This is a genomic window from Zoogloea sp. (assembly GCF_017302315.1).
Lineage (GTDB): Bacteria > Pseudomonadota > Gammaproteobacteria > Burkholderiales > Rhodocyclaceae > Zoogloea.
Genome location: NZ_JAFLDT010000012.1, coordinates 1 through 55943 on the forward strand (window position 1 = coordinate 1; position 55943 = coordinate 55943).

Genomic DNA, 55943 nt, shown 5'->3' on the forward strand with positions numbered 1-55943 from the left:
CACTCTATTTGGATGCCATGTTCGATGTCACACTCACCTCGGGTGGCTTCGACCCCGGTGTGCGCTGGAATATCACACCCAGACGCGGCATTCGCTGGACCTATCAACTCGAGGGGCCGAATGGAATCATGCCGGGCAAAGTGGCCTTCCATCCCGGCACGCCCGCCGCCGATTCCGACGGCGCATATGTCATCGGCGAATTCCGGCCGGAGCAAGGCCTGCCGGTTCCAATCGCCGTGCGGCTGGAGACATCAATCCCGTTGGAAACGGTCGGCGGAGGCGAAAAGACTCTCAATTCCTCCGATTTGGACCATCCGAAGGAACCAGCGAGGACATTCGCGCAGTCTTACGCGGTTGATTTTGTCTTCACAGGCTCTCAGAACAACTCTGACTGGCTGGATGGTTTCCGCGCCGTGATCGAACATGCCCTGCGGAAGGCGTTTCCTGGAACAACCCGCCTGCCGGAGTTCACACTGAATTCAGCATCGAAACTGCTGATCATCAAAGCGACCCTGGAGGAGCACATGATCATAGCCAGGATGATCGCGGCCATGAAAGGGTATGCCGGGGCATCTCCCGCCAGGAACGAAACCTCCGTCCGCAGTTACTCGCTGGACTTCACCAACAGCGGAACCGCAACCACGCTCAAATATGCCGATCTGCGCGATCTGCTGGAACAAGTCAGGAAACTGGGCGGCGATTCGGACATCTCCCTGCATGTGGGAGAACGCGCGCTCATCGTCAACGCCACTCCGGAGCAACTGAAGCAGGTCGATGAACTCGTCGAAACCGAGTCGAGGCAAGACCCTGTGACGAGAATAGAAGCTTGCCACGTACGGATGCACGCAAATCGTACGGTAGCCCAGCTGCTTGAGGAAGCTCGCAAGCGTTGCCACTCCCTGACGCCCCAGCCGACGATAAGGGTTGAAGCGATGCACCCCGAGAGAGTCCGCGCTCAGCCCGGAAAGGAAGGCAAACTCGGTACGAACCGTGTTCGCGCCCCACGCGGCCACGGCAAGCGGCCCGTGACAGATCGCGCGCGCGCGCAGCGCGTCGTATTCAGAAAGCAGATCGTCGCGGATACCGGAAAAAAGCCGCCGGGGATCGAAGAACGATTCGCTCTGGACGACGACCAGCGTCGGCCGCGCCGGAACCTCCAGAGCCGGAGAGACGGCGGCGGCAAAGGGCATCGGCGGACGACACGGTCGATGCTCCTCTTCACCGTATCGCCACAAAGCTGGCAGCAACCCCAGATTTCGGAGGTCGCTGGCGGCATCGAAGCAGACCGGGATGTGCCAGTGGCAGCCGGCCGCCGACAGGATGCCGCTCTTGGTGGCCAGTTCGCCCAGCAGATCGTGCAAGGCCATGGCGTCGGCCTGCTCCGGGTTGAAGTGGACCGTCACCGAGCGGAAGGTAGGCACCCATTCGACGACACCGTCCAGGCGGCCATCGCCGGACAAGGTATCGAGCAGGCTGCAGAAGCCGAGCACCCGGCCGTGTATCGCCGGATCGATGCCCGCCCCGAACTCGACGGTCCAGGCGGTATCTCCGACGCTGAGCAGACGGACAGGCAAAGCGGAGGAATCAGCGGTCATGGCCGTAAGGTTCGCTCAGGGGTAAAGGCCGCGCAGCTTGCGGGCCTGAAGGACCCGCTCGCAACCCAGCACGAAGGCGGCAGTCCGCATCAGGATATTCTTGCTTTGCGCCGCTTCCCAGACTGCGGCGAAGGCATCGCGCATGATCTTGTCGAGACGCACGTTGATCTCGTCTTCGGACCAGAAGAAGGCGCTGATGTCCTGCACCCATTCGAAGTAGCTGACAGTGACTCCGCCTGCGTTGGCCAGCACATCGGGGATGACCAGGATATTGCGTTCCTGCAGGATCAGGTCGGCGGCCGGGGTGGTCGGCCCGTTGGCGCCTTCGGCGATGATCCTGGCGCGGATCAGCGGCGCATTCTTCTCGGTAATCTGGTTTTCCAGCGCTGCTGCCACCAGGATATCGACCTCGCAGGACCAGAACTGGTCGCTGGCGATCGTTTCGGAATCCGGCGCGCCGGCCAGACTGCCTGTCGCCAGGCGATGCTGGCGGACCTGGCGCACATCGAGACCATGCTGGTTATGGATGGAACCCGTTTCGTCCTGAATCGCTACCACTTTCGCACCCGCATCGGCGAACAGCCGGGCGGCGGCTTCACCGACATTGCCGAAGCCCTGGATGGAAACCCGCGCCCCGGCAATGGCCATGTCCAGATGCCGGGCCGCTTCGACGGTACAGATGAAGACACCCCGCCCCGTCGCATCGTGACGCCCGAGGCTACCACCGAGCGAAACCGGCTTGCCGGTCACCACGCCGGTCGTTGTCTTGCCCTGGTTGACAGAGTAGGTGTCCATGAACCAGGCCATGACCTGCTCGTTGGTGTTGATGTCCGGTGCCGGGATGTCCTTGTCCGGCCCGATCAGGATGTTGATCTCGCTGGCGTAGCGCCGGGTCAGACGCTCCAGCTCCTCAATCGACAGCTTTTTCGGATCGACCCGGATGCCGCCCTTGGCGCCGCCATAAGGCACATTGACCACGGCATTCTTGATCGTCATCCAGGCCGACAGCGCCATCACCTCGGTCAGCGTGACTTCCGGGTGGAAGCGGATGCCGCCCTTGCCCGGACCGCGCGACAGGTTGTGCTGGACACGGTAACCCTCGTAGTGGGCGATGACGCCGTTATCGAGACGGATCGGGATATCGACGATCAGGGAGCGCTTCGGCCGGGTCAGGGTTTCGACCCAGGGCAGCAGGGCTTTGTCGAGGTAAGGTTCGACGCGGTCGATCTGGACCAGATAGGTTTCCCACGGCCCTAGGGACTCCCGGGACAGGTAGGATGAGATTTTGGATGTGTTGTCCATTAATTTCTTTCGTGCAGAGCCCCGCCGGCATCACCGCACGGTGCGCCGGAAGGCCTGTTCTTGACTGGCTGGGAGGGGGTTTAGTGTTGCTCGGCCAGGTCGCGGCCCTGCGTCTCAGGCAAGGGCAGACAGGCCAGGATGACCAGCAGGTAGCCGCCGGCGGCGAGAATGCCGATTACTTCGCCAAGCGGCATGGAGGTGCTGAGATAGCCGACCAGGGCGGGCGACAAGGCGCCGGCTGCACGGCCGAAGTTGTAGCAGAAGCCCTGGCCAGAGCCGCGCAGTTCGTTGGGAAACAGTTCGGCCAGATAAGCACCCATGCCAGAGAAGATGCCTGACAGGAAGAAGCCAAGCGGGAAACCGAGGAAAAGCATCAGCTCATCGGTAATCGGGATGCGGGTGTAGATGTAGACCAGCGTTCCGGCACAGGTGGCGAAGAGCATAAAGCAATGACGGCGGCCCAGTTTGTCGGATAGGTAGGCGCTGGTCAGATAACCGATGAAGGAGCCGAGGATGAGCACCAGAAGGTAGCCGCTGGTGCCGAGCACCGAGAGCTTGCGCTCAACCTTGAGGAAGGTTGGCAGCCACGTGGTCACTGCGTAGTACGCCCCCATCATCCCCGTGGACAACAGACTGGCCAGGATGGTGGTTTTAAGTAGGCGCGGCGAAAAGATCTCCCAGAAATTGCCCCCGCCGTCAGCCTTCTTCTTGGCCTGGGTCGCGTGAAACACGTCAGGATCCTTGATGTTGCGACGGATATAGAAAATCAGGAGAGCCGGAAGGATGCCCATCCAGAACAGCACCCGCCACGCCTGCTCGGGTGGCAGGACGGCATAGACCGCCCAAAACGCAATTGCGGCAGCACCCCAGCCGACCGCCCAGCTGCTCTGGACAAGGCCTACCGCCTTACCGCGATGCTTGGCCTGGATCATTTCGGCAATCAACACGGCGCCGACTGACCATTCCCCACCGAAGCCAAAGCCCTGCATGGCACGGGTGAAGAATAGCTGCCCGAAGGAGTTGGTGAAACCTGACAGGAAGGTGAACAGCGTGAACCACATGACGGTCCATTGCAGCACGCGGACCCGGCCGTATTTGTCGGCCAGGATGCCCGCCGCCCAGCCACCGATGGCTGAGGTCACGAGAGCACCAGTGGCGATGTAGCCGGCCTCGACCTTGCTCATCATCCAGGCCGCCATCAGCGTCGGTATGAGAAAGGTGTAGATCATGTAATCGAAGGCATCAACCCCGTAGCCCGCGAAAGCGGCGACGAGCGTCTTCCTTTCGTTCTCATTTGTTTCGGATATCCACACGGTTCTCTCCTTGGTGGGTGGATTGAAGAGTGCCGCCTTCGCTCCTTGGCGAAATCCGGCTAAGAAAAGCGCGCTCTTAAAAAGCCAGTTCGCTGTCCAACAGGTCGGTCACCAACATGGCACCAGGCGCATGGGTAATGCAGAAATCGGGTTTGGCCTGCATGACCACCGCCTGCGGCGTTACGCCACAAGCCCAATAGACGGGAATTTCGCCAGGCAGGATGTCGACGGCATCGCCAAAGTCGGGCCTTGCCAGGTCGGCGATGCCGATCAAGGCGGGGTCGCCGAGGTGAACCGGTGCACCGTGCACAGCCGGAACGCGGGCCGTCACCTGGACGGCGCGGATGGCATGAGCCGGGGTCATCGGCCGCATCGAAACCACCATTGGCCCATGGAAAGGTCCGGCGGGAGCGGTCTGGATATTGGTCCGGTACATCGCCACATTCCTGCCCTGCTCGATGTGACGCAAGGGAATGCCGGCATCGATCAGCGGCTGTTCGAAGGAAAATGAGCAGCCGATGACAAAGGTCACCAGACCGTCACACCACAGGGCGCGGATGTCAGTGACCTCCTCGACCAGCTCGCCCTTTCGCCAGACCCGGTAGCGCGGGATATCGGAGCGGATGTCGAGATCGTCGCCCAGGCGAGGCAGACGCGGATCGCCCGACTCGGAAACGGCGAGCAGAGGGCACGGCTTGGGATTGCGCTGACAAAAGCGGAGGAAGTCGTTCGCCAGGTCAGTCGGCAGAATTACAACATTGCCCTGAACGAAATGTGGTGCGGTACCGCTGGTATGTCCCGACCAGCGGCCGGAACGAATGGCCATACGGGCCTCTAGGCCGGTCTTGGCTATCAGGTGCGTAGGCGCAGCAGATGTCTCTGTCGTCATGGTTGTCTCCGGTTGTTTTGTGATTTGTGCCGAGTATGCGTTGACGTTTTGGCGGCCCACAAACGAAAAATTTCTTTGTGAATCAATCGATTTTTTTGGAGTTGAACGGCGGTTCCTGCTCCCGTTCCGCGCTAAGCTAGGCAACGGGGCCGACCCACTTACCCCTGCTCACGTGTCGGGAGGCAACATGAATCTGCGTTTTGTCGAAGCCTTTGTCTGGGTGGCTCGCCTGCAGAGCATCACGCGTACGGCGGAAAAACTGTTTCTGACACAATCCGCCGTGTCGAGTCGCATCAATGCACTGGAGGAAGAGTTGGGCGTGCCTTTGATCGACCGCCGCGACCGCGTCTTCCGCCTGACCAATGCAGGTAACCGTTTCCTCGACTATGCCGAACGCTTCCTCGCGCTGCAGCTCGACCTCAAGCGCGAACTGGGTTCCCCGGAACAACTCCCGCTCTCGCTCCGTGTCGGGGGCATCGAGACTGTCTTACACACCTGGATGATTCCGCTCATGGAGTCGCTCAAGGGCGACTACCCAAAGATCGAATTCGAACTCAACGTCGAAATGACCCATGTGCTAAACGAGCAGGTCCGGCGGGGTGGCCTCGATCTTGTTTTCTCGGCGTCTCCAGCTATTGGCCAGGGCATCACGAATGTTCCTTTGGCGCCGATGGAAATGATCTTCGTCGGCCCATCCGAAATGGATGGCTCGCGACCGTTAAGCATCCATGCCCTGTTGGAAACGGAACTCCTGACTTTTCAACGCGGCTCCCAGCCGCACGTCGCCTTGTTGGAGTCACTCGCCAGCGTTAACGTCCGCGACAAACGCGTACACACAATCTCGTCCATATCCGCATTGGTCAAGCTGGTGGAAAGTGAATTCGGACTTGCGACGTTGCCACGATCCGCCGCGATTGAATTGCAGAAACGCCATCGCATCGTGCCACTAGAGTGCGAGCTATTGCTCCAGTCGTTGCCGCTGTATGCCAATTACTGGAGTTACTCCGGAGCCCCCGAGCTAAATGAAGCGATTAGCAAAGCATTAGCGTTCGCTCGCAGCCCAAAAATGGATGAAAGAGCACTCCCGTTAAAGCCTAATTGACAAGCGCTTACAGGATCCATGTATCGTTACGCACACTTCCTCCACCCGCGAAACAAGACTTGTGCCCCTGGGCCCCCGATACCTTTGTGAGTCATCCGAAACAACCCTTTCTGGTTCTTGCTGAACTGTTCCGCCACCACGCTACGGAGTTGACCGGATTTCTCCGCGCGCGCAAAGGGGCTCACGATGCCGAGGATCTTGTTCAGGACGGCTTTGTCCGCCTGATTCAGGCGAGTGCTGTCGAGGCGCCGGTAAATCCCCGTGCATGGCTCTACCGTACCGTGTCCAACCTCGCCGCCGACGCCTACGACCATCGTCAGGTGCGCGAGCGTCTTCATGTGGACTTGCCTTGCGTGGCCGATGAGTTTCCCGAACAACCTGTTGACCCGGCCCGTCATATCGAAGCCAGGCAGCAGTTACGCCACGTCTGGACGGCCCTTCAGCGCCTGCCCGAACCCTGTCGGCATGCCTTTCTGATGAATCGCCTCGACGGCATGAGCCAGCGTGCCATTGCGTCCCAGCTCGGCATTGCCGAGAAAACCGTCGAGCGCCATATCCTGCGTGCGATGCAAGCCTGCCGACAGGCTCTGCACTCGCCACGAAACAGATGAAGGCGCCAGGCGGCGCCAGCCGTCTTCAGGACGATAAATCAGATATCGACATCATGGCCGCACCCACCCCTGACGACCCTGTGGAGCAAGCCGCCCTTGACTGGCTGGCTCGCCTTCATTCGGGACGCTGGAGTGCGGACGACGCTGCGGCCCATGCGGCCTGGCTCACTGCCGACCCGTCCCACCAAGCGGCGTGGCAGCGGGCAGAAAGCCTGTGGCAAGCGCTCGGCGGCTTGCGCCCGTTCGCGGCAGCCGAGCTGAGTGTCCTGCATGCCCGGTCTGCGCCGCCCATCCATCGTCGCAACCGGGTCGCGGGTCTGGTCTTGGCAAGTATCGCCGTGATGGGGCTCGGCGTCGCCCTGCTGTTGCCTGGCAGCTTCACTTCCGTGCAGACCAAGCAGACCGTTAGAGGGGAGCATGGGGCTGTCAGCCTGGCCGACGGCTCGCGCATCGAACTCAACACCGATTCGCGCATCGAGATTGATTTCCGTCTCGATTGCCGTTGCGTGCGCCTTTCCGAAGGGGAGGCGGTCTTCAATGTCGCCCATGGTGACCCGCGTCCCTTCAAGGTGCTGGTCAGTCAGGGCACCCTCCGTGACATCGGCACGGCCTTCTGGGTACGTGAGCAGGCCCGGCGGCTTGATGTCGCGGTACTCGAGGGTGAGGTCGAGTTCACGCCGCACGACGGTGACACCTCCCGTCTTCTCGTTGCTGGCGACCGTCTGTCCTGGGATCAGGCTGGCGAGGCACCTCCGACCCGTTCCCGACCGCTCGATGACCTGCTGGCCTGGCGCAAGGGGTCGCTGGTTTTTCGGGATGCTCCGCTGTCGGAGGTCATTAACGAATTTGCGCGTTATCACGCTGTCAGCATCGAACTTGATCCCCGCCTTGCCGACTATCGTTTCTCCGGTCGCCTGCGGAGCGCGGATCTCGAAGGGCTGCTCACGTTGATCCGTTCCGCCTATTCCGTAGAGGTACGCCGCCCCGCCCCTGGCCGCATCAGCATCGTGCTCAAGTCGGCACGCGGTTAGCCGGCCGACTGCAGGGCCCGCATCTTCAAGGCACCTGCATGAACGGGCCATTTCCAATGGGGCCGTCTGACTCGCTGAGCTCCAGGGGCTGAGTTCCCGCTGGCTGTTGCGGCACAGTGTCGCACCGTGACGGCAAACGACCCGCTCAACCGTCTTCCCCGTGAATCGACTGACTACACCGGGAGGAAGACCATGCCAGTACCCCATCGCCACACGCCACTTCGGGCCCTTCGGCGCACCCTGATTGCCAGCCTGGTGTCCGCCTGCCTGGGCAGCGCCTACGCTGCCGAGCCTGTAAGCATCGACATTGCCCCCCAGCCGCTTGCCGCTGCCGCGGCCAAGTTGGCTGAGCAAAGCGGCCTCAAGCTGCTCTATGCCGCCGACCTCCTCTCCGGCAAGACCGCACCGCGCATCGCCGGGAAGCTGACGCCACAGCAGGCGCTGGAAAGGCTCCTCGCCGGCAGCGGGCTGCGTTATCAGTTTGTTACGCCGGATGCGGTGAAGATCGAGATGGCGCCGGCAGACAAGGCCGCTGAACTGTCGCCCGTCGAGGTTCGCAGCACGGTAGCGCGCGAATCGGACTACCACCGCCCCTACACCAGCATCGCCACCAAGACCGATACCCCCATCCTGCAGACCGCCACCAAGGTTGAAGTGCTTACCGAGCAGGCCATCCGGGATATGGGCCTGCAAAGCCAGGGTATGAGCCAGGCGATGGCCGCGCTGGGCATTGCGGGCTTGGGCATGGGAGATCTGGGGGACGTCTATTTCTACCGTGGCTTTCAGACGTCGACCACGCTTTGGAATGGCTTTCGTACCGAGGATATGGGAAGCAACGGCTCCAATGGCGTCAATGGCCCCGTTTGGATGAACAACGTCGAGCGGATCGAACTGATGCGCGGTGCGTCGAGCATTCTTTATGGCCGGGCGGAGCCTGGAGGCGCTGTCAATATCACCACCAAGAAGCCGCGTGATGAATTCGGTGGCTATGCGGACCTGGGTATTGGCACCCATGACAGACGCTGGGCTTCCTTCGATGTCACCGGACCGCTCAACGCCGACAAGACCCTGCTTTTCCGTCTGAATGCGGGACATGAGGAGTCGGACTCCTGGTACACCTACGGGCCCCGATACCGCTCCGACGGCTTCGCCCCTGCGCTGGAGTACCGCCTCTCGCCGCAGACCAAGCTCTATTTCGAAGGTCAGTTCCGGAATGTGGAGGGCGGTTCCGATCAGCCCTACATGCCGGTCAGTCCTGGCACAAACCAGATGATTAACGTCAGTCCCAAAGACACGCTAATGCCCGGCACTTACTCCAAGTTCGAGCAGCGGCGTGCTATGGTGGGCGTGGACCACAAGTTCAATGACAATTGGTCGCTGACCTGGAAATACATGTACAACAACGTTGATAGTCCGTTGACCCTCGTCAATTGGGCGGTCGGCATGTATTACCCGCCTGGCACACCCAGTGGCGGTATCGAATGGACGCGCGGACTCACGATCAACAAGAGCGGCCAGAAGACCAATGCAACCCTGCTTGAACTGACCGGAAAAGTCGAGACGGGATCGTTCAAGCACACCTTGCTATTTGGTATGGACTATTACAATACCAAGACTTTCCAGCATGCAGGCGGTGACTGCTGGTGCAACAATTTTCCCTATTTCAACCCGCCGCCGTACAGCTACAACCCGTCGGATTTCACGAGCGTCTATCCCAGCGGAAGTCTTTACTACCAGTTCTGGAATCTCGACGAGAAGGAGTTTGGTCTCTACGCACAGGATCAGATCCAGCTTCCGCATGATGTCCACGTGCTTGTGGGCGGTCGCTATCAGCGCCAGAAGGAATTGAGCAAGGTCATCTATCCTGATTTCCCCGATTCCAATCAGGATCTTCCGTACAAGCGCAATCTCTTCCTGCCGCGCTTCTCCGTGCTGTGGCAACCGGTTTCCACTGTCAGTCTCTACTACAGCTACACCGAGAACCAAGGTGCCAGTTCGGGGCTGCAGTATCCCGGAACACCGATCAAACCCGAGTTTTCCAGGCAGCATGAGCTTGGTGCCAAGTTCAGTCTTCTGGAGAGTCGACTGATCGCATCGGCAGCCCTGTTCAGTCTGACCAAGGAGAACATCGCAACCGCCGATGTCTTTCATCCCGGCTACAACCTTGGTGTGGGCCGGGTCAAGAGCACCGGTTACGAGTTGAGCCTGCAAGGGGCCCTCACCGAGAAATGGAATGTGCTGAGCACTTACAACTATGCTCGTCCGTATGTCGAGGAGGGGACTGACGGAGGGGCCAATTCGTCGCAACCCGTGGCCATCACGGCGGGCTCGTTGCTGCCCTATTTTTCGCAACACTCGTTGAGCTTGTTGACCAGCTACCGCCTGCCTGCGGGCTGGAAGATCGGTGGTGGCTACAACTGGTTCTCGGCGCCCATCATGGATGAGAACTCCACCGTGAAGACTCGCGATTACCAGATTGCTTCTGCATTTGTTGCCTACGAAACCAAGATCGCAGGCAAGAAGGCAAGCTTTCAAATGAATGTCGATAATCTCTTCAACGAGAAATATCTCCTGTTCCAGGGCGACTTCGGCGTGGCGTACGCCAATGATCCGACGCTTGGCGGGGGCTACACCGGCGGCAACTACGTTGGCGGCAATTGGGGGCAGCCACGTACCGCCAAACTTGGCATGCGCGTCGAGTTCTGACCATGAAACGCCGCGATCTTGTCAAACGCCTGGCGGTTGCAGCGTCAGCACTTCTGCCCGGTCTCGGCCGGGCAGAGGGGAAGAGCATCCCAAAACGACAGAAGCGGGGCGCCACCAAACCGGTGGCACCCATCCCCTACGCCAAGGGAGAGCGTATTACCGTTGCCTTCGTCCTCGGCCCTGGCGCGGAGGTGGTGGATTTCGCCGGGCCCTGGGGGGTGTTCGAGTATGTCTTCCTGCCGGATCAGGAGACTCCGCCTTTCGAGCTCTATACCGTTGCCGAAAGTACCGTTCCGCTCAGGGTGTCGGGCGGCATGACCATCGTGCCTGACTACCGCTTCGATGACGCTCCGCAACCCAGACTCATCGTCGTACCCGCCATGGAAGAGCCCTCCACGGCGATGCTGACGTGGATACGGCAGGCATCCAGGGGGACCGACCTCACGCTCTCGGTCTGCAACGGTGTGTTCGTATTGGCCAAGGCCGGTCTGCTGTCGGGCAAGGAAGCCACGTCGCACCACGGTGCCTATGCGCTCCTCCAGGCCGACTTTCCGGACATCAAGGTCAAGCGTGGCGCACGTTTCGTCGACGCCGGAGCGGTATCGACGGCGGGCGGGCTCACCTCCGGTATCGATCTGGCATTGCATGTGGTCGAACGCTATTTCGGTAGACGGGTTGCCGAGCAAACCGCCACCTCCCTCGAATATCAGGGGCAAGGCTGGAAAAATCCCGACGCCAATGTCGCTTTCGCAAGGAAGCCCGTCTCAACCGATGCGCATCCCCTCTGCCCCGTGTGCGAGATGGAAGTGGACAAGCAGACCGCGCTTTCCGAGATCTACCGCGGTCGCAAGGTCTACTTCTGCTCGGAGGAGCACAAGCAGCGTTTCGACCAGACGCCGGAGCGTTTCATGCCACGCTGATCTGAGTGCGGGTGTCCGCCTTTGATTTTTCTCCACCGAGTATCAGCGAGCCAAGTAGATTCGGACTCCGCCATCTTGCGATGGGTCAATGGGCAGGGCATTGCACTTACCCGTCATGCGCCAGCCTGATCCCCGGCATCGCCCCCCCGGTTGACGCGTCGTCTGACGGTCGATACGGTCTCTCCTGTGGGGGCGACTTCAGTCGCCCATCCGCGCGTTGATCACCGACATACCCTTGATCTCAGCCCGCGGGCGACTGAAGTCGCCCCTACAGTCCCTCCAGCCGCCGTCTGAGCCTCCCACGAACCCCTTCAGCTTCACCCATCGGGTGATACCGCCGGTGGAAGGCAAACCCGCGTCAGCAATGGGCTTGCGTCTGGTTCGGGGAGGGCAACAGAGGAAAATAGGTTCACTCAGGGTTGCGTGTTGCCGTCCGTCTTGTACTTCGGAGAGCGAGGGCCGTAGAGCATGCCGTTGGGCATCCCGGCCGCGAGCAGCCGATAGCTGGCAACCCCTGCAATGGGGTGTGAGCGGTTGGTCGAACTCTCCACGATCTGGCTGACGACCGCTTGCACCAGCAAGCCGACCAGGCCTCCGCCGGAATTGCGGCCTTCCGCACTCGACGCCGTGGCGGAGCCCTTCCACAGCACCTGTTCGGTACGCAGATCCACCAGGGTGGCATCGGCCGTTACCCGGCTTTCGCTGGAGAGTACGACGTAGGTCGTACCATAATGCTTGATGCTGATGTAGAGCGCGGCGTCGGCACCGAAGATCTCGCGTAGCTTCTGCAGCTTGACCTCGTTCATCTCGGCCGGGTTGACCAGCCCGTTCTGGCGGAAGGTCTCGTCCACCAGGCTCACCGGAAACACGTAGTAGCCGGCTTCGGCCAGCGGTAGCGTGACCTGGGACAGCATGCTGTAGGTGGCCGCCACGTCGGGAGAATTATTGAGGGGCGGGATCACCAGGATCGAGGCCGGGCGGCTCTGCTTGAAGGCCGTGTAGTCGTAGGGCTGCCTGTTGTTGGCGCAGCCCGTGACGGTGGCAGCAAGCACGGCGGCGCTGACGGCTGCCCGTGAAAAACGCAGATTGAATACCTTGAGTGGCATCTCTGGACCTTGAATGGGTTGGTTACCTGAATTTCCGCAGCAGGAAGTCGATGTAGGCTGCGCTTTCGGGGTACTGATTTTTCTCGGCCTCGAAGTACTTGCGCATCTGCTCGGGGCGCTCGCTTTGCGCGTGCAGGATGCCCAGATGGGCCAGATAACCGGGCGGAACGGGCTTTCCGCTGGCGCGCGCGGCTTCGAGCCCCGCTTCAAGGCCGGCGATCTGCTCCTGGGGGGATTTGTCTTTGGTGAAGTGGCCGTAAACGTGGGGCTGATAGTCGCCCCAGTGGTAAAGCGGCTGGGGTCGGGTGACGCAGCCTGTGAGGAGCAGGCCGCCGATGAGGGCGGCGTGGGCAGGCAGTCGGGCAAAACGGAGGGCTGGCATGGCGGGTCTGTCCTTGAAACCTTACTGGCCGGGTTTCCAGGCGCCCGACTCAATGCCGCTCACCAGGTTGTTGATGGCCTCACGCATCGCCAGGTCAAGCACCTTGCCGTTGAGCGTCGAGTCATAACCTGAGGTGCCACCAAAGCCGATGATCTCCCGGCTGTCGAGGCTGTATTCGCCGGCGCCCTGGCTCGAGAACACCACTTCGGAGGTCGTCACATTGACGACGTTGAGGGCCACCTTGGCATATGCAACCTGCGACTTGCCACGCCCCAGCAGGCCAAACAGCTGCTTGTCGCCGGTTTCCTTGCGTCCAAACTCGGTGATGTCGCCGGTGATCACGTAGCTTGCCCCCCTGATGTTCTGGGTGGCCTTGGCGTAGCCGGCCTCCTGCTTGATCTCGTCCATGTTGGCCCGATCCAGGACGTTGAAGCGGCCGGTCTGCTGGAGGTGCGTGATCAGGATGGTCTTGGCCTGACTGCCCAGGCGGTCAACGCCATCGGTGAAGATGCCGCGCATGAAGTTGGAGCGGTTGTCGAACTTGCCGACGGAGATGGGGCTGCGTGTGCCGTTGTAAGCGGTGCCGGCGGAGGCCACTTTGGCGACCTCAAGGGTGCGGGATTGTTCGGTGGCGCAGCCGGTGAGGAGCATCACGCCACTGAGGGCGAAACAGGTGGCGGTCAGTTTTTTGAGTATGAGGATATGCATATGGAGTTATGTCAATGTTGTGAGCCCCGGATTGTATGGCCTTTTGCCCGTGTCTATGCAAGAAGAATTGTTGCCGGCGAGGTCGGGCGCCTGCGCCTCGTCTTGTCCCTCGACCCCCTGCAGGCCGGCGCCGGCGTCACAGAGGTCGCCATGGTCCACGGTTACGAGTTCCCCTTCGGCCTTCATCGCGGCATTTCGCGGGCTGTTCGGGGTCACGTCGGGAGCGCTGATTGCCGAAGCCATCGCCCGGGCCCTTGAGCCGCAGCGGGGGCTGGTTGCGCGCACCGCCCGTAAGGCTGGCCTGGACAAGGTCAAGCTTGCAGGTCTGGAGGTCGACACCAGCAGGATCGGCAAGATCGATGGCCTGACCCTCACCGATGCCCTGCGCTTGCTGCACGAGAGCGCTGAAAAGCCCGTGGCGCTGATCATCGACGAAGCCCAGATGGAGTCGGATTACCTGGGGCTCAAACCCACCGAGCAAGCCGTGTTGTGGCGCATGCTGGAACAGGGGCCGCGCTTCCGCGCCTATGACGCCGAAGCGCTCCGGTTCTACCGCGCCAAGACCGGCCATCCCGTGACCGCCGCACAGGCCCAGCGAGCCCTGCGCCAGCGCATGCCGGCCTTGGTGTGGAAATCAGCCCGGGGCGAATATGCCGTTGAGGGCGCTGCCATGCATCGCTGGTGCGAAAAGCGCAGCCAGGCCGGCCAGTGGCCTCCGGTTCCGCCACAGGGGTTGTTGCCGCTGGAGGATGACTGAGGGGGAGGGGAGGAGGAGCGGTTGTTGTTAGCGCGTGGCTTCGAGAGCCGCCGCCGCCTGCACCAGTCCCCCAAATACCGAGTCTGCGACATGTGTGGAGAAGCCCGGCGGCAACCCGGCCTGCACCGCTGAAATTACGGCAGGCGTGCGCGCGAGGATGTCCTCAATGATTGGCTCGGCAGAGACGTCATAGCCGACCTTCTGCGCAGTGCTGTTGAAGTGGCGGCGCTGGATGCCGAACATCTCGTAGTGCTTATTCTGCCCGTGCAGGGCCATGGCCAGCTTGATTTCGTGTGGCGACCATTGGTTCGGGCCGTCGCCGAGCACCGGGTAGGCGGACATCACGTCGTAGAGCGGGGTCAGCTGGAAGCGCCCGCGCGGGAGTATCCGCAGGCTGAAGTTCTTGGCATGCCCGTCCGGTGCCCGCAGGAGCCAGAACAGGATTTGTGCGGCCATCAGCGTGCGCATGTCGCCCTCGGCGTTCACCGAGTGGCGCAATGTAGAGAACAAGGCTTTCAGGCCCGGGCCGCCTTCGTTCTCGTACTTGCGCAGCGGTGAGCAGCCCTCCACCTGGCAGAAATCCTCCTGAGGCAAACGCATCAGCCACTTTCCATTCGGCGCGATGCGCCGGTCGAAGCGTTGCACCACGAGCACGCGTTGTTCGCCGAAGGTCGCAATGTCGGCGTCGGCGACGTCCAGGCCGTACGCCTTCAGCAACTTGAGGCACAGCCACTCGTTGTCCACCGAGGTGCGGAAATCGGCCCGCCGGCCCCCCATCAGGCCGAGGGGGAGCTTGACGATGTGCGTGGTCGGCGTCGCCCCCCGGGGCTTCTGCCATCGGCCATCCCACCACAGAAAGGCGGTCTTCTCCTGGGCGCCTGCGAGCGAGATACGGAAGTCGTCGTCGGGATCCTGGCTGGATCCGAAGCTTCGAGGCGATACCGTCTCGATGAGGTGCCGTTCGATGTCTTCATCGGAGAGTGGCGTCCCTTCGATGCGATCAAAGCTGCTTGGCGCCTCGTCCTCACCCAGGATCTGTACGGCCCCCACGCAATCGCGGCCGATGGCCTTCAACAGATCGAAGGCATCAGTCGAGCCCGTCCGGAAGCGCTCGGCGACGCGCTTGCGGATGGCATCGCTGTCGGGCAGCAGGTTATCGAAGTAGTTGTAGACCTTTTCGCCCTTGAGCGGCAGCTTGTCCAGGGTAAAGGGCAGCGAGATGGACAGTGGCCGGCCGACATCGGCTTTGATCCAGTCGTCGTCGTACTGCAGCTGCATGTCTCCGCGCGCCGGGAGGGTCCAGCGGCCGACACGCATGCCGTTGGTCCAGATCGACAGGGAGCGGCTGTGTGATTTGCGGCCCATGTCACCAGTCCGTCTCGGGCGCAGCCGGCGCCATGCCCTTGCGTGACGCGAGCGTGAGCTCAAGCTCGAGCGCCGAGCACCAGGCCAGCAATTGCGCGACGCTCAGATCCTGGGCGTTCAGCTCCAGATGCGATACCCGGGACTGACTTAGACCGATGCGACTGGCCAGGGCCGACTGGGACATCTTTCGTCCTTTGCGCGCCTGTTGCAACACATGGCCCAGTTGCGAAGCGGTCACCAGCACCTGATGGGGAGAGGGCATGAGAATTACCTGATATTCAGATAAATTGATCTTAGTTGAAATTCAGGTAAGTGCAAATTATCTGTAAATCAGGTGGCGCGGTGGCCCGAAGGGTGCGCGCCCGGCAATCCCGTCTTGACCTAGCCTCAAGCTGAATCCGGCCTACACCGATGCGGCAGCAACGCCCCGATCCGACTCTGGGGCTGAGTCGGCAAGCGGGCGAGAACATCCTTCAAGTAGGCGTGGGGCTCATGCCCGTTGAGGTGCGCCGACCGGATCAGACTTATGATCGCCGCCGCCTGCTTGCCGGCGTGCAGCGAGCTGCTCGACCCGCGGCGCCCCACCCGGTCGGCTGTGCATGATCACTGCGCCTGCAGGAACTTCAACAGGACATCGATCGGCTACAACCGGTCCGTGACCATGACAGGCTCACGGTCATTCGAAGGGCTGTTGGATTCCGAAACCAGCGGAATGGCCAATTCGTGCTTCTCGGCCGGAGCTGACAGTGGGATTCTCTTGCGCGAGCGGCTGCTACGAACCTAGTGCTGTCCTTCGTGGGTCCCAGAAAGCGGTCACTGGTATAGCCGCTCTACAGCTGATACCTGCCTAAAGCCGTACTCATCCTCCTTAGCTAAAGCGAACACTCATCGAATTGATTTCATATCCTGGTGACCACTGTCAGGACACCATGAAACAACCCCATTGTGTATCCAGAAATGGCAGCCACAGCTGTTGGTCATACGTATCGAAGGCGAGACGGTGGGGCAGTCAAGATAGTCCAGCTTCACCTTCCATCTTGGGCTGCGCTGAGCGCTGAGTGATAGCTGCACTTTCTGGCCACAGCCGCCGGGGCAGCGAAAGCATGCCCACTTGTCGTGTGTCGCGTCCTTAACCAGGACCAAGACGCCCTCGGCAAGCTCTTGGGAAGACGGATGTCGGGGCATGACCTCGCACACAAATGCCGGTCCTTTGATCCATCCTAGGGCGACAAAGGCGGTTCGAAGCCAGGTCTTCAGCATCATTTTCACCCCACCCTATCCAGGAATGGATCGACATCTGCCCGACCCCAATACATGTGGTCAATGCAGATTGGGCAGTCCGGGCTCTGATGGGTGCCGGGACGGTGATCCAAAAATCGGTCGAACCGGCGGGTCTGATTCCAGAGCCATCCCTCCGTGCCCCGATAGCCGATCAGGCCTTGAATGAGTTCATTGACCGCCATGCAGGCTGTTTCGGTCGTGAATGTCACGACCCCCGGTGCGGGGTTGCCGCTGCCCCGTACATAGGCTTCGCGCTTCTGGCGCTCGTATTGTTCCGGCTGAGCCCGTTTCAGGGCCTCCTCCCGTGCAGTGACCGGATTAACGACACCCCTGCAAATTAGGCATGGGGCACCGGCCGACAACACGGTGACCCGGCCTGACAGTTCGCGGAAACCACTCTCCATAGCCGGGTCGATGGCCAGACCTACGTCGATGACCGGGGTGAGATAGAAATAGGCGAACCGATTGAGAAAAAGACGGCCGTCATGGTCATCAGTACATCCAAATAGGACATCGCATGACTTGAGCGCGTCCCGGCAAAGTAGATCACCTGCCCACGCTTGCATGGGGACAACCCGAGTGCCGATGGACCAGCCGGTTATTTCCGCCGCTAGGACATCGACCTTGGGCCGCATGGCATCCGCGTCCGAACGACGGGCACCGTGCAACCGGTTCAGGTTGGTCGCCTCAGCCCTGTCATCGTCGATCAGCACTAGATTTCCAACCCCCAGCCTGGCAAGAAGTGTCGCCACGGCGCTTCCCGTGCCACCGCAGCCAACTACCCCAACTTTGAGATGGCGGAGTTGGTGGTTGAGGGCGTCACCGAAAGCAAGGGCCTGGCGCGAGAAGACCTCGGACGCCACCTTAGTCACTTCACGATGTATGACCAGATGCCTCCCCACAACACGCAGGGAGTGATGGGGCAAAGCCGTAGCGGAGTCCACCCATAGTCTGGCCCGGATGGAACTGTCACTGGCCAACAGGATGCTTAGCAGCTGCGTGCCGGTTCCATTTCTGTTCTGGGCCAGGCGGTGGAGTTCACGCTCGTTCCGATCATCCTGGTCCGAGAACTGCTCCGGGCCCCTGGGGTGGGTATGCACTATACCGACGACTAGACCTTCCGCCTGTGCGCGTTTCAATAGTTTCACGTAGGTTTTGGTCGACCAGGTCACATGGTTCCCACTGGCAGAAACGCGGTCCTCCGGAGGTACGGCCAAGACCTCGTGGGTAGTCAGCCTTTGGCGGCACGTGCGGTCCCAGGGATCGCTATGTATCCTGGCGCTGCCGCATAGGACATAGGCAGAGGCCTCCGTTCCGTCGTCCCGCCCCAGTAATTCGCGTAGATGAGCGAGATGACTTTCTTGAAGGGTCAGGTCGAACTGGGTCATGCCGCCTCCGCCAAAGCCATCTCAATCCGCTTCAACATGGTCCAGATGCCGTCTACGCCCGGTCGCCAGTCATTGTTGTGTCGCGACCACCGCTGCCAGCTCCGGCCCGCGAAACTGACGGCCTGGTCGGCTGCGCGGGGATAGCGGTTGTTACAAGCCAGATGCAGCCACGGTATGGCGTAGAACATATCGGGCGCCACATCCGGGTATGCACCCGGCAGCAAGATCATAATGTCCGCGTGTGGCGCATCGAAACGACCAGCCGGCAGGGCGAATTGCTTGAACACGACTGCCTTCTGGCCGTTTTCTTGATGTTCCTCGAAGGCCAATCCACGGTCTTGCAGATAGCGGCTGCACTTCATAGGGAGAATGGCCATGGCTCAGCCTTCCGTCGTCTGCATGAGGCCGGTGAAGAACCATTCCACCCCTGGGGCGGCAAGATCGACCAGTACATCATTTGCAATCAGACGGTCTTCAGCTCCAGGCTGTCGGACTTCCTGCCACACGCCGTATGTCGCCAAGTCAACTCTGGCCAGTTTCTTCAGGGAGGCCCCCGAGATCAGGGGGCCGCCCCATTCCTGGCGCGTACCGTCTAGCTCGAAGCGGAAAGACTTGTCACTACGGAAGACAAGGAATTTTTCGACGCCAGCCGACCGGAGATCGGTGGTTTCATCGAGCCGCAGCTCCTCAAGCTCGCCATTCCGGAGCATCTGGAAGACCAGATGCTCTTCCACCGGCTTGAAACCGCCCTCCAGCAGTACTTGCCGACCACTAGGGATCGGGTCATGGATTACGGTTTGGACGAACTCCAGACGGTCGTTGCCGATGGCGATCCGGTAAGGACCATGTGGGCGCACGGGGCTCCCCCCCCTCACGCAGGCCTGCACATCCACAGCATCGTCCTCGAGCCGGCCATGATCTTCGTTCACCTGTACACTCATGTCATACTCCTTCAGAAGTGTCCCAGGGTTAGTCCCCGGGGCTTTCAGGAGGTAGGACTCTCCAGCAAGCGGTTCTGGACGCTGGAAAAAAAATATTTCTGGCCGCGTCCACGAAAGCGGTCTGGGGAGTCCAACAACAAAGGAGGATTTGCTTACATATGGCTGTTGACGAGGAAGACCCCGACCGCCTGGCCCCCCATGAGGTAGAGACTGCGCTTAGTCAGATGGATGGAGCAGACTGGGCTCGTGCTGAGCGCATGGCACGGGCCTTGGTCTGCGGTGTGCACGAAATCACATCAGAAGATTTGTTGCAGGAGGCGCTGACCAAGCTCCTGTCGGGAGAGCGACGTTTCCCCCGGAGTAGCCATCCACTGGTGGTCCTGAAAACTGCTATGCATAGCGAGGCGAGCAATTTACGTAGACGAGCTATCAAGGGCCCCATTGATGGACATGTGACCGTGACGGCTGACTATGATGACGAGTTGGACGAGCCTTTCGGCCCCCAGGTCGAGGCCGTGGACTCCAGAACTCCCGAAGATGCCGTAGTGGCCAAGGACCAGCTTGAATACATCTACAAATGCCTTGAAGGCGATGAAGAGCTGGAGCTGGTGGCCATGGCTTGGGCCGATGGACTCAGAGGTCAGGACGCGGCGGATGCCGCAGGCCTCGATATGAAGGCGTATGACGCTGCGAGAAAACGGCTGGACCGGAAACTCAGCAGTCCTGCGCTGGGCCGGAGGGAAGCATGAGCAAACATACAACCGACCTGAATAATTTCTTCGAAAGTTACTTTCATGAGCTTCGCACAATGTTGGACGAAGATGTGCTTGACGCCGAGGCTGCACAGACGGTTAAGGCACGTGCGCTGGAGCGACTCAAGGCGGCCAAGGCCGAAGCCGGGCGTCGTCGTCTGGCAATAGCCAGGGCAAACATGCGGGACACCGCACCGTATCGAGCGGAAGGTGGTGAAGACGTTTCTCCTGCGGCCGCCAGGTCTTATGTGGCCCGGGCGGCGAATGATGCGCGCTACACCATGGCTGCCCGGAAGCTGGACGAAATGACGGATGAAGATGTCCTGCGTCTGTACCGGCAGCTCCGAATGCTTGAGTCTGACAGCGAGGCTGATGACGAAACATGACGCCAGGACAGAAGGCGGAAGCCCGCATAGCGGAGCTGGGCATTGTCGACCCCAGGGATATCGACATTGAGGCGATAGCTTTCGATGCGGGGATCCGGGTTGAGTATGAACAGCTGAGAGGCTGCGCGGCGACGCTGGTCGGTCTGGGTAACAGGGCAATCGCAACCATCAGGCCCTCTGGCAGTTCCGGCCGAGATCGCTTCTCCATCGGGCATGAGCTTGGGCACTGGGAGCTGCACCGTGGTCAATCGTTCCAATGTAGGGCGGACAATCCATCCGACAACCTGGTCTCCAGTACAAAGCTTGAGATTGAGGCTGATGAATACTCCACCCATATCTTGATGCCATCAGCACTGTTCCATCCGGCTGTCAAGTCCTTCAATTGGCCCAGCATCAAGGAAATCGATGAGGTGGCTGGTCTTTTCAGCACCAGCCTCCTGGCGACTACCCTACGGTTGGCAAAGATCGACGCTCTACCTGTGCTGGTGACTTGCTACACATCGCAAGGACGACGCTGGCATGTGGCCGCGCCGCATGTGCCCACGCGCTGGTGGCTCAAGGAGCAACTCGATGAAGACAGCTTTGCCTATGATCTGCTGTCGGCCGGAAGGCCCTGCGACTCCCCCAGAAAACAATCCGCGGATGCCTGGTTTGCAAATGATGATGCTGAGGAGTTTGAGATCCTGGAGCAGTGCTATTCCCCGATACCTGGCCAAGCCATCGTGGTCTTGTACCTCAGTGATGCGGAGATGTTTGAGCGAGGATACGATCCTGCGGTAAGGAAGCGACGGAAGTAACGACGCAGGATTTCCTGAGCTACCAACATTTACGACTGTTTAGGCCGAGGGCCTGCCCCACGACTATGAGGATGAACAGCAGCATCACCCCGGTCAGCAGACGTTGCCCTTGCTGAGGAACGAACGCCCGGTCTGAGGCAGTAGCGGTCACCTATCAAATTCGCGCTGACAGGCCGCTCCGGCCGACAACCCGACCCTCCCACCCCCCGCCGACACCCTCATCCGTATTGCCCTCCTTCTCCGTGCCTCACAGGCACAGGGCAGGCCCCCGCGTGCGGCACACTCCATCGCCAACACGCGCCAATCACCGCCCGCCGCCCCGCCCCGGCATTGCCCCGATCACCGCGCCCACCGACACCACAACAATCCCCAGCATCACCGTCCAGGTCAGTTGCTCATCCAGGATGAAGTAGGCCCCGATTGCCGACACAGCCGGAACCAGCGACAGCATCATCGAGGCCTGGCAGGCGCCGATTTTCTGGTTGGCGTAGCTGTAGAGGCCGGCGGCCAGCATGGCGGCGATGAAGCCCTGGTAGACGCATTGCAGTGCGATGTCGCCCCAGCCGGCGGTGGGCAGGTTTTTGGGCAGGTAGAGCAGGTAGACGGGTTCGTAGAGCAGCAGGGCGAAGAAGGCGATGCCGCAGACGCCCAGCGCGGGCCGGATCTGCCAGCGGCGCATCAGGAGGCCGAAGACCGACCAGGACATGGCGGCGGCGAGAAAGAGCAGGTCTCCGGTCAGTTCGTCCTGGCCGTGATGGGACAGGAGGCTGTCGATGCCGATCAGCAGCAGCCCACAGGCCGACAGGCCGAGGGCGATCAGCGTCTGCCGTGCCAGGTGAAGGCCCGTGGTGAGCGCCACGAGGATGGCGGTGCAGAAGGGGATGCCGCCATTCACGAAGATCCCGGCGTGGGCGCTGGGGGCGAACGAGAAGCCGGAATAGACGAACAGCCCGTAACCCAGGCCGCCAAAGACGCTGAGCGCAAGGTAGCGCGGCCAGTCGGCGAAGGGGGCGTTGCGCAGAAAATAGAGCCCGCCGAGCAGGCCGGAAACGCCGTAGCGCATGGCGGCCAGGTCAAAGGGCGTGAACAGCCCCTTGGTGCCAAAGCGCGAGACGATGTTGAACCCGGACCAGCAGGCCACGACCAGCAGGCCGGCGATGAGGCCCTTCGTGGTGTCCGACAGGCCTTGCGTGGGGTGGGGCGGGGAGGGCGGGTGCATGGGGGCTGACGGGATTCCTGAAGAAATTTCTGAACGATGGGAGTAGAGCACGGGGCGGTGGCTCTGCACAGATTCAGGGCTTGGTGCTCTTGATGGCAACAGATTCCGTCCGCGGGTGGGGCGGAGCGCGCTGGTTGGAGGTCAAGACGCTGGCCGCAGCGTCCTGGAGGGCGAGCTCCCGTGGCTGCCCACCCGTTTCGAACTTCTGAAACCCTTCTCCGTCCCTCCTTCATGTATTGTGCGGTGCAACATGTGCCGTCTTGAAGGAGTAGCGCGATGTCAGTCAGTCGATGGTGGAAGAAGAAGGACACTGCGGTTTCGTCAGCCCTGAGCCTGGCCCTGCAGGGGGGCGGTGCCCATGGGGCCTATACCTGGGGGGTGCTGGATCGTCTGCTGGAGGAGGGGGTGGCGCTGGAGGGGATCAGCGGGACGAGCGCCGGGGCGATGAATGCCGTGGCCCTGGCCCAGGGCTGGACGACGGGCGGCGCGGAGGGGGCGAGGGAGAGCCTGAGCGCCTTCTGGGAGGCCGTGGCCGATACCACGCCCTTCGAGCTGGACCTGCTGCACAGCCTCAACCCGGCGGGGGATGGTTCGCTGCCGGCGGCGGTGAACATGATGCTGGGCATCACCCGGCTGTTCTCGCCATACCAGCTCAACCCTTTCGAGCTGAACCCCCTGCGCGATGTGGTGCGGGCCCAGTTCGATTTTGAGCGCATCCGGCGTGAGTGCCCCCTCAAGCTCTTCATTGCCGCCACCCAGGTGCGCACGGGCAAGGTGCGCCTGTTCCATACCGCCGAGCTGAGCGAGGATGCGCTGCTGGCCTCGGCCTGTCTGCCCACCCTGCACCATGCGGTGGAGATTGATGGTGAGGCTTACTGGGACGGGGGCTTCACCGCCAACCCGGCGATCTACCCGTTGATGTACGAGTGCACCACGCCGGACATCCTGCTGATCCTGCTCAATCCGTTGGTGCGGCCGACGGCGCCGCGTAGCGCCGAGGATATTGCAGCGCGCAGCGTGGAGCTGGGGTTTTCGACCACCTTTCTGCGGGAGATGCGCATGATTGCCCACGCCCGCAGGCAGATCGGCGAGGGCCGGGGGTGGCTGCCCCTGGGCCATTTCGAGCGCAAGCTGACGGGGCTGCGCTTCCATCTGATCGAAGCGGAAGAGCTGCTCGCGGCCGGCAGGGCGAGCAAGCTCAACGCCACCCGGGCCTTTCTGCACACCTTGCGCGATCTGGGGCGGGCGAGGGCAGCACGCTGGGTGGCTGAAGGCCTGCCCCGGGTGGGGCGCGAGGCTTCGGTGGATCTGGAGGCGTTGTTCGAGTAACGGGGCCGGCGGACACGCACCGCTTGCGGGCGCGTGCCTCGACATGGTGCGGGACCGTCTGGGGGAGCGCGGCCCTCAGAACTCCACTTCCAGCTCTTCGATATCGTCCGGTTCGAGCTTGGCCGCGGCGATCCATTTGCCCATTTCGGGCATGGCCATGAGGGTCTGGCAATAGGCCGCACAGGCTTCGTCGAGGGGCACATCGTAGGTCAGGAAGCGGGTGGCGACGGGGGCGTACATGGCGTCGGCCAGGGTGCGACGGGTGCCGAACAGGTAGGGGCCGCCATAGCGCGTCAGGCAGTCGCGCCAGATCTCGACAACCCGTTCGATGTCGCCCTTGGCCCGCGACCACACGGTGAAGTTGGGAAAATGGGCCTTCAGATTCATGGGTAGCGCCGCGCGCAGGGCGCTGAATCCCGAGTGCATTTCGCCGCAGATGGAGCGGCAGTGGGCGCGGGCGGCTGCATCGGCGGGCAGCAGCCCGGCCTTGGGCTTGATCTCGTTGAGGTATTCGCCGATGGCCAGGGTGTCCCAGACGGAGATGTCGCCGTGGGTGAGGCGCGGGACGCGCACAGAGGGCGCCAGCAGCAGGAGCTCGGCGCGTGCATTGGCATCGTCCTGTTCGACCATCTCTTCCTTGAAGGTGAGGCCGGCGAAGCGCGCCATCAACCAGCCGCGCAGGGACCAGGACGAGTAGTTCTTGCTGCTCAGGGTGAGGGTGATGGCCATGGTGGGAGTCTCCGGCAAGGCGTTCGGGGCAGGTGGTGGTGCCTGGTGTGTCAAGGATAAGAGCAAACCACGTGCCTGCAAGGGTGTCCGTGACGGCATGGCTATTGCTAGTATCCGGAACCCAACAGCAGCATCACAAAAACATCATGCTCCCCAATAGTCCTGCCCTGCATTACCAGGCCTATCAGGCCGTGGCCGACCTGACTACGCCGATGCGCAGTGCGGCGCGTTTCCTGGCGCCCTGGCTGCACCACAGCCTGTTCTGGCTGCCCCATAGCCGCGCATTGCGCAAGGCGGCGGCAGCGTGTGAGGTGCTGGCCCTGTCCGGGCTCACCCATCATCGCCCGCCGTTCAATATCGACACTGTCGACACGCCATCGGGCACCTGTGCCGTCACCGAGGAGACCGTCTTCCGGACCCCGTTCTGCTCCCTGCTGCGTTTCCGCAAGACGCCGGCCTGTGGTACCGAGCCCAAGGTGTTGCTGGTGGCACCTGTCTCAGGGCATTTTGCGACCCTGTTGCGCGGCACCGTCCAGACCCTGCTGCAAGACCACGACGTGTACGTGACCGACTGGCACAACGTGCGCGACATCCCCCTGTCCGAAGGGGCTTTTGATCTGGACACCTTCATCGAGCACATCATCCGCTTCGTGGATTGGCTCGGCCCCCATACCCACCTGGTGGCGGTGTGCCAGCCCACGGTGCCGACCCTGGCCGCGGTGGCAATCATGGCGGAGGACCAGCACCCCCACCAGCCCCGCAGCATGACGCTGATGGCGGGGCCCATCGACTGCCGCATCAACCCCACCGAGGTGAACAACCTGGCCACCGCCAAGCCCATGGAGTGGTTCGAAAGCAAGCTGATCGGGGTGGTGCCCCTACGTTACAAGGGCGGCATGCGGCGGGTGTATCCGGGTTTCCTGCAGATCTCGGCCTTCATGAGCATGAACCTGGACCGGCACAAGGAATCCTTCCGCAAGATGTATGGCCACTATGTGGAGGGCGATACGGTGAAGGCCCATGGCATCAAGGAGTTCTACGACGAATACCTGGCCATGATGGATCTGCCCGCCGAGTTCTACCTCCAGACGGTACGCAAGGTCTTCCAGGAATACCAACTGCCGCGGGGTGTGCTGGAATACCGCGGCCGTCGGGTGAAGCCCGAGGCGATCCGCCGCACGGCGCTGTTCACGGTGGAAGGTGAGCGGGACGACATCTGCTCCATCGGTCAGACCCTGGCCGCCCACGACCTGTGCAGCAAGCTGGCGCCCTATCGCAAGCAGCATCACCTGCAGGCCTCCGTCGGCCACTACGGGGTGTTCAACGGCAAGCGCTGGGAGCACCAGATCTATCCCCGTATCCGCGATTTCATCCACGCCTTCGACGAATAGGGCTCCATTGGGGGCGCTCATCCCGGAAGCCGCGGTTTGCGCGACCTCTGCAAGTCCGTGCTGCCTCACCTGCAGGGGCGACTCGTAGGGGCGGCTCGTAGGGGCGACTTCAGTCGCCCATCCGCGCGTTGATCACCGGCAAACCTTTAATCGAAGCCCGCGGGCGACTGAAGTCGCCCCTACGCAAACCTATCCCACACCTCGCCAGAACGGCACGTGCGTCTCATGGGGTGACTTCAGTCGCCCACGTGGCCCTGTTGCGACGCACGATGGGCACCTACAAGGCGCCTCTACGGTTCCTCCCGCCGCTGCCGGTGCAAACCCGGAGCACCCTGTTCGCGTGACCGGGCGTTCTTCTTCAACGGACGAGACCGGCGGGGATGGCTTGCAGGGTCGGGCAGCCGCTGAGGGCCATGGCGATTTCCAGTTCGTCGCGGAGCAGGCGGATCACGTGGGCGACGCCCAGGGCGCCGGCATTGGCGAGGCCATAGATGTAGGGGCGGCCGATGAGGACTGCGCTGGCGCCAAGGGCCATGGCCTTGAGCACGTCGGTACCGCGGCGGATGCCGCCATCCACCAGCACCGGCAGGCTGCCGTCCAGGGCCTCGACGATCTCCGGCAGCACTTCGGCGGTGGGGGGCAGGGTGTCGAGGGTGCGCCCGCCGTGGTTGGAGACGATGAGGCCGCCCACCTGCAGCCGGGCGGCCTCGCGGGCGTCGTCAGGATGCAGCACGCCCTTGAGGATGAGGGGCAGGCGTGTGCTGGCCTGCAACCAGGCGATGTCGTCCCAGGTGGGGGCTTGCTGCAGCAGGCCGTCGAACAGCGCGCTCTGGTGAGGGTGCCGCGCGGGGTCTGGGCGCGGCGAAAGCTGGGACAGATTGACGGCGCTGATGCCGGGGGGCAGGCGGAATCCGGCCTGGCGCTCCCGGTCGCGGGCGCCGTTGCAGGGGGCGTCCACGGTGAGCACCAGGGCTTCATAGCCGGCGGCTTCGGCGCGACGGATCAGTTCGAGGTTGAAGCCCCGGTCGTGCTGCAGGTAGAGCTGGAACCACAGGGGGCCGCGGTCGGGGTCGTTGCGGATGGCGTCGGCCACGGCTTCGAGGGGAGTGCTGGCCTGGGTGCTGAGCACCAGGCCGGCTTCCTGGGCCGAGGCGGCGACGGCAGTGCCGATCTCCCCATCCGGGTGGGCCATGCGCTGGTAGGCCACCGGTGCGAGCAGGATGGGGTGGGCCAGGCTGCGTCCCAGGAGGCTGACCCGAGTGTGCCCGCCCGCCAGCGGGCGCAGGACGCGCGGGTGCAGGCGCAGGGCCTCCCAGGCCGCGGGGTTGGCGCGCAGGGTGTGTTCGTCAGCCGCACCGCCGGCAAAGTAGGCCCAGGCGTTGGCGTCGAGGACGCCCCGGGCATGGGCTTCGTGGCCGGGCAGGGAGATGACGCCCTCGGGCAGGGTGGTCCGGGTGTTCATGGTCTCAGGTGTCCGCCCACATGCGCAGCAGGTTGTGATACGTGCCGGTCAGGTCCACGGCCTCGGCGGTTTCGCCGTGTTTTTGGCGCAGGCGCATGATGGCCATGTCCAGGTCGAAGAGCAGGCGGCGCTGTTCGTCGCTGCGCACCATGCTTTCAATCCAGAAGAAGCAGGCGAGGCGGTGACCGCGGGTGACCGGGGTGACCTCGTGGATGCTGGTGCCGGGGTAGAGCACGGCGTGGCCGGCGGGCAGCTTGACGCCGCGGGCGCCATAGGTGTCCTGCACCAGCAGCTCGCCGCCGTCGTACTCGTCCGGGTCGGCCAGGAAGACGGTGCACGACACGTCGGTGCGCACCCGCTCGCCGGTGTCGGCGCGGAAGCGGATGGCGTTGTCCACATGGCCGCCGTAGTAGGGGGTGTCTCCGCCGTAGCGATTCACCCGGGGGGTGAAGATCTTCTTGGGCAGGGCGGCGGTGAGGAAGAGGGGATGCCGGTCGAGGGCGCGCAGCACCAGCTGACGGATCAGGGTGGCGGGGGCGCAGTCGTGGGGTAGCTGCTCGTTGTTCTTGACCGTGGCGGCCTGGGGGCCGGCGCTGTCGCGGCCATCGGCCCAGGGGGCGTCGATGAGGGCCTGACGGGCCTGGCGCACTTCGTCGGCGGTGAGCAGTTCGGGGATCTGGAGGAGCATGGCTGGGTGTGGAGTGGCTAGCTGGAAAGGACGAAAAAGAGGGGATGCGCCGACTGGTGCATCCCCTCTTTCGTGCTGCTTATCCCGCGCGCTTCATCAGAACTTCACGCTGGCGGTGAGGTAGTAGGTTCGGCCGAAACCCGGGATGTAGTGCCCGGAATACAGGGAGTCGGCGTAGAGCTTGTTGCTCAGGTTGATCACGTTGGCCTTGAGGGTCAGGCGCTCGGGAATGGCTTCGTATTCTGCCATGGCGTCATAGGTCACGTAGCCGTCGGAGTACCAGCCCGGGTTGCGGTTGGGGGTCATCTTGGTGCGCCCGTTGGCGCCTGCGCCGACGCGCAGCTTTTCGGTGACCTGGTAGGTGCTCCACAGGGTGCCCTGGTGTTTCGGGATCAGGGACGGACGACGGCCCTGGCCTTCGGCGCCTTCCGCGCCCTTGTCGATCTCGGCATCCCAGATCCAGGTGTAGGAGCCATAGATCTCCCAGCGCGGGGTGAGCTTGCCGATCACGTCGGTTTCGAAGCCGGTGGCGTGGCGCTTGCCCGACAGCACGGCAATATTGATCAGGGGATCGGTGTTGCGCTCGTTGAGCTTGACGCCGCGGAACAGGGCGAAGCGGGTGGACATGCGTCGGTCAGCCGAGTCGATCTTGGCGCCCAGTTCAAGGTTCATGCTCTTCTCGGGCGGGGTATCCACGGTGGCGGCACTGTAGGAGTAAGTGTCGCCCGAGGTGTTGAACGAGGTGGCATAGGACAGGTGGAAGGAGTGGCGGTCAGAGGGCTGATACAACACGCCGTAACGCTGGCTCCACTTGTAGATGGCCTGTTCGTAATTGCTGAAGGAGGCGACGTTGGTGTTGCTCAAGCCGAAGACATCGTACTTGCCGGACATGGCGTCGTAGCGGAGCCCGCCGAGCAGCTTCCAGTGGTCGGCGATCTTGATCAGATCCTGAGCGTAGATACCGCCCGAAATGGCCTCGAACTCGCTGGTCTTGCGCAGCTTGCGCAGGCTTTCGTCGACCCATGCGCCGTCGTCGGGATTGCCGAAGGTCGTGGTGGGCTTGGTGATGGTCGCCCCACCCTGGGCCGCACTGAGGGCTCCACGGACGATTTTCTTTTCCCAGGCGAAATCGACGCCGGTGAGCACTTCATGTTTGAAGCCCAGTGCCTCGAACTTGGACGACAGATCGCTCTGGGCGAACAGGTTTTCCATGTTCTGGATCTTTAGCTGGGTACCGCGGTTGATAACGGTATTGGGCCCCAGGGTGGCGATGGACACTGCCTGACGGCCGGGCTGCAGCGCAGCCCCGGCGAAGCGCACGGTGCCGGCGCGTTGATCGCGCTCGAAGTCGCCCTTGCGGATCTTGGTCACCAGTTCGGTGTCGGCCGAGAAGCGGTGGGTGTGGGCGAAGGTGGCGTAGCCTGCCGTGCCGGCGTTGTAGTCGCTGCCCATGCCGTAGTAGTTTTTGGGGTCGGCCGGCACCATTGTGGTGGCGCTGACCGGCGAGCTGGCATTGGGACGGATCCACGGCATTCCGTAGTTCATGCCGTTGCTGTTGTTGAGGTAGAAGTAGCCCACCTCGAACTCGTCGCGGGTGCCGATGCCCCAGCGGTAATCAACGGCAAAGCCGTACTTGTCGAGGCTGGAGCCCGCGCCATTGTTGTCGGCCAGCGTGCGCATGGCGTTGATGCGAATGGCGGCGTCTTCGCCAGTCTTGACGTTGATGTCGGCCACCGCGCGGCGGTATTGGTGGCTGCCCAGGGTCAGGTCGATCTGGGTTTCGTCGAGCAGGCGGGCCTGCTTGTTCACCTGGTTGACCGCGCCGCCGGTGGAGCCACGCCCGAAGAGCATGGAGGCGGAGCCGCGCAGCACTTCGATGCGATCCATGTTGAAGGTGTCGCGGTCGTAGAAGGCCGGGTCGCGCATGCCGTCGATGAACAGGTCACCCGTGGAGTTCAGTGGGAAGCCGCGCAGGCGGATGTCTTCCTCGCCGCCTTCGGCCGCCAGGAAGGTGATGCCCGAGGTCATCTTGAGGGCTTCCTTGACGGTGTCGATCTTGCGGTCGTCCATCAGCTTCTCGGTGACAACGGTGACCGACTGGGGAATGTCGCGGAGCTCCTGCTTGCCCTTGCCGATGCGGGTGGTGGTGGTGCGCAGGGTGTTCTTGCCTTCCTGCTCACGCTCGGCGTCGGCCTTGACGATCACCGGCTTGAGGGTCTTCTCGTCGCTCTGGGCGGCGGGGGTCTGGGCGAAGGCGCCCATGGAGGCGGCGAACATCATGGCGCCCAGGGGCAGCACGATCTTCTCGGGCGCGGGTGTCGCAACGGAAGCGGGGGTTCGGTGACGGTCCGCGGGGCGGCGGGATTTCTTGTTAGCCATGGCAAAGCCTCTCGTAATGAAATCGTTGGAGTTTCACGATCTGAGGCTGGCTGGCTTGGCTAGCAGATGGCTGGCTTGCCCGTAGGATCTTGTTTCAATTGTAATGTTAATGAGAATGATTGGCAATAATATGATGCGTTGCGACAAAAAAGGTAAAGGCCGGGAACTTCCCGGCCTTTAGCTGAACGTGTCGCGAAGGGCTTCGAATCAGCGGGTGTGAATCAACCAAATTTCCTCCGTTTGAGCGTCGTATGACGCGCGATGCAGTCTCTCCGTAGGGGCGACTTCAGTCGCCCATCGTGCGTTGATCGCCGGCATGCCCTTGATCGAGGTCCGCGGGCGACTGAAGAGGGTGTTGTAAAACCATTTTGCACAGCCGAGACACTCGCGTTATGAGATCAAAAACTGCATTTAGCTCGCAAAAACATGGCGTTTTCGGGTGACTGAACCGCGTTTGGTGCCGAGTCCATCGTGAATGCCTGGTTGGCGACGAGTTTTGCGACACCCTCTGAAGTCGCCCCTACAGTCCCTCCGGCCGCCCTCAGTGCGTCCCATAAACCCCTTCAGCTTCACCTATCGGGTGATCCGGACAAGGGAGCCCAACCCCCCGTCAGCATTGGGTTTGCGGCTGGTTCAAGGAGGACAAAGGAGGAAAGCAGGATCAATCTGCTGCGCGATCCGATTTCGCCCCTGCGATGCTCACCGTACCCTTGTACGGCTGTGCTTCTCGGGGCGAACTCGAACCGCTCGCGACGATTTCTTCACACCCGCTCAGCGGAACCCGGCGCGATCGTAGATCTTCTGGGCTTCAATCACCGTATCGGCCAGCTTGCCCACGGGCAGGGTGTCTGCCTTGAACTTGCCCATTGCATCGAGGCCCCGGTTGGCGATCTTGACGCCCGCCACCACCGGCCACTCGTTGTTGCCGTTGGCGAAATAATCCTGGGCTTCCGGGGAGGCCAGGTATTCCAGGAACTTGACCGCGGCTTCCTTGTGGGGGGCCGTCTTCAGCATGCCGCCGCCGGAGATGTTGATGTGGGCGCCAAAACTGGACTGGTTGGGCCACACGATGCCAATGCGATCAACGGTCTTCTGATCCTCGGGTTTGGTGGACTTGAGCATGCGGGCCAGGTAGTAGGAGTTGACCAGGGCGACGCCGCATTCACCGGCACCCACGGCCTTGATCTGGTCGGTGTCGCCACCCTTGGGCGCGCGGGCAAAGTTGGCCACCAGACCGCGGGCCCATTCTTCCGTCTTTGCGGCGCCGATGTGCTGGATCAGGGCGGAGCCCAGGGACATGTTGTAGGCGTGGCTGCCGGAGCGGGTGCACACCTTGCCCTTCAGTTCGGGCTTGGCCAGGTCTTCATAATTGCGCACCTGATCGGCTTTCACGTCGAGCTTGTTGTAGACGATGACCCGGGCGCGGGTGGAGAAGGCGAACCAGCGGTCGGTGCGCAGGTGGGCCGGGATGGCCGACTTGAGGGTCGGCGAGTCCACGGTGGCGAAGAGGCCGTACTGATCGGCAGCGGCCAGGCGGGCGGCGTCCACGGTGATGAACACATCGGCCGGGCTGTTCGCCCCTTCGTTGCGGATGCGCTCGAGGAGCTCTTCTTCCTTGCCTTCGATGCGGTTGATCTTGATGCCGGTGCGGGTGGTGAAGTTGGAATACAGGGCTTCGTCGGTCTGGTAGTGACGGGCGGTGTAGAGGTTGAGTTCGGTGTCGGCGGCGAAAGCGGTATTGCCCAGGGCGGCGCTGGCGGCCAGCAGGGCGGCGAGGGTTTTCAGCTTGGTCATGGTCGGGTCGGTGCAGATAAGGGCGGAAGACCCGAAGGATGTTATCGAGACTTGTTGTTGTTTGCAAATGCAAGTCATTCGCAAATCAACGCTGGCAGGCCGTGGCGGGCCCTGGCCTTGGCGCATTGGCTGTCGCCGGCCTCTACCTCCCGGCACGGGGAGGGGCGCTGGACATAGACCCGGCAGCTCACTGCCTCGCCGACAGCGCCTTCCAGGGCGACGCAGTGGGGCCGGGCCTGGTTGGTGCCGCCCATGCAGCTGAACCAGGCATTGACCTGTTCGGTGAGCTCGGCCGGCAGGCCGCGGGCTTCGGCTTCAGACCAATAGAAGGACACGCGGAAAGTGGCGCAGCAGGCGCCGCAATCGAGGCAGGGATTGCTGTCGGCAAGGCTCATGGGGACGCAGGGTGTGGGGTGTGGGGCGGGGATTCTTGCATGCTCGCGGCGGCCCTGTCTTCCCCGGGGGAGGAGGGCGGGCGGAAGGGTGTTTCGATCCGGCAGGCATCCCGTTCGGTCTGGGCGGCCTGCAGGTAGCGGGCCAGCATGCCGGTACCGTCGAAGTGCTCGTCAAGGGGAGCGAGGCTGGCAATCCGGTCCAGCCTGAAGCTGCGAAAGTCGCCGCGCAGTTCGCACCAGGCACCGAGGGTCCAGGTTTCGCCCCAGAACACCAGCCCCACGGGCTGGATCGTCCGTTCGCTGGCGACCCCGTCGGCGCGGGTGTAGGCAAGGCGCAGCCTGCGCTGACGGGAGATGCACTCGCGCAGTGTGCTCATGGGAGCACGCATGGCGTCGGGCACATGGAAGCCGGGCACCAGCAGCGCGTCCCTGGCGGGGTCGTGGCGAAGGCGCCTGGGCAGGACGGACTCGATGCGCAGCAAGGCACGTTCGGCGGCGCGTCCGAGGGCCGGGTCGGCCCAGCTACGTACCATCCGGCTGCCCAGGGCCAGCGCTGCCAGCTCCTCGGCATCGAACATCAGGGGAGGCAGGCGATAGCCCGGACGCATCAGGTAGCCCACCCCGGCCTCGCCGCTGATCGGCACGCCCGAGCGGGACAGATCGGCCACGTCGCGGTACACGGTGCGTTCGGATACCTGCAGGGCGTCGGCCAGCTCGCGGGCGGTGACGGCCCGCCCCCGGTCAAGGAGAAGGACGATCTGGAACAGGCGGTCGGCTCGGCGCATGGGGGGCTCCTGACACAAGGCTGTCAGGATAGCGCTGCCGGGGCGACCTGAGGCCGGGCCTCCTGACGGGAGGCTGTCAGGAGGAAGGGGGCAGACTGGTTGCTCCATCCATTATCTGAAGGAGTCGGCCATGCAGCGCTTGATCAACTGGTTTGAAATTCCCGTCCGCGATCTGGATCGCGCCCGTCGCTTTTACGAAGCCACGTTTGCCGTCGAGCTCAAGCCCGAGGTGATGGAAGGCATGCACATGGCGGTCTTCCCCTGTGCTGCGCCCGCCACCGGTGGTGCGTTGCTGGCCTGCCCGGAAGGCAAGCCCGGTGACCACGGCGTGGTGATCTACCTCCATGGTGGCGACGATCTGTCCGTTCCCCTGGCCCGTGCCGTGGCTGCCGGTGCGACCGTGCTCATGCCCAGGACCGAGTTGTCACCGGAGATCGGTTGCATCGCCATGTTCGCCGACAGCGAGGGCAATCGCATCGGGCTGCATTCGCCGGGGCGCGAGGCGTGATCGCTCACAGATGAGCCGGCCGGGCGGATCCGTCCGCAATTGCGTGTTCGCCCGTGGCGAGGCCCGCCGCGCGGGCTGGCCTGTCCCGCAGGGGCCAGGCCTACATGAGCACGAAGTCCACCGGCTTCAAGGGCTCGGGCACGTTGTCCAGGCCCCGGTATTCGGCCAGATCGATCTCGATGTTGCGGGTCATGGCGTCCAGGGGCAGGTCGTTCTGGGCGGTGCCGAAGGGCTCTTCCAGTTCGTCGCCGAGGGCATCAAGGCCGAAGAAGGTGTAGGCCACCAGGGCGGTCAGCAGGGGGGTGGCATAGCCCAGGGAGTGGACCACGCCGAAAGGCAGCAATATGCAGAAGAGGTGCGCGGTGCGGTGCAGCAGCAGGGTGTAGGCGAAGGGCAGGGCGGTGTGGCGAATGCGTTCGCAGGCGCCCTGGATGGCGGTGAGCTGGTTGATGTGCTCGGCCAGGCTGGCGTAGGTGACGGAATCGAGGCGGCCGGGGCGGCGTGCATCAAGCAGCAGCCTGGTGATGTGTTGCAGCAGGTGGTCGGGTGGATTGCGGGCGGCGGAGCAGGCCGCGAGTTCGGTGGCGCTCAGTTCGGTGGTGACGGCATCGGCGACGGGGCGGTCGCGCAGGCGGGCGGTGAGTGCCTTGGTGAAGGCTGTGGCGAGGCGCAGGATCTCCCGGCGCTGGTGGCGGCCTTCCGCGTCACCATCGAGGATCTGGCTGTCGCGGGCGAGACAGCGCATCACCACCAGCAGGTTGCCGTAGTGCTTGCGGGCTTCCCACCAGCGGTCGTAGCAGGCGTTGTTGCGAAAGCCCAGAAAGAGCGACAGGGAAATGCCCAGGAAGGTGAAGGGGCCGCTGGCGAAGTCGGGGAAGCGCGGACCGGCCAGTGCCGCTGCCAGGGTGACCAGGGCGGCGACCACGGTGACAAACAGGACCTGGGGGAAGATCAGGGGAATGATGGAGCCCTTCCAGATGAAGAAGAGCTGCCGCATGGTGGGGCGGGGGCGGACGATCATGGGCAAGGGCGCGCGCGGGCGATGCTGCGGATGAAGGGCCTTACCTTAGCCTGATTATGCTGCGCTGCACAAATTTCTTGATTCGATATCGCGATAAGACGCGCTTCTGATGGCGGCTCGGGACGCTTGTCCGGGGGGCGGGGCTGGTGCGTCTGCCGAATTCGTGAATTCCGTCACGCTTGCTGAAACCTTCCAGGTCCTTCAGGACGTGGCAGGCGCTCATGATGACGGTGGCGTGCCCGCGAAAACGGCCGTTTGTCGTGCGCGGGTCCATACCTGGTCCGATTGTCCATCAAGGAGAGTGCCCCCCATGAATACCCGTGTTGTTTCCCGAGTCCTTGCCCCCGTTGTCCTGGCCCTGGTTTCCGGCGTTGCCGGCGCTGCCTGTGTGCCTGTGCTGGGTTCCGTTCGGCTGCTTCCCGATGCATCCTGCCAGATCAATGCACTGGGTAGCCAGGTTCCGGCTTACCAGAACCAGTGTTTCAGCGTTGCCTTGAACCTGGTCGGCTTTCCGGCGGCAACAGGTTTTGCCGGCGTGACCGCCGAGCCGCTGGTGGGTCTGAGCGGCCCCACCGCAACCCCGGCCGCGGTGATCGATGCGGCCACGTCCCTGCCACGGCAGAGCATCCAGACCGCCCGCAGCGTGGTGTATATCGGTTCCGGAAAGCTTCGCACGGCCCTCTACAGCAATGATGTGATCGTCGCCCAGGTCAAGCTGGCGGCCGATGGCTCCATGAGCACTGGTGCGGTGACGGAGCAGATCCTGATCTCGGGTTCGGACGGCAAGGGGGCTTACGCCAATGTCACCGGCCATCTCAATGTGCTGGGCAACAGCATCGGCACTTCGGCGCCGGTGACGGGCAAGCTCTGCCTGCCCTGATGGGGTGCACGGCCTGATCCCGCTTGTCTCCGGCGGGGGCAGCCAGTGGCTGCCCCCGTGCTTTCTGCTGCTGTGCTCGGGCCGGGATCGGGGTCAGCGGTTCTCCAGGCGGCTGTAGTCCAGGATGGCGGCTTGCCGGGGTTCGACGGACTGCCAGTAGTCGTGGACGGCGTCGCTGATGCGCCAGAAGCGGGCATCGGTGCGACGCACGGCGAAGCGCTGGTGAAGGCGCTGTACGTCGTCATCGCCGGCAAGGGTCTCCACGGCGCGGACGAAGCGGGGCAGCTCGTTGGCATCCAGGTGAAAGAGCGCATTGGGATAGGCGCCGACGATGCCGTCGAGGACGATCAGGCTGTCTTCATCGGGCAGGCGTCGGGCGTCCTCGTCGAACAGTCCGGCCACATTGCTGTGGGCGCTGTTGCGCAACAGTGACAGGACGCGGACCGGGCTCTTGCCGTTGTGCACGATCAGCAGGCTGTGCTCGGGCATCCGCGAGGCGCTTCTGCCGGTGATGCGGTTGAGGGCGCGTAGCTGGCCGACCTGTTCAACTCTCAAGCCGTTGGGGGTGAGATCCAGGGGGAGCGGACGCACCGGGCGCAGGTAGCGGTGAATGCCCGCGTAGAGCTCGCCCAGCGGGTCGGCCGTGCGGTAGCGCATGCCGGTCTCGCCCGGAAAGTAGCTGGGGGCGTCGGCAAATTCGCGGATGCGCGGGTCGGGGCGGCCCCGGTACCAGCCATCCAGCACCTTCTGGCGGTTCTTGAGGGGCAGCAAAGTGAGGAAGTTCTCTTCGCCCTCCATGCGCAGGAAGTCCATGTAAAGACGGGTGGCAAGCTGGTGCCCGGTGTTGCCGTACACGTCGAACCCGGCCACCAGCAGGTAGTGCATGCGTTCGAGCAGGGGGTAGCCCAGGAGCAGTGTGGTCTGGGGTTGTTCGCCCGCCAGACCGCGGATGACCGAGGCGCTGTCGAAGTGACGGAAGACAGTCAGGCCGGCATTGGGGTTGCGTCCATCGCCGTTCCATAGATCGGTCAGTTGCGGCTTGAGCCGGGGCAGCCCGGCCATGAAGGCACGCTTGGTTGCCAGGTAGCGGCGCTCCGCCTTGGCGTACTTGTTCCAGGCGAGGATGCCGGTGGTGCTGTCGTCCTCGGCGGGCATGCGCAGGTTGGGGCGGGTGCTGTCGAGCAGGCCCTGGGTGTTGCGCGCAACTTCGCTTTCGGGCGAATAGAACAGCACCCAGAAGTGGTCATTGATGACGTTGAGGGCCACCTGCCCGCGGCACACGGGCCCTTTCATGAAGCCCATCACGGTGAAGCCGGCATCGTCCAGCATGAAACGGTAGCGGGCGTCGACGGGCAGTGCCTTGAAGGCAGCGAAAGGGTTGGAGGCGGTCTTCGGGTCGTAGCCGGGCAGGCTGCTGACCGTGAAGGGGGCGTCGAAGAACCATCTCTTCAGGCGCGTCCGGCGGCCTTCGTCGAGTGCCAGGGGCATGTGGGTTTTGGCCACCAGGGTTTCGTCCGTCGGGCGCAGGCGGTAGTACACGCGGGCCACGCCGGGGTCATCGTAGGGGCGCCGGGTGGCGATGACGTCAATGGGCTGGCCGGGCGCGCTGCGGCTGCGCACCAGCTCGAAGCGCTGCGTGTGCTCGTCGTCGAGATAGAGCTGGCCGATATACCAGTGTTCGTAGATGTAGCGGGCCGCCAGCTGGTCGCGCAGGCTGTCGCCGTTGAGAAGTGTCTCCCATTCCTCGACCCGGGTGCGAAGGGCGGCGGGCAGGGGCGGGCGGGGGGAGAAGGGGGCGCCGGCCTCGATCCAGCGGCTCAGGATGTCATGCTCCGCGGTGCTGAGGGCCGGCAGGCCGAAGGGCATGCCCCAGTCCGGATGCTCCTTCTCGAAGTCGGGCATGCCTTCGATGCGGGTGCAGGTTTGCGGGCGGTCGATGGAGAAGTCGAAACGCCCGGCCGGCAGGGGGCCGCTGTCGGGCCCGGGGTTGCGTTGCTTGAGGGCGAGAATCCGGTACAGGACGCTGGCGTCCCGGTTGGCCTGGGGCGTGGAGGCGCGTTCGTTGAGCACCGGGTGGAAGCCTTTGCCACGCCAGGCGGCGTTGCTGTGGGCATCGAAGCCAAGGCGGTTGGGGCTGGCCGCCAGCAGGCGGGTGCCTGCATACACCGACTCGGGATTGGCGCCGCGGGTGATGCCGTCGTGGCGGGTCAGCTTGAGCTGGCAGGGTGCGTCGTAGCAGGCATGGCAGGCCACGCAGCGGCGTTCGAGGATGGGACGCACGCGGGTCTGGTAGTCCGGCGCCTCGGCCGGCGGTGCCGCCGGGCGATCAAAGCGGCCCGGATCGGGGCGACCGAGTTCCCGGTCGAGCTGGACCCGGTTTACTACCGTGGTGCAGCCGGTGACGAGGATAAGGAGAATCAGGTGGATCAGGTGACGAGGCGCGCGCATCGGTTCAAGGGGGGCTGGCGGGTGCGCGGATTGTGCCGGATTCCGCCCATCTTTGCCGACGGGGGCAGGCCGGCCGGGCTCTCTCCACTTACATTGCCAGCCGCATGGCATCGCGCCGTTCGACCACTTTCAGCACCAGCAATAGTACGGTGCCGATCGCCATGACTGCCGCCGCAAAATACAAGCCGGCGTTGTAGCTGCCAAAGTAGGTCGCCAGCGTGCCGGTGACTGCGGGGCCGAGAATCTGCGCCGCACCGTAGGAAAGCGTCATCTTGCCCATCATCTTGGCCGGCCGGGTGGGGTAATAGCGGCCAGCCATCGTCAGCACCAGGCTGACCATGCCGATGAAGGTGCCGCCGAAGAGCAGTGCGCCGAACAAGGCGGCGGTCAGCCCGCCCATGAGTACAGGCAGCAGGATGCCCACGATCTGCAGTATGGCGGCGAGAATCAGCGCGTTGAGGTCGCCGGTGCGGCGGGCGATGAAATCCCAGTTGATGCACGCGGGCGCCGCGCCGAGGCCGATTGCGAGAAAGACCAGGTTGCCCTGCCCGGCGAGGCCCGGCAGCTTGTTGACGATGGCAACGATGAAAGTGGCGCTGACCACGTAGCCGATTCCGGCGCAGAAGTAGGCGGCCATGAAGATCCGCAGGTAGAGCGGGCTCGGCGGGCGGTCCTGCATTTTCTGTCCGGTGCTGGTCAGCCCGCTGGTATCGGGCGGCGGCAGCCAGGCGAGGGCGGGGATCAGGAACAGGCAGCCGAGGGCCGTGAAGGCGAACCACTGCTCGCGCCAATCCAGCCACTGACTGAGCACGGCGACGAAGGTGGCGCAGCCGGCTATGCCCAGACCGATGCCGGCGAAGTGGATGCCGAGTTCGCTGCGGTGGTTGTGGCGGATCAGCCAGTGGAGGATCAGCCCGGTGCCAAGGAGCATGCCGGCCGCGCTGCTGAGGCCGGCAAGGAAACGCGATATCGCCCACACCGTCACGTCGGTGCTGAGTCCCATCATCAGCGTGCTGAGAATCGCCACCACCATGCCGATCCGGAACAGCCGATCCTTCAGCACCAGATCGCTGATCAGCGATGCGATCAGCGCGCCGCTCAGGTAGCCGGCGTAGTTGATCGCCGCCAGCCAGCCCGCCGCGGCGACGCCCAGCCCGGCCTGTTCCTGCATCAGGGGCAGGAGCGGCGTATACGAGAAGCGGGCCACGCCGAGGACCAGCAGCAAGCTGAAAATGCCGGCGCCGAGCACCTTGAGGCGTTGGATCTGGTTGTTCATGTCGTCATTGGCCCATGGGGTAAATGGAAGGGGCGGCAGCCGGGCGGCTCGCCGCCTCGGGCAGGGAGGCCTCAGTGCCTGTGCCGGGATCGATCATACGGCGCGGGTTCGCTACGATTTCCTCACCCGCTCTCAGTTCTCGCCAGTCAGCCTGACCACCAGCCGGCCGCGTACCTGCCCGGCGAGGAGCTGTTCGGCCAGGGCGGGCGCCTCGGCGAGCGCGACTTCGCGGGTCATTGCGTCGAGCTTGGCGAGGTCGAGGTCGCGCGCCAGCCGGCTCCACGCCGCCTGCCGCACCGCCAGCGGCGCCATCACGCTGTCGACGCCGCAGAGGGTGATGCCGCGCAGGATGAAGGGCGCCACCGACGACGGAAAATCCATCCCTCCGGCCAGCCCGCAGGCCGCCACCACGCCACCGTAGCGGGTCGTCGCACAGGCATTGGCCAGTGTGTGGCTGCCGACCGTATCGATCACTCCAGCCCAGCGTTCCTTGCCCAGCGGTTTTCCCGGCGCCGACAGTTCGCTGCGGTCGATCACCGTGGTCGCGCCGAGTCCGGTCAGGTAAGCCGATTCGCCCATGCGACCGGTGGACGCCACCACCGCATACCCGAGCCGTGACAGGAGTGCGATCGCCACGCTGCCAACGCCGCCGTTGGCGCCGGTTACCAGCACTTCGCCGTCGCCCGGCTTGACGCCGTGCTTTTCGAGCGCCATCACACACAGCATCGCGGTGTAGCCAGCGGTGCCGATCGCCATCGCTTGCCGTGCCGAGAATTCCGCGGGCAGCGCAATCAGCCAGTCGCCCTTGACCCGCGCCATCTCGGCCAGCCCGCCGCAATGGGTCTCGCCAACGCCCCAGCCGTTCAGCAGCACGCGGTCACCGACTTTCCAGGCCGCGTGGCGGCTGTCCGCCACCGTGCCCGCTAAGTCGATGCCGGGGATCATCGGGAAGCGGCGCACCACGGGAGCGCGGCCGGTGATCGCCAGCCCGTCCTTGTAGTTCAGCGTCGACCATCCGACGCGGACGGTGACATCGCCATCCGGCAATACCTCCTCGCCGATCGCCTGCACTGTGGCGCGGTAAGCTGCGTCGTCCTTGCTGATCAGAATGCCCTGAAACATGAAGACCTCCGTGAATAAATAGACTGAGTGACTATAAATCGGCGAAACAATCAGCCGAGGGCCTTGCGAAACAACTGGAAAAAGGCACGCATCGGCGCTGTCGAGCGCATCAGCCGGGCGCGCAGGATGGCGCCCTCCCAGCCGATCCAGAAGGCATGGGCAAGCGCCGCACAATCCGTGTCACGGCGGACAGCCCCGTCGGCGGCAGCGAGCTGCAGGCAGGCCGCCAGCTGCCCTTCCCAGCGCCGGAAAATGTCTTCCAGCCTCTGCTGGATCGCCGCGTCGAGACAACCCACCTCCTGCCCCAGATTGCCGACGAGGCAGCCGCGACTGAAGTCATAGCGCTCGACACCCTGACAGGCGTCATCGACAAAGGCCTGCAGGCGGGCAAGCGGGGTCAGCGCCGGATTGGCGAAATGGCGGTCGAGCTTGCGTGACAGGTAGTCGGCGTAAGCGTCCAGCGTGGCCAGCACAAATGCGTCCTTGCTCGGAAAGTAGTGATAGAACGAACCCTTGGGCACACCCACCGACTTCAGCACCTCGTCCAGACTGGTCGCGCTCACGCCGCGTTGGGACAACAGCTCGGTACCGCGCCGGATAAGGAGCGCGCGGGTGTCGGAGTAGCTCTGCCCGTGCCGCGACGGCCGGCCGCGGGGGCGACGGGGTAGGGCAGCGTTGTTTGGGGCGGAAGCGGTCATCGCATTATATTAGACTGGCTGTCTATAAATAACCAGCGTCAGGCGATCACCATCGTTTCCACCATGGCTTCCGGGTCAGTTCTTTGCTCTTGAGGCGCCCGTTCAGAAGCGACGAGAAGGCCGCGAAATCATGGGCGCTCTCGGGAGATGAATACTCGTGATGACCAAAGTGCTCGCTGTAGTCCTGCAGATACAAGCCTTGGTCGCCGTAGTACTTCTCGGCGAAAGCGTTGCCCGCCGCGTTGAGGGATTCGTTCGTCAGCTTGCCGTCGCAGTATGTCAGGAGGAATTCTGTGCCTGACAGGCGCCCCGCGATCACGGCGTGAACCGCGTCGGGCTCCTCACGCAGGTGCAGGGCACCGGCCCACCCCTGGATAAAGCACCATTTCAAGAACAGGCCAATGTGAGTGGCGCCATATTCCTCCGGCTGATCCTCCGGGAAGTTGTCACTCCCGCAGTGCCAGTTTGCGTCGTCGTACTTCATGGTGTACCCCCACGTCAGGCTTGAGCCATTGCGTCCGTCTCACGGGCCGGGAGTGGCCGCCGGGCGCAACATGTAGGTAGCATCCTTGCCGTAGCCGGCGAGGCGTTCGCGCAAGGGGGCGGCAACGGGTACCGGCACGAAGCCGTGGCGGGACCACCAAGGGGCGGAGTGCTGGATGGCAATCAGGCTGGCCCGGGGCAGGGAAAGTGCGCTCAGGGCTGTCAGGAAGGCGCCCACCAGCATGTCCGCGATGCCGCTGCCGCGGGCCTCCGGATCGACGGCGAGGTCGTGCAGGTAAAGGGTGTCGGGCCTTGCGGGGAGCCGGCATTCGGCGGCGTCTAGACCGGGTGGGTCGTCGAAGCGCCACGGCAGGGCCAGCAGATAGGCGACGATGTGCTCGCCCTGGCAGGCGACAAAGCAGGTGTCGGGTGCTGCGGCCACCTTTGCCCCCATCGAAGTGGCGGACTCGGGAACAATGGCGGTGTAGCAGCGGGCCTGGATCCGCAGGATGGGCGGGAGGTCAGCGGGGCGTGCGAATCGGATGAAGGGTGGGGCGGACATGGACGGAGGCGGTGGTGGGACGAGCCCGGATTATCCTCCGTCCGGCCCGGGATTTCAGCGGCTGCGACTCTCCAGGAAGGTTCGTATCGTCCAGATGGCGGCGGGGGGCAGCACCTCCTTCCAGGCCGGCATGTGTACCACGCCGACACGGGTCTTGCCTTCCTGAACGGACTTCAGGAAGAAGTCGTCCTGGTCCAGGATGCACATCTGGCGGATCGCCGGATCGGCGATGCGCGGGCAGGAGCGGTCCATCTTGAGCAGATCGGGGCCGACTTGTCCTTTGTTGACCGCGTCAACGCCATGGCAACGGGAGCAGGCCTGGTTGAAGGCCGTGCGACCGATTTCGGCTGCCTGGGCATTGCCTCGGTAGGGGTTGCCCTCGGGCGCGTTGGCGGCAATGGGAGGGAGGCTGGAGGTGTCGACCACGACGTTCGGATCGGCAATTTCGCCGGCAAGGACGGATCCGCTCAGGATCAGCAGTGCGGCGGTCAGGCGGAGGAGGAAGCGGGGAGCCATGGGGGTCACCAGTCGGTGGGGCAGCCGGTGCAGCCCTCGAAGGACGAGTCGGGGAAGATGGTGTAGCGCAGCAAGGCACCTTCCAGATTGGCGTTACGCAAGTTGGTGGCGTTGAACTTGGTTTCCTGCAGGTTGGCGTTGGTCAGGCGGGCACCGACGAACCATGCAAAGGGCGTGCGCGCAGCCTCCAGGTTGGCCACCGTGAGGTCGGCACCGGTGAAGTCCGTCCGCATCAGTTTGGCGAACTCCAAGTCGGTGCCGATCAGTTTGGCGTTGCGGAAGGAGGCGCCGGGTGCGTTGACCTTTGCCATGCGGGCACCACTCAGGTCTGCACCGTCGAAGATGGCTCCCGCCAGATTGGCGGCACGCAGGTCAGCCCGGGCCAGATTGGCGCCGGTGAAGTCTACGCCGGCCAGGTCAAGGGCAGAGAGATCCTTGTGGCGCAGGTCGGCGCCCCGGCAGCGGGCGTGGGGCCACATGCCGCAGGTGCCGTAGACCTGGGGCTCGGCAGGGTTGCCGGCAGCGGACACGGGCAGGTTTACGATGCTCAGCCCCGCAAGCAGGGCTGACAGCATTGGACGAAGCATGGGAAGCTCCCTGTTGGGGTCGATTCAACCGCCCGTTGTGTTCGGCGGTCGAACGGATTCGACCCCCCGGGTGGCATTGGTGCAAGGAGAAAAAAGCCCGGGCCGGCCGGAGGCGTTCCGGCCCGGGTTGCCCTGATCAGCGCGCGATCTTGGGCAGCTTGAAGGCCCAGAAGGACGAGCCCTGGGTGACCTGCTTGGTCAGGTCGGCCATGTCGCCGCCCCACAGGGGCACCGCACCACCGTAGCCCGAGGACATGCCGATGTACTGCTCGCCATCCATTTCCCAGGTGATGGGCACCGACACCACGCCGGAGCCGGTCTGGAACTTCCACAGTTCCTTGCCGGTCTTCGCGTCGAGGGCCTTCACGTAGCCATCAGACGTACCGGTGAACAGCAGCCCGCCAGCGGTGGTGAGGGTGCCAGCCCACAGGGGGAACTTCTCTTTCTGCTCCCACACGATCTTGCCGGTCTTCGGATCGATGGCGCGGATGGTGCCCACGTGGTCATCAAACAGGCGCTTGATACGGAAGCCCTGGCCCAGATAGGCGGAGCCCGCCTTGTAGGTCAGATTCTCGGTCCAGTAGTCCATGGCCCAGTGGTTGGCCGGGATGTAGAACAGGCCGGTGTCCGGGCTGTAGGACATGGGCATCCAGTTGGTGCCGCCCAGGAACGGGGGGGACACGAAGATGCTCTCGCCCTTGTCGGCGCCTTCCTTGACCTTGGGTGGGTGCTGGCCTTCCACGATGATGGGCTTGCCGGTATTCAGATCAAAACCCTTGGCCCAGGTGATGCCATCGACGAACGGGTAGGCACCGATCAGCGCGGTCGGTTTGTTGGGGTAACCGGCACCGTTGGTCAGCTTTTCCCGGTCGGTCACGAAGAAGAAGCCGTTGCGGTCGGCGTGGGCCGAGGCCTTCACCATCTTGCCGGTCTTCGGATCCTTGTACTCAAACAGCACCACGGAGTTGTTGCCGGAGAAGTCCCAGGCATCGTTGGGGGTGTGCTGGAAGAAGCCCTTCAGTTCGCCGGTGCTGGCGTCCACATAGGCCTGACCGGAAGTGAACAGGCTGTCCCAGTTGCGCGGATCGTCGCCTTCCTTGGTCCGCTTCCAGGTGTTCCACGGGGCCGGGTTGCCGGTGCCGATGACCACCATGTTCTTCTCGAGGTCGAAGCTGGCGGTCTGCCAGGGGGCGCCGCCGCCGTGGCTCCATGCTTCCACCTTCTTGCCGTCCGGACCTTCCGGCCAGCTGGGGGCCTTGGCGTCGCCGGTGTAGGTGCTGTCCTTGCCGTTCAGGCGGCCCATGTGGCCCTCCACCATCGGGCGGGCCCACACTTCCTCGCCGGTCTCGGTGTCGCGGGCAAACAGCCAGCCCACCACGCCGAATTCGTCACCCGAGGAGCCGTGCACCAGCAGAACCTTGCCGCTCTTTTGGTCCTGGATCACGAAGGGAGCGCCGGTCATGGTGTAGCCGACCTTGTGGTCGCCCCACTTCTTCTTCCACACGACCTTGCCGGTGTCCTTGTTGAGGGCCACGATGCCGGCGTCCAGGGTGCCGAAGTAGACCTTGTCACCGTAGATGGCGGCGCCACGGTTCACCACGTCACAGCAGGGGCGGATGTCCTCGGGCAGGCGGGCTTCGTACTCCCACAGTCGCTTGCCGGTGCGAGCATCGATGGCATAGATGCGGGAGTAGGAGGCGGTCACATAGATCACACCGTCGTGCACCAGCGCCTGGCTTTCCTGGCCGCGCTGCTTCTCGCCGCCGAAGGAGAAGCTCCATGCGGGTACCAGACCAGCGACGTTCTTGGTGTTGACCGTCTTCAGGGTGCTGTGACGCTGGGCCTTCAGACCGAGGCCGTAGGTGAGCACGTCACCGGGGGTCTTGTCGTCGTTCCGGATGTCGTCCCACGTGACTTTGGCGCCCACCGCGTGGGCGGAAGTGCCGAATGCTGCCGCGAGGGCGAAGGCCAGGAGGCCGGGCTTGAGATTGACACGTCTGTTTTTCATGGTGAGTCCTTGTCTCCGGAATGTTGTCGTTCGTCGCTTCCGGACCTGCCCCCCTTGTGGTGCCACGGCCCGGAACGAGGCGCAGTATGGAAGCGCCTTCCACGTGTTGTCGTGGGAAGGGCTCCCACCGGGGGCGGGAAGTTTTCCCGCCGGTTCCGGGATCTGGCACATGCCTTGCTGATCCACTGCCATAAATCAAGAACAAGGAGGCGGGCGTGGATCTGCGCTGGAGACTGTTTGGCTACGTGCTTGGCTTTGCCATGGGCTTGCTGGTGATGGCGGTGGCCTGGGTGGGGCTGGCCCTGCGGGATGATGTGGCCGAGGAGATGGAGGCCTCGACCCACCTCGTGAACACCATCCTCGCCTTGCGCGCATCGGATGGGCAAGGGAGTGGCGAACTGGAGGCCCTGCTGGCAGGTGGTCAGTTGCGACACGTTGCGCTGTCCGTGGAGCGCTCCAATATGGAGCAGGGTGTTGCGCCACAGGCCGATGGCATCCTCCCGGCCCTGGTGGATCACCTGATGGACGGGCGCAAGATCCACGAGCGGCGCATTGCCCTGGGTGATCGCGTTTTGGTGATCCGCGCCGATGCCCGGGCGGAGATCCAAGAGGTGTTGCGCGATGGCGTGCGCATCATCGCCACGCTGGTCGTCTTCTCCCTGGGGATGGCCGTCGTGGCCTGGCTTGCTGCCCACCGGGCCTTGAAACCGGTGCGGGAGCTGGAGCAGGGGCTCGCCCGCATCGGGCGCAGTGAAGAGAAGATCACGCTGCCACCATTCCGTCTGCGGGAATTCGCCAGCATCGCCAGTGCCATGGAGCGTCTTTCCGTCGAGCTTGCGGAGACGCGGGCGGCCCGTCAGCAGCTTGCCCGGCAGTTGCTGGAGCTGCAGGAAACCGAACGGCGGGAGCTGGCACGGGAGTTGCACGATGAGTTCGGTCAGGCCTTGACGGCCGTCAGTATTTCCGCCGCTTACATTGAGCGCCATGCCGGCCGGGCATCTCCGGACGACTTGGCGGAAAGTGCCCGTGACATACGCAATGAATCCACACGAATGATCGGTCAGGTTCGGACTCTCCTCTCCCAGCTGCGCCCCCATGGTCTGGAGGGCTTGCAGATGGTGGATGCGCTAAATGATCTGGTGAGCGGCTGGCGTGGCCGGGCGCCGGACATTGGTATCGAGACAGCGTTTCCATCCACCTTGCCGGCTTTGCCGCCGGCGGCAGGGCTGGCGCTCTACCGGACCCTGCAGGAATCCCTGACCAATGTGCTACGTCACAGCGTGGCAAGTCGGGTCTGCCTGTCGCTGCAGCAGGTGGGCAAGGCGGTGGAGCTCACGGTGTGTGACAACGGCGTTGGTCAGGTGGCGGACGTCGTGCGCAAGGCCCGCGGCGGGCTGCTCGGCATGCGGGAGCGGGCCGAGATGGCGGGCGGGCGGTGCTGGCTGGACGAGGCGCCAGGTGGCGGTCTGCGTGTGCATTTGAGCCTGCCCCTGAGCCAGGGACAGGCCTGAGGAGGGCTCGATGACGATCCGGATCCTGTTGGTGGAAGATCACGCGGTGGTTCGTAATGGCTATCGGCGCCTGTTTGATGCGGAAGACGACATGAGCGTTGTCGGAGAGGCCGCGTCCGCCGACGAGGCCTATGCCCGTCTGGTGGAACACGGTGCCGACCTCGCCATCGTCGACCTGAACCTGCGCGGCAGCAGCGGAATTGATGCCATCCGGCGCATGCTGGCGCGGGAGCCCGGCCTGAGAGTGCTGGTGGTCTCCATGCATGACAACCCCAGTTATGTCACCCAGGCCATGCGCGTTGGCGCCTTGGGTTACCTCACCAAGAACAGTGAGCCGGCCGAGTTGCTCGATGCGATCCACGACGTGGCAGCTGGCCGGCGGGTGCTTTCCCCCGATGTGGCCCAGGCCCTGGCGGGGGCTGCCCTCGATGGAGAGGCGCTGTTGTCCCGCCTTACCCCGCGGGAATTCGACGTGCTGCGCCTGGCGGCCAGTGGCGAGTCGCCCTGTGCCATCGCCAGCACGATGCATCTGAGTCAGAAGACCATACACAACCACATGTCCGCCATCCGCCAGAAGCTGGACGCGGACAACGATTTCAAGCTGCTGCGGCTTGCCGCGCGCTACGGACTGATCGACTGGTCGGCGAGCCCGGCGTGACGATGGAGCCCGGATGAACGCCTTTTTTAGTCAAGGAGAAGAAAGATGAACGCCTTACACAAGATCGCCCTGCTGGCCGGTCTGGGCATGGCCGCAACGTCTGCCTGTGCGGCCGTGGACGACGATATGAAGGCTCTGGCTGCTAAGAGCGGTTGCCTGACCTGTCACGCCATCGAGCATGGCGCGCCTGGCCCCAATGGCATGGCTCCCATCGGCCCCGCCTGGCAGGACGTGGCCAAGATGTACAAGGGCAAGCCGGGTGCCGACGCGTTCCTGACCCGTGTGGTGCTGGAAGGCTCCAACCCCTATGGCAGCCACTGGAAGGACCAGGTCAGCGGCCTGGCCATGCCCCCCAACAAGGTGGCCATCAAGGAAGCCGATGCCAAGAAGCTGGTGAAGTGGATCCTCACGCTGGCCCCCAAGTAAGGGTGTGAAGCGCGCGGCGCTGGCCGCGAAGGATTGCATGTTGTGAAGAACCCCGTTCGTCCCCCCGTCGGGGTTTTTCCTTTTTTGGCGCCTACATCAGGCTGCCGATCTCCTCGAAGTGGGCATCCGCCAGGGTGTTGTCGGCGGAGAACACGATCTGCAGGATGAGGTCTGTGTGGCCGCCGAACCAGGTTTTCGACAGGGGGATCTTGCCGAAGACGCAAGGCCCGCCCCGGGGACGGAGCTGGGAGATGTTGGGGCTGCGCTCGACCAGCGCCTGGCATTCCGCTTCGGTCTTTACCGAGAAGGTAGTGCCGCGGGCGGTGAGCCGTCTGCTGGCGTCTTCGAGTGTCATTCCCGGCCGGAATTCGGCCTGCATCTCGGCAGGCAGGGGGCTGGGCGCCGGGGCGCAGGCCGACACGGTGAGAAGGATGGCGCTGGTGAAAAGGGCGCGTGGTTTCAAAGCATGCTTTCGTGAAGGGCGATCTGGAGGCGAGTATCCCACAGGGGACGGTGTCCGGCATCCGGGGAGCGTCACCGGATCCGAATCCCCCTAACGGGCTCGGGTGGCGTGACAGCGCATATATATATGGCAGGTGTTTCGAAGGGCAATCCGACTACCCTGCCCGCAGCCATCGAAGGGGCGACCAATGCGTGTAAATGAACCTGCCGCGCGACCCGATTTCGTCACGCGCTCAGGGGGCGGCGTGCTGGCGCAGTTTGCGGTAGAGGGTCGTGCGGGTGATGCCCAGCTCGCGGGCGGCGGCAGAGATGTTCCCCTTGTGCCTGGCTACCGTGTCGCCCACCAGACGACCTTCGGCCGCCCGCAGGCTTTGGGCGGCCGGTGCGGGTGAGGTGAGCTCGGGGTCGTCCGTGAGCTCCTGGGGCAGATGCTCCGGCGTCAGGGTGTCTTCGTCGGGGGCCAGCATGGCGGCGGCGAGGCGCAGGGCGTTGCGTAGCTGGCGGATGTTGCCCGGCCACGGGTGGCGGCGGATCAGGTCGAGGGATGAGGCCGAGAGACGGATCGGCCGTCCCGGCGATTCGTCGTGGAGCAGGCGCCGAGCCAGTGCTTCGATGTCACTGCGCTCACGCAGGGCCGGCAGTGACAGGCTCATCGCCGAGAGGCGGAAATACAGGTCAGGACGGAATTCGCCACGTTCGCACAGTGCTTTCAGGGATCGATGGCTGGCACATACGAGGGACAGGTCAATGGTTTCCTCCGAGCCGCCCCCCAGCGGTGTAACCCGGCGGCTTTCAAGGACGCGGAGTAGCACGGCCTGCAGCTTCAGGGGCATGTCGCCGATTTCATCCAGGAAGAGGGTTCCACCGTGGGCCTCCCGCAGCTTGCCCTTGGCGCCTTCGCTGCGGGCGCTGGTATAGGCTCCCGGGGTGTAGCCGAACAGCTCGGCCTCGATCAGGTTGGCCGGGATGGCGGCGCAGTTGATGGCCACAAAGGGGCCGTTGCGGCGTGGGCCGCTCTGGTGGAAGGCCTGGGCGAACACCTCCTTGCCTGTCCCTGTCTCACCCTGAACGAGGAGGGGAATGTCGCGGCCGAGAATACGCCGGGCGCGCCGGATGGCATGTGTCAGTGACTTGTCACCCAGATCCAGGTCGTCCAGAGTGGGCAGGGGCCGGGTCGGGTGTGCCGGACGATTCTCTCGCGATCCGGCGATGTTCCTCACGCGCTGCAGATTGCTGACCAGCACGCAGGCGACAAATTCCCGACCGAGGTGACTGCGCAGGGTCGTGGGGTGCGCGCTGCTCTGGAGGGCATGTTCGAGCAAGGCATTCCAGCGTGTCTCGAAGATCTCCCAGAAGGGCGGGCGCAGAACGCGCGTGTCGGTCAGGCCCAGAAGGCGTTCGGCGCGCCGGTTGCACGCCAGGAAGGCGCCTCCTTCGTCGAAGACGGCAAGGCCTTCGAGGGGAGAGGCAAGGGCCTCGGGCTGGTGGTGGAAGCGGATCACGACGGCGGCGTCGGCCACGGTCTCGATCAGGCGATTCTCGATGATCTCCGCGGTGGTCTGCAGCAGCGCCTGGGCATGCACCTGGGTGAGGCGGGCACTGGTGGACACGTCCAGGATGCCCAGAACCCCCCCCGTCGGCGCATGGATGGGGGTGGCCACACAGGTCAGGAACTTGTTGCGGTCCAGGTAGTGCTCTTCGCCGATCACCGCGACGGGGCGCTGCTCTGCCAGAGCCGTGCCGATGGCGTTGGTTCCCATGGCCGCCTCGGACCACGAGTAACCCGGTTTGAGGGCAATGCGGGCCGCACGCTCCAGGAAGTCAGCGTCGCCCACCGAGCGCAGGATGGTGCCCGAGTCGTCGGCCAATAGGATGGTGGACGAGCTACGGGCGATCTGCTGGTGCAAATGCTCCATGATGGGTTGGGCGTAAGTGACCAGACGGGCATTGGCCTCAAGGCGGTCGGACAGGGCTGCGGTGCGGCTGCGCTCGTCGGGCTGGCGCTCGTCGGGCCGCAGCCCGCTGGCGGCGCAGCGCTCCCAGGAGCGCCGGATGGCTTCCGCGGTTTGATGGATGGTCTTGGGGTCCGTGTCTTTCACGAGACTCAAGCAGCACGAAACATGCCCGTGGCGTGGATGGCTCTTGGGCCGCTGCGCGAAACGCCGCGTGGAGTCTGGATCTCGCGCTGCCAAAGGGTTTCCGCCCGAATGGATGCGCTTTCACTGCCGCGCCGGACGCCGCCGTGTGGCTTGCCGGGTGATCAGTTGTTCAATGTTGGCGTAACGCTATGGAGCAGGTGTTCAGGCTCTGAGCACGGGTTGCCCGCGCGGATATTCGCGCATTCAGCGCAAGTTATTGTTCGGTATGTTGTTTTTTTAGGTTACGGGGGTTCCGCACACTTTTTGCTGATAGCCCGGGCAAGGCGGTTTTCGGGCGGCGTCACGCCGTCCGGTTTTTTTCATCCGGCCTCGCCTTGCCGACCAAAATCAACTCAGAACAAGGAGGAGCACATTCATGAACGTTGTCCAGCTGGTTTGCGCTGTCGCGCTGGGTCTTGCCGCCGTATCGCCGGCCGTGGCGTCGGAAGAGATCATCAAGAAGGCACGCTGCGTGGCCTGTCACGCGGTTGACCAGAAACGCGTCGGCCCCGCCTACAAGGACGTGGCGGCCAAGTACAAGGGGCAGGGCGATGCTGTGGCAGTGCTGAGTGCAAAGATCCGCAACGGTGGCACCGGCAACTGGGGGCAGATCCCGATGCCTGCCCATCCGGCCGACAAGATCAGCGATGCCGACCTGAAGGCGGCGGTGGAGTGGATCCTCAAGTTGTGATCCGTATTCGGCGATGAAAAAAGGCCCGTGAGGGCCTTTTTTGGGTTGCTCCAGGGTGGAGCAGATGCTCCATTTTGGAGCAGATGTGTTCAATACTCGGTCTACTGCTCCCGCTCGGCGACGCTAGCGGATGGTGACGCCCCAGGGCAATTCGCCGACCTGGATTTCCGAAATGGCCTCGAGTCGCTGGGTGTCGATCACCGTCACGCTGTTGGAGCGGCCGTTGGCCACGTAGAGCTTGCGACCGTCGGGGGTCACCGCCATGTTCCACGGGCGCTTGCCAACGGGAATGGTGGCCTCGACCTGATGGTCGCTGGTGCGGATCACGCTGACGGTGGCGTCTTTCCCATTGGATACATAGGCCCGGCTGCCGTCCGGCGCCATGGCCACACCGTTGGTGTAGGTGCCGGCCTTGATTTCGGCGATCACCTGGCGACTGTCCATGTCGATGGCGTAAACCATGCTGGCCAGCTCGCAGGCCACATACGCACGCTTGCCATCCGGTGTGAAGCCGATGCCACGGGGGCGTTTTCCCACGGGAATGCTGCCCACCTGGCGACGCGCCCTGACATCAAGCACATCCACCTGCTCAGCGTTCTCGGCGCTGACCAACAGCCAGCGGCCGTCGGGGCTGAATACGGCGTGCTCGGGGTTGTCCCCCTCGACCTTGATCTCGGCGATCTGCCGACGTTTGCGCGCATCCAGCAGTACTACGCTGTTGGATTCCTCCACCGCGGCCGCGATCAGGCGATTGTCGGCGGAGACGCTCACGCCTTCGGGTGACTCTCCCAGCTTGATGCTCTTGATCTGCCGTGCCGTCTCGATATTCACCACCACCAGACTGCTGCTGGGCGCTTCACTGATATAGAGATGGGTGCCGTCGGTGGCAATGCCGCGTGGGCGCTTGCCGCCGGGCAGGGTGCGTACCACCGTGTCGGTGGCCGTGTCGATGACGGACACGGACCCGGATTTCTCGTTGGGCACGTAGGCAAACGGGGCGGCCAGCCCGCTGGCCGGCAGGATCAGTCCGGCCAGCAGGGCGCCCAGCAGGCGGGCGTGGGGGAAGGGGTTCATGGTCTCAGAGGGTTGGGGGCTGGTAGGTGATGCCGTGACGGGCGAACAGGGCTGCGACCGTCCCATCCTTCTGCAGTTCCTTGAGCGCGGCGGAGAGTGCGTCGGCAAGGGCTGCTTCGTCGGCCTTTACCGCCATGCCCAGTGGCCAGTGATTGAACTTGAGTTCGGGCATCTGCACGGCCTCGACCACGAAGCGCGCATCCTTGCCCAGGGCCGCTTCGATCTCCGAACGGGTGCCCATCACAGCAGCCAGTTCACCCGCCTTGAGCTTGTCGATGGCTGCGGCCACGCTGGCAAAGTGCACCACGTTCTCGCGCAGCCGGCCATTCAGCGCGCCGAGCAGGAAGCCATCTGCCAGGGTCCGGCCTTCCACGCCGATCTTCTCCCGGGTGAAAATTTCAAGGGCGGCGGCTGCCGAGCCGCGGATCGGGTTGATGCGTTGCACCCGGGCCACCGCAATGGATTCCAGGTGATAGGGCCCGAAAATCTGGACCTTGTCGTTCTTGCCCTGCAGGTAAGAATCCACGGGCACGTGCATCATCACGTCGGATGGTTGGGCGCCCAGGTAGTGCCCCTTCCAGACCATGTTGCGCAGGTCGTCGTCCATGTCTTCGTCGGCGTTGTAGCCGACCACCTGCACGGCCAGCCCGAGCTGCTTGCCAAGGGCTTCCGCGAGATCCACGTCGATTCCCTTGCCCTGATTTGAATAGGGGGGGAAGCTATTGTAAACGGCCACCCGCAAGCTGCCGCGCTTGCGGATGTCGGCCAGGCTGTCGGCCCTTGCCGGCAGGCTGGCCGCCAGTGCGGCGGCCCCGGCGGCAAAGAGGAAGCTGCGACGATCAGTCGGCACGCACGGTCTCCAGCCAGGCGCGGATGGTCCACATGGCTTCCTGGCTCAGGATGCCCTCGAACGGGGGCATGTAGACGCGGCCGTCGCGGGTGGCACCCTTGCGGATGCGCTGCATGAAGATTTCGTCACCCTCTTCACCGGCAGGCAGGTAGCGCAGGTCGGGGGCAATGCCGCCGGACACGGCGCCCAGGCCGTGGCAGCGGGCGCAGTTCTGGTTGAAGGCCGAGTCGCCGATGCGGATCGCCTCCTTGTTGCCAAGGTAGGGGTTCTTGGGCAGCCAGTCCTTGCCAAGCTGCTTCAGGGACGAGGTGTCGACGGCCTGGGGAACGACGTCACCGTGAGCCATGGCGAGGCTGGCGGCGAGGGTCAGGGCGGCGGCGGAGAGGATGCGAAGAACGGAAGCGTTGCGGAAAATCACCTGGATCACCTTTGGTCATGATTGGAATTCATCGAGTGGACCGCGGGTTGGCAGGCCACCGTGTGCCAGTCGAATCAGCAAGGGGCGTGCCAATTTCGGGTGACGCTTCCTGGGGGTGCCGGGGTGCTTGGTGGCACAGCCGGTTTCGAGTTTTTCTTATGAGCCGATAAGGTGGCCCAACACTTGCTGTAAGGGAATCGTAGTGGAGCAGTCGCGTTGTTGAAATGTGACCCACCTGCTACATTTTGGAGCAGGTTCAGAAAATCGGCCCATGTGCCGAAGATAATCCGCATAAGCGGAGGAGGAGATGATGCAGGTTCCATTCAGTGTGGAGGCCCGTTCGGTGAGCCTTCAGGAAGCGCGGTCTCTGTATTTCGGTCGGGGCGAACTCCCGGAAGCCCTGCTCGACCAGAATGTACTGCGCTCCTGGGAGCGTTGCCGCCAGGCGGGCCTGGACCCGTCCCGGGTCGAATGTGGTGAGCCCAATGTGCGCGGCGTCACTGAAGCCAGGGAGCGCAATCGCACCCTGATTTCCCACGCCCAGCCCGTGCTTGAACACCTCTTCGAGCAGATCCGAAATTCTCACAGCATGGTCATTCTGGCTGACGCCCGGGGCATGGTGCTGCAAAGCTACGGCGATGCGGACTTCCTGAGTCGTGCCGAACAGGTGGCACTGCATCCCGGTGCCAGCTGGCACGAATTCGAGCGTGGCACCAATGCCATCGGTACCGCGCTGGCCGAACGGGGTGCAGTCAACGTGTTCGGCTCCGAGCACTTTTTCGAAGGCAACGCCTTCCTCACCTGCAGCGCTTCACCCATCCAGGACGCCCAGGGCCGTCTGATGGGGGTTCTGGACATTTCCAGTGACTACCGCGCCTTCCAGCGACATTCCCTCGGCCTCGTAAAGATGTCTTCCCGAATCATCGAAAAACGCCTCTTCGAATCCGAATTCGCCCACCAGGGCTTGCTCAGTTTCCATTCCCGCCCCGATCACGTGGGCAGCCTGTGTGAAGCCCTGCTGGCCATCAGCCCCGAGGGCGACCTGCTGGGCGCCGATCAGGCCGCCCTTGAACTGCTGGGCATGCGCCGCGAGGATCTGCCCCGGCGGCACTACAACATGCTCTTTGATGTGCCCCTGGGCACCCTGATCGACCGGGCGCGCCGCGACCCTTCCTCGTTGATTGCCATTTCAGGTCGTAACGGCGAACGTTTTTATGCCCGCCTGCGGGGCAATTTCGGTTCCATGGTGTCCGGTGCCCAGGCACTGTTGGACGCCAAGGGCGAACGCCTGACCGGCCGTTCCCGTCAGGACGCTATTGCGCCCGTGCCGGCACCGGCGGGTGCGGTACCCCCCACCGGCGCCAAGCAGCGGCTCACGCTGAAATCCCTGTCCACCGGTGACGAACGTCTGCAGGCCGCCATCGACAAGGGCACCCGCATTCTTGGCCGCGATATCCCGATTCTCATCCAGGGTGAGTCCGGCGCAGGCAAGGAAATGTTTGCCAAGGCCTTTCACAACAGCGGCCCGCGGGCAGCCGGCCCCTTCGTAGCCCTCAACTGCGCGGCCATTCCCGAAACCCTCATCGAGTCCGAGCTCTTCGGCTATTCCGGCGGGGCCTTCACCGGGGCGCGCAAGGAAGGCGCGGTCGGCAAGATCCAGCAGGCCCATGGGGGCACCCTGTTCCTCGACGAGATCGGCGACATGCCCCTGTCCCTGCAGGCGCGCCTGCTGCGGGTGCTGCAGGAGCGTTGCGTCACGCCCCTGGGGACCAACAAGAGCATTCCGGTGGACATCACCCTGGTCTGCGCCACCCACCGGCGCCTGAAGGAAGAGGTGGCACGCGGGGGCTTCCGCGAAGACTTGTACTATCGTCTCAACGGCTTGTGCATCAATCTGCCGTCCCTGCGTGAGCGCAGCGACATCGACAGCCTGATCGAGAAGCTGTTGCTTGAAGAGGCCGGGCCCGACCGCAAGGTCCGGGTCTCGCGCAAGGTCATGGATGCCTTCGTCAGTTATCGGTGGCCGGGTAACATCCGGCAGCTCAACAACGTGATCAAGGTGGCCATTGCGCTGCTCGACGATGACGAGGAAATCATCGAGAC

General features: G+C 63.6%; 53 protein-coding genes and 2 pseudogenes (1 of these 55 running past the window's edge). 18 read left to right on the plus strand and 37 right to left on the minus strand.

Features of this window, described 5'->3' with window-relative positions:
- Window positions 1–479: 479 nt before the first annotated feature.
- From J0L98_RS06145 to J0L98_RS06160, 4 genes and pseudogenes are all read right to left on the minus strand, one after another.
- Window positions 480–1595 carry a sulfatase-like hydrolase/transferase gene (locus tag J0L98_RS06145; protein ID WP_296410704.1) on the minus strand — a complete coding sequence of 372 codons (1116 nt, stop codon included), beginning with the start codon at window positions 1593–1595 and terminating at the stop codon, window positions 480–482.
- A 15-nt stretch (window positions 1596–1610) separates the two neighbouring features.
- The gene (locus J0L98_RS06150) at window positions 1611–2897 is read right to left on the minus strand and encodes a Glu/Leu/Phe/Val dehydrogenase (RefSeq protein WP_296410706.1); all 1287 of its coding nucleotides are present in this window, start codon (window positions 2895–2897) and stop codon (window positions 1611–1613) included.
- Window positions 2898–2977: 80 nt separating this feature from the next.
- A pseudogene (locus J0L98_RS06155) lies at window positions 2978–4258 on the minus strand (MFS transporter); the annotation flags it as partial.
- 28 nt (window positions 4259–4286) lie between these two features.
- Entirely contained in the window at window positions 4287–5099 is an 813-nt protein-coding gene (locus tag J0L98_RS06160; RefSeq protein ID WP_296410708.1) for a putative hydro-lyase, read from the minus strand.
- A 187-nt stretch (window positions 5100–5286) separates the two neighbouring features.
- On the opposite strand from J0L98_RS06160, the gene J0L98_RS06165 reads away from it, so the two are divergent.
- The 5 genes from J0L98_RS06165 to J0L98_RS06185 all read left to right on the plus strand — a co-directional run bounded on the left by J0L98_RS06165 (window position 5287) and on the right by J0L98_RS06185 (window position 11469).
- Window positions 5287–6201 carry a LysR family transcriptional regulator gene (locus tag J0L98_RS06165; RefSeq protein WP_296410709.1) on the plus strand — a complete coding sequence of 305 codons (915 nt, stop codon included), beginning with the start codon at window positions 5287–5289 and terminating at the stop codon, window positions 6199–6201.
- Between the two features lie 86 nt (window positions 6202–6287).
- Window positions 6288–6812 carry a sigma-70 family RNA polymerase sigma factor gene (locus J0L98_RS06170; protein WP_296410710.1) on the plus strand — a complete coding sequence of 175 codons (525 nt, stop codon included), beginning with the start codon at window positions 6288–6290 and terminating at the stop codon, window positions 6810–6812.
- On the plus strand, window positions 6809–7843 hold the full coding sequence (locus J0L98_RS06175; protein WP_296410711.1) for a FecR domain-containing protein: 1035 nt from the start codon (window positions 6809–6811) through the stop codon (window positions 7841–7843). Before J0L98_RS06170 ends, J0L98_RS06175 begins: the two co-directional genes overlap by 4 nt.
- A gap of 192 nt (window positions 7844–8035) precedes the next feature.
- Window positions 8036–10549, plus strand: coding sequence for a TonB-dependent receptor (locus J0L98_RS06180; RefSeq protein WP_296410713.1), 2514 nt, complete (start codon window positions 8036–8038; stop codon window positions 10547–10549).
- A 2-nt stretch (window positions 10550–10551) separates the two neighbouring features.
- A complete protein-coding gene (locus J0L98_RS06185; RefSeq protein ID WP_296410715.1) occupies window positions 10552–11469 on the plus strand; it encodes a DJ-1/PfpI family protein in 918 nt (305 codons plus the stop codon).
- 413 nt (window positions 11470–11882) lie between these two features.
- On the opposite strand, the gene J0L98_RS06190 is transcribed toward J0L98_RS06185, so the two are convergent.
- Genes J0L98_RS06190 through J0L98_RS06200 form a run of 3 tightly spaced genes read right to left on the minus strand, consistent with a single transcriptional unit; the run spans window position 11883 to window position 13665 of the window.
- Window positions 11883–12575 carry a DUF799 domain-containing protein gene (locus J0L98_RS06190; protein WP_296410716.1) on the minus strand — a complete coding sequence of 231 codons (693 nt, stop codon included), beginning with the start codon at window positions 12573–12575 and terminating at the stop codon, window positions 11883–11885.
- Window positions 12576–12597: 22 nt separating this feature from the next.
- The gene (locus J0L98_RS06195) at window positions 12598–12957 is read right to left on the minus strand and encodes a DUF4810 domain-containing protein (protein WP_296410718.1); all 360 of its coding nucleotides are present in this window, start codon (window positions 12955–12957) and stop codon (window positions 12598–12600) included.
- A 21-nt stretch (window positions 12958–12978) separates the two neighbouring features.
- Entirely contained in the window at window positions 12979–13665 is a 687-nt protein-coding gene (locus J0L98_RS06200; protein WP_296410720.1) for a CsgG/HfaB family protein, read from the minus strand.
- Window positions 13666–13720: 55 nt separating this feature from the next.
- Here J0L98_RS06200 and J0L98_RS06205 point away from each other — a divergent pair, with 55 nt between their 5' ends.
- Window positions 13721–14422 carry a hypothetical protein gene (locus tag J0L98_RS06205; protein WP_296410772.1) on the plus strand — a complete coding sequence of 234 codons (702 nt, stop codon included), beginning with the start codon at window positions 13721–13723 and terminating at the stop codon, window positions 14420–14422.
- Window positions 14423–14449: 27 nt separating this feature from the next.
- Here J0L98_RS06205 and J0L98_RS06210 read toward each other — a convergent pair whose 3' ends face one another.
- From J0L98_RS06210 to J0L98_RS06235, 7 genes and pseudogenes are all read right to left on the minus strand, one after another.
- The gene (locus J0L98_RS06210; protein ID WP_296410721.1) at window positions 14450–15787 is read right to left on the minus strand and encodes a type II toxin-antitoxin system HipA family toxin; all 1338 of its coding nucleotides are present in this window, start codon (window positions 15785–15787) and stop codon (window positions 14450–14452) included.
- Window position 15788: 1 nt separating this feature from the next.
- Window positions 15789–16049: a helix-turn-helix transcriptional regulator gene (locus J0L98_RS06215; RefSeq protein ID WP_296410722.1), complete on the minus strand. Its 261-nt coding sequence runs from the start codon at window positions 16047–16049 to the stop codon at window positions 15789–15791.
- Window positions 16050–16174: 125 nt separating this feature from the next.
- Window positions 16175–16354 (minus strand): annotated as a pseudogene (locus J0L98_RS06220) (transposase domain-containing protein); the annotation flags it as partial.
- Between the two features lie 318 nt (window positions 16355–16672).
- Window positions 16673–17050, minus strand: a complete 378-nt coding sequence (locus tag J0L98_RS21565) for a DUF6527 family protein (protein ID WP_365954341.1) — start codon at window positions 17048–17050, stop codon at window positions 16673–16675.
- 2 nt (window positions 17051–17052) lie between these two features.
- Window positions 17053–18456, minus strand: coding sequence for a ThiF family adenylyltransferase (locus J0L98_RS06225; protein WP_296410723.1), 1404 nt, complete (start codon window positions 18454–18456; stop codon window positions 17053–17055).
- Complete coding sequence (locus tag J0L98_RS06230) at window positions 18453–18833, minus strand: E2/UBC family protein (protein WP_296410724.1); 381 nt, start codon at window positions 18831–18833, stop codon at window positions 18453–18455. Before J0L98_RS06230 ends, J0L98_RS06225 begins: the two co-directional genes overlap by 4 nt.
- Window positions 18834–18836: 3 nt before the next feature.
- On the minus strand, window positions 18837–19397 hold the full coding sequence (locus J0L98_RS06235; RefSeq protein ID WP_296410725.1) for a multiubiquitin domain-containing protein: 561 nt from the start codon (window positions 19395–19397) through the stop codon (window positions 18837–18839).
- A 158-nt stretch (window positions 19398–19555) separates the two neighbouring features.
- On the opposite strand from J0L98_RS06235, the gene J0L98_RS06240 reads away from it, so the two are divergent.
- The 3 genes from J0L98_RS06240 to J0L98_RS06250 are packed head-to-tail and all read left to right on the plus strand — an operon-like array spanning window position 19556 to window position 21332.
- Window positions 19556–20146: a hypothetical protein gene (locus J0L98_RS06240; RefSeq protein WP_296410726.1), complete on the plus strand. Its 591-nt coding sequence runs from the start codon at window positions 19556–19558 to the stop codon at window positions 20144–20146.
- Window positions 20143–20535 (plus strand): hypothetical protein, encoded by a 393-nt coding sequence (locus J0L98_RS06245; RefSeq protein WP_296410727.1) that lies wholly within the window; start codon window positions 20143–20145, stop codon window positions 20533–20535. The genes J0L98_RS06240 and J0L98_RS06245 overlap by 4 nt, the downstream gene beginning before the upstream one ends.
- On the plus strand, window positions 20532–21332 hold the full coding sequence (locus J0L98_RS06250) for an ImmA/IrrE family metallo-endopeptidase (RefSeq protein WP_296410728.1): 801 nt from the start codon (window positions 20532–20534) through the stop codon (window positions 21330–21332). Before J0L98_RS06245 ends, J0L98_RS06250 begins: the two co-directional genes overlap by 4 nt.
- 304 nt (window positions 21333–21636) lie before the next feature.
- Here J0L98_RS06250 and J0L98_RS06255 read toward each other — a convergent pair whose 3' ends face one another.
- On the minus strand, window positions 21637–22551 hold the full coding sequence (locus J0L98_RS06255; protein WP_296410729.1) for a DMT family transporter: 915 nt from the start codon (window positions 22549–22551) through the stop codon (window positions 21637–21639).
- Between the two features lie 276 nt (window positions 22552–22827).
- Between J0L98_RS06255 and J0L98_RS06260 the strand changes: the two genes are divergently transcribed.
- On the plus strand, window positions 22828–23880 hold the full coding sequence (locus J0L98_RS06260) for a patatin-like phospholipase family protein (RefSeq protein WP_296410730.1): 1053 nt from the start codon (window positions 22828–22830) through the stop codon (window positions 23878–23880).
- A 75-nt stretch (window positions 23881–23955) separates the two neighbouring features.
- Here the strand turns inward: J0L98_RS06260 and J0L98_RS06265 are convergent, their stop codons facing one another.
- A complete protein-coding gene (locus J0L98_RS06265) occupies window positions 23956–24609 on the minus strand; it encodes a glutathione S-transferase family protein (RefSeq protein ID WP_296410731.1) in 654 nt (217 codons plus the stop codon).
- Window positions 24610–24755: 146 nt separating this feature from the next.
- On the opposite strand from J0L98_RS06265, the gene phaZ reads away from it, so the two are divergent.
- Window positions 24756–26000: a polyhydroxyalkanoate depolymerase gene (gene phaZ / locus J0L98_RS06270; protein ID WP_296410732.1), complete on the plus strand. Its 1245-nt coding sequence runs from the start codon at window positions 24756–24758 to the stop codon at window positions 25998–26000.
- Window positions 26001–26358: 358 nt separating this feature from the next.
- On the opposite strand, the gene J0L98_RS06275 is transcribed toward phaZ, so the two are convergent.
- The 6 genes from J0L98_RS06275 to J0L98_RS06300 all read right to left on the minus strand — a co-directional run bounded on the left by J0L98_RS06275 (window position 26359) and on the right by J0L98_RS06300 (window position 33503).
- The gene (locus J0L98_RS06275; protein WP_296410733.1) at window positions 26359–27462 is read right to left on the minus strand and encodes an alpha-hydroxy acid oxidase; all 1104 of its coding nucleotides are present in this window, start codon (window positions 27460–27462) and stop codon (window positions 26359–26361) included.
- A gap of 4 nt (window positions 27463–27466) precedes the next feature.
- A complete protein-coding gene (locus J0L98_RS06280; protein WP_296410734.1) occupies window positions 27467–28150 on the minus strand; it encodes a Fe2+-dependent dioxygenase in 684 nt (227 codons plus the stop codon).
- A gap of 96 nt (window positions 28151–28246) precedes the next feature.
- A complete protein-coding gene (locus tag J0L98_RS06285; protein WP_296410735.1) occupies window positions 28247–30529 on the minus strand; it encodes a TonB-dependent siderophore receptor in 2283 nt (760 codons plus the stop codon).
- Between the two features lie 771 nt (window positions 30530–31300).
- Entirely contained in the window at window positions 31301–32323 is a 1023-nt protein-coding gene (locus J0L98_RS06290; RefSeq protein ID WP_296410736.1) for an extracellular solute-binding protein, read from the minus strand.
- A gap of 74 nt (window positions 32324–32397) precedes the next feature.
- Window positions 32398–32718, minus strand: coding sequence for a YkgJ family cysteine cluster protein (locus J0L98_RS06295; RefSeq protein ID WP_296410737.1), 321 nt, complete (start codon window positions 32716–32718; stop codon window positions 32398–32400).
- The gene (locus tag J0L98_RS06300) at window positions 32715–33503 is read right to left on the minus strand and encodes a YafY family protein (protein WP_296410738.1); all 789 of its coding nucleotides are present in this window, start codon (window positions 33501–33503) and stop codon (window positions 32715–32717) included. The genes J0L98_RS06295 and J0L98_RS06300 overlap by 4 nt, the downstream gene beginning before the upstream one ends.
- A gap of 130 nt (window positions 33504–33633) precedes the next feature.
- Between J0L98_RS06300 and J0L98_RS06305 the strand changes: the two genes are divergently transcribed.
- Window positions 33634–34011: a VOC family protein gene (locus J0L98_RS06305; RefSeq protein ID WP_296410739.1), complete on the plus strand. Its 378-nt coding sequence runs from the start codon at window positions 33634–33636 to the stop codon at window positions 34009–34011.
- 100 nt (window positions 34012–34111) lie between these two features.
- Here J0L98_RS06305 and J0L98_RS06310 read toward each other — a convergent pair whose 3' ends face one another.
- A complete protein-coding gene (locus J0L98_RS06310; protein WP_296410740.1) occupies window positions 34112–35032 on the minus strand; it encodes a bestrophin family protein in 921 nt (306 codons plus the stop codon).
- A 310-nt stretch (window positions 35033–35342) separates the two neighbouring features.
- Here J0L98_RS06310 and J0L98_RS06315 point away from each other — a divergent pair, with 310 nt between their 5' ends.
- Entirely contained in the window at window positions 35343–35912 is a 570-nt protein-coding gene (locus J0L98_RS06315; protein WP_296410741.1) for a hypothetical protein, read from the plus strand.
- 93 nt (window positions 35913–36005) lie between these two features.
- Here J0L98_RS06315 and J0L98_RS06320 read toward each other — a convergent pair whose 3' ends face one another.
- The 9 genes from J0L98_RS06320 to J0L98_RS06360 form a co-directional block, all read right to left on the minus strand.
- The gene (locus J0L98_RS06320; protein ID WP_296410742.1) at window positions 36006–38360 is read right to left on the minus strand and encodes a fatty acid cis/trans isomerase; all 2355 of its coding nucleotides are present in this window, start codon (window positions 38358–38360) and stop codon (window positions 36006–36008) included.
- Window positions 38361–38448: 88 nt separating this feature from the next.
- On the minus strand, window positions 38449–39636 hold the full coding sequence (locus tag J0L98_RS06325; RefSeq protein ID WP_296410743.1) for a YbfB/YjiJ family MFS transporter: 1188 nt from the start codon (window positions 39634–39636) through the stop codon (window positions 38449–38451).
- A 132-nt stretch (window positions 39637–39768) separates the two neighbouring features.
- The gene (locus J0L98_RS06330) at window positions 39769–40758 is read right to left on the minus strand and encodes an MDR family oxidoreductase (RefSeq protein WP_296410744.1); all 990 of its coding nucleotides are present in this window, start codon (window positions 40756–40758) and stop codon (window positions 39769–39771) included.
- A gap of 50 nt (window positions 40759–40808) precedes the next feature.
- On the minus strand, window positions 40809–41456 hold the full coding sequence (locus tag J0L98_RS06335; RefSeq protein ID WP_296410745.1) for a TetR/AcrR family transcriptional regulator: 648 nt from the start codon (window positions 41454–41456) through the stop codon (window positions 40809–40811).
- 46 nt (window positions 41457–41502) lie between these two features.
- Window positions 41503–41940, minus strand: a complete 438-nt coding sequence (locus J0L98_RS06340; protein ID WP_296410746.1) for a hypothetical protein — start codon at window positions 41938–41940, stop codon at window positions 41503–41505.
- Between the two features lie 39 nt (window positions 41941–41979).
- Complete coding sequence (locus J0L98_RS06345; protein ID WP_296410747.1) at window positions 41980–42501, minus strand: GNAT family N-acetyltransferase; 522 nt, start codon at window positions 42499–42501, stop codon at window positions 41980–41982.
- Window positions 42502–42555: 54 nt separating this feature from the next.
- A complete protein-coding gene (locus J0L98_RS06350; RefSeq protein ID WP_296410748.1) occupies window positions 42556–43017 on the minus strand; it encodes a c-type cytochrome in 462 nt (153 codons plus the stop codon).
- A gap of 5 nt (window positions 43018–43022) precedes the next feature.
- Entirely contained in the window at window positions 43023–43604 is a 582-nt protein-coding gene (locus tag J0L98_RS06355) for a pentapeptide repeat-containing protein (protein WP_296410749.1), read from the minus strand.
- 136 nt (window positions 43605–43740) lie between these two features.
- Window positions 43741–45612 (minus strand): methanol/ethanol family PQQ-dependent dehydrogenase, encoded by a 1872-nt coding sequence (locus J0L98_RS06360; RefSeq protein ID WP_296410750.1) that lies wholly within the window; start codon window positions 45610–45612, stop codon window positions 43741–43743.
- A 215-nt stretch (window positions 45613–45827) separates the two neighbouring features.
- Between J0L98_RS06360 and J0L98_RS06365 the strand changes: the two genes are divergently transcribed.
- From J0L98_RS06365 to J0L98_RS06375, 3 genes are read left to right on the plus strand one after another with little or no spacing between them, the layout of a single operon-like run.
- Entirely contained in the window at window positions 45828–47123 is a 1296-nt protein-coding gene (locus tag J0L98_RS06365; protein ID WP_296410751.1) for a sensor histidine kinase, read from the plus strand.
- Between the two features lie 10 nt (window positions 47124–47133).
- Entirely contained in the window at window positions 47134–47781 is a 648-nt protein-coding gene (locus J0L98_RS06370) for a response regulator transcription factor (protein ID WP_296410752.1), read from the plus strand.
- A gap of 45 nt (window positions 47782–47826) precedes the next feature.
- Window positions 47827–48207 (plus strand): c-type cytochrome, encoded by a 381-nt coding sequence (locus J0L98_RS06375; RefSeq protein WP_296410753.1) that lies wholly within the window; start codon window positions 47827–47829, stop codon window positions 48205–48207.
- A gap of 91 nt (window positions 48208–48298) precedes the next feature.
- Here the strand turns inward: J0L98_RS06375 and J0L98_RS06380 are convergent, their stop codons facing one another.
- Entirely contained in the window at window positions 48299–48670 is a 372-nt protein-coding gene (locus J0L98_RS06380) for a hypothetical protein (protein ID WP_296410754.1), read from the minus strand.
- Window positions 48671–48902: 232 nt separating this feature from the next.
- Complete coding sequence (locus tag J0L98_RS06385; RefSeq protein WP_296410755.1) at window positions 48903–50768, minus strand: sigma-54-dependent Fis family transcriptional regulator; 1866 nt, start codon at window positions 50766–50768, stop codon at window positions 48903–48905.
- 415 nt (window positions 50769–51183) lie between these two features.
- On the opposite strand from J0L98_RS06385, the gene J0L98_RS06390 reads away from it, so the two are divergent.
- Window positions 51184–51498 (plus strand): c-type cytochrome, encoded by a 315-nt coding sequence (locus J0L98_RS06390; protein ID WP_296410756.1) that lies wholly within the window; start codon window positions 51184–51186, stop codon window positions 51496–51498.
- Between the two features lie 123 nt (window positions 51499–51621).
- Here J0L98_RS06390 and J0L98_RS06395 read toward each other — a convergent pair whose 3' ends face one another.
- Genes J0L98_RS06395 through pedF form a run of 3 tightly spaced genes read right to left on the minus strand, consistent with a single transcriptional unit; the run spans window position 51622 to window position 53837 of the window.
- On the minus strand, window positions 51622–52572 hold the full coding sequence (locus tag J0L98_RS06395; RefSeq protein WP_296410757.1) for a beta-propeller fold lactonase family protein: 951 nt from the start codon (window positions 52570–52572) through the stop codon (window positions 51622–51624).
- 4 nt (window positions 52573–52576) lie between these two features.
- Entirely contained in the window at window positions 52577–53422 is an 846-nt protein-coding gene (locus J0L98_RS06400) for a transporter substrate-binding domain-containing protein (protein ID WP_296410758.1), read from the minus strand.
- Window positions 53412–53837 (minus strand): cytochrome c-550 PedF, encoded by a 426-nt coding sequence (pedF, locus tag J0L98_RS06405; RefSeq protein WP_296410773.1) that lies wholly within the window; start codon window positions 53835–53837, stop codon window positions 53412–53414. The genes J0L98_RS06400 and pedF overlap by 11 nt, the downstream gene beginning before the upstream one ends.
- Before the next feature lie 310 nt (window positions 53838–54147).
- Between pedF and J0L98_RS06410 the strand changes: the two genes are divergently transcribed.
- Window positions 54148–55943 carry the 5' portion of a sigma-54-dependent Fis family transcriptional regulator gene (locus tag J0L98_RS06410; RefSeq protein ID WP_296410759.1) on the plus strand. The gene runs 265 nt beyond the window's last position, so the window shows 1796 of its 2061 coding nt (coding positions 1–1796); the start codon lies at window positions 54148–54150; the stop codon falls past the right edge of the window.

Excerpts from the sequence above, each read along its gene's own strand:
- J0L98_RS06145 (WP_296410704.1), bottom strand. The coding sequence starts at position 1,595 with ATGACCGCTGATTCCTCCGCTTTGCCTGTCCGTCTGCTCAGCGTCGGA.
- J0L98_RS06150 (WP_296410706.1), bottom strand. The coding sequence starts at position 2,897 with ATGGACAACACATCCAAAATCTCATCCTACCTGTCCCGGGAGTCCCTA.
- J0L98_RS06160 (WP_296410708.1), bottom strand. The coding sequence starts at position 5,099 with ATGACGACAGAGACATCTGCTGCGCCTACGCACCTGATAGCCAAGACC.
- J0L98_RS06165 (WP_296410709.1), top strand. The coding sequence starts at position 5,287 with ATGAATCTGCGTTTTGTCGAAGCCTTTGTCTGGGTGGCTCGCCTGCAG.
- J0L98_RS06175 (WP_296410711.1), top strand. The coding sequence starts at position 6,809 with ATGAAGGCGCCAGGCGGCGCCAGCCGTCTTCAGGACGATAAATCAGAT.
- J0L98_RS06180 (WP_296410713.1), top strand. The coding sequence starts at position 8,036 with ATGCCAGTACCCCATCGCCACACGCCACTTCGGGCCCTTCGGCGCACC.
- J0L98_RS06185 (WP_296410715.1), top strand. The coding sequence starts at position 10,552 with ATGAAACGCCGCGATCTTGTCAAACGCCTGGCGGTTGCAGCGTCAGCA.
- J0L98_RS06190 (WP_296410716.1), bottom strand. The coding sequence starts at position 12,575 with ATGCCACTCAAGGTATTCAATCTGCGTTTTTCACGGGCAGCCGTCAGC.
- J0L98_RS06195 (WP_296410718.1), bottom strand. The coding sequence starts at position 12,957 with ATGCCAGCCCTCCGTTTTGCCCGACTGCCTGCCCACGCCGCCCTCATC.
- J0L98_RS06200 (WP_296410720.1), bottom strand. The coding sequence starts at position 13,665 with ATGCATATCCTCATACTCAAAAAACTGACCGCCACCTGTTTCGCCCTC.
- J0L98_RS06205 (WP_296410772.1), top strand. The coding sequence starts at position 13,721 with ATGCAAGAAGAATTGTTGCCGGCGAGGTCGGGCGCCTGCGCCTCGTCT.
- J0L98_RS06210 (WP_296410721.1), bottom strand. The coding sequence starts at position 15,787 with ATGGGCCGCAAATCACACAGCCGCTCCCTGTCGATCTGGACCAACGGC.
- J0L98_RS06215 (WP_296410722.1), bottom strand. The coding sequence starts at position 16,049 with ATGCCCTCTCCCCATCAGGTGCTGGTGACCGCTTCGCAACTGGGCCAT.
- J0L98_RS21565 (WP_365954341.1), bottom strand. The coding sequence starts at position 17,050 with ATGATGCTGAAGACCTGGCTTCGAACCGCCTTTGTCGCCCTAGGATGG.
- J0L98_RS06225 (WP_296410723.1), bottom strand. The coding sequence starts at position 18,456 with ATGACCCAGTTCGACCTGACCCTTCAAGAAAGTCATCTCGCTCATCTA.
- J0L98_RS06230 (WP_296410724.1), bottom strand. The coding sequence starts at position 18,833 with ATGGCCATTCTCCCTATGAAGTGCAGCCGCTATCTGCAAGACCGTGGA.
- J0L98_RS06235 (WP_296410725.1), bottom strand. The coding sequence starts at position 19,397 with ATGAGTGTACAGGTGAACGAAGATCATGGCCGGCTCGAGGACGATGCT.
- J0L98_RS06240 (WP_296410726.1), top strand. The coding sequence starts at position 19,556 with ATGGCTGTTGACGAGGAAGACCCCGACCGCCTGGCCCCCCATGAGGTA.
- J0L98_RS06245 (WP_296410727.1), top strand. The coding sequence starts at position 20,143 with ATGAGCAAACATACAACCGACCTGAATAATTTCTTCGAAAGTTACTTT.
- J0L98_RS06250 (WP_296410728.1), top strand. The coding sequence starts at position 20,532 with ATGACGCCAGGACAGAAGGCGGAAGCCCGCATAGCGGAGCTGGGCATT.
- J0L98_RS06255 (WP_296410729.1), bottom strand. The coding sequence starts at position 22,551 with ATGCACCCGCCCTCCCCGCCCCACCCCACGCAAGGCCTGTCGGACACC.
- J0L98_RS06260 (WP_296410730.1), top strand. The coding sequence starts at position 22,828 with ATGTCAGTCAGTCGATGGTGGAAGAAGAAGGACACTGCGGTTTCGTCA.
- J0L98_RS06265 (WP_296410731.1), bottom strand. The coding sequence starts at position 24,609 with ATGGCCATCACCCTCACCCTGAGCAGCAAGAACTACTCGTCCTGGTCC.
- phaZ (WP_296410732.1), top strand. The coding sequence starts at position 24,756 with ATGCTCCCCAATAGTCCTGCCCTGCATTACCAGGCCTATCAGGCCGTG.
- J0L98_RS06275 (WP_296410733.1), bottom strand. The coding sequence starts at position 27,462 with ATGAACACCCGGACCACCCTGCCCGAGGGCGTCATCTCCCTGCCCGGC.
- J0L98_RS06280 (WP_296410734.1), bottom strand. The coding sequence starts at position 28,150 with ATGCTCCTCCAGATCCCCGAACTGCTCACCGCCGACGAAGTGCGCCAG.
- J0L98_RS06285 (WP_296410735.1), bottom strand. The coding sequence starts at position 30,529 with ATGGCTAACAAGAAATCCCGCCGCCCCGCGGACCGTCACCGAACCCCC.
- J0L98_RS06290 (WP_296410736.1), bottom strand. The coding sequence starts at position 32,323 with ATGACCAAGCTGAAAACCCTCGCCGCCCTGCTGGCCGCCAGCGCCGCC.
- J0L98_RS06295 (WP_296410737.1), bottom strand. The coding sequence starts at position 32,718 with ATGAGCCTTGCCGACAGCAATCCCTGCCTCGATTGCGGCGCCTGCTGC.
- J0L98_RS06300 (WP_296410738.1), bottom strand. The coding sequence starts at position 33,503 with ATGCGCCGAGCCGACCGCCTGTTCCAGATCGTCCTTCTCCTTGACCGG.
- J0L98_RS06305 (WP_296410739.1), top strand. The coding sequence starts at position 33,634 with ATGCAGCGCTTGATCAACTGGTTTGAAATTCCCGTCCGCGATCTGGAT.
- J0L98_RS06310 (WP_296410740.1), bottom strand. The coding sequence starts at position 35,032 with ATGATCGTCCGCCCCCGCCCCACCATGCGGCAGCTCTTCTTCATCTGG.
- J0L98_RS06315 (WP_296410741.1), top strand. The coding sequence starts at position 35,343 with ATGAATACCCGTGTTGTTTCCCGAGTCCTTGCCCCCGTTGTCCTGGCC.
- J0L98_RS06320 (WP_296410742.1), bottom strand. The coding sequence starts at position 38,360 with ATGCGCGCGCCTCGTCACCTGATCCACCTGATTCTCCTTATCCTCGTC.
- J0L98_RS06325 (WP_296410743.1), bottom strand. The coding sequence starts at position 39,636 with ATGAACAACCAGATCCAACGCCTCAAGGTGCTCGGCGCCGGCATTTTC.
- J0L98_RS06330 (WP_296410744.1), bottom strand. The coding sequence starts at position 40,758 with ATGTTTCAGGGCATTCTGATCAGCAAGGACGACGCAGCTTACCGCGCC.
- J0L98_RS06335 (WP_296410745.1), bottom strand. The coding sequence starts at position 41,456 with ATGACCGCTTCCGCCCCAAACAACGCTGCCCTACCCCGTCGCCCCCGC.
- J0L98_RS06340 (WP_296410746.1), bottom strand. The coding sequence starts at position 41,940 with ATGAAGTACGACGACGCAAACTGGCACTGCGGGAGTGACAACTTCCCG.
- J0L98_RS06345 (WP_296410747.1), bottom strand. The coding sequence starts at position 42,501 with ATGTCCGCCCCACCCTTCATCCGATTCGCACGCCCCGCTGACCTCCCG.
- J0L98_RS06350 (WP_296410748.1), bottom strand. The coding sequence starts at position 43,017 with ATGGCTCCCCGCTTCCTCCTCCGCCTGACCGCCGCACTGCTGATCCTG.
- J0L98_RS06355 (WP_296410749.1), bottom strand. The coding sequence starts at position 43,604 with ATGCTTCGTCCAATGCTGTCAGCCCTGCTTGCGGGGCTGAGCATCGTA.
- J0L98_RS06360 (WP_296410750.1), bottom strand. The coding sequence starts at position 45,612 with ATGAAAAACAGACGTGTCAATCTCAAGCCCGGCCTCCTGGCCTTCGCC.
- J0L98_RS06370 (WP_296410752.1), top strand. The coding sequence starts at position 47,134 with ATGACGATCCGGATCCTGTTGGTGGAAGATCACGCGGTGGTTCGTAAT.
- J0L98_RS06375 (WP_296410753.1), top strand. The coding sequence starts at position 47,827 with ATGAACGCCTTACACAAGATCGCCCTGCTGGCCGGTCTGGGCATGGCC.
- J0L98_RS06390 (WP_296410756.1), top strand. The coding sequence starts at position 51,184 with ATGAACGTTGTCCAGCTGGTTTGCGCTGTCGCGCTGGGTCTTGCCGCC.
- J0L98_RS06395 (WP_296410757.1), bottom strand. The coding sequence starts at position 52,572 with ATGAACCCCTTCCCCCACGCCCGCCTGCTGGGCGCCCTGCTGGCCGGA.